This window comes from Amycolatopsis sp. NPDC101161 (assembly GCF_044768185.1).
Lineage (GTDB): Bacteria > Actinomycetota > Actinomycetes > Mycobacteriales > Pseudonocardiaceae > Amycolatopsis.
Genome location: NZ_JBIWPI010000002.1, coordinates 1,161,061 through 1,216,944, shown reverse-complemented (window position 1 = coordinate 1,216,944; position 55,884 = coordinate 1,161,061). Strand labels below are relative to the sequence as shown.

The following is a 55,884-nucleotide window of genomic DNA, read 5'->3' as shown; positions in this document are numbered from 1 at the left end:
AGGCCGCCCTCTCGGCCGACGACCCGATCAACATCCAGTACACCTCCGGGACCACCGGCTTCCCCAAGGGCGCCACGCTGTCCCACCACAACATCCTGAACAACGGCTACTTCGTCGGCGAGCTCTGCAACTACACCGAGTTCGACAAGGTCTGCATCCCGGTGCCCTTCTACCACTGCTTCGGCATGGTGATGGGCAACCTCGCGTGCACCAGCCACGGCTCGTGCATGGTCATCCCGGCGCCCGCGTTCGATCCGAAAGCGACGCTCGAAGCGGTCTCGGCCGAGCAGTGCACGTCGCTCTACGGCGTGCCGACGATGTTCATCGCCGAGCTGAACCACCCGGACTTCGCGAGCTTCGACCTGTCGTCGCTGCGCACCGGCATCATGGCGGGCTCGCCGTGCCCGGTCGAGGTGATGAAGCAGGTCATCGACCGGATGGGCATGGGCGAGGTGTCGATCTGCTACGGCATGACCGAGACGTCGCCGGTGTCGACGCAGACCCGCGCGGACGACTCGATCGAGCGCCGCGTCTCGACGGTCGGGCGGGTCGGGCCGCACCTGGAGGTCAAGGTCGTCGACCCGGAAACCGGCCTGACGGTGCCGCGCGGCGAGCCGGGCGAGCTGTGCACGCGCGGGTACTCGGTGATGCTCGGGTACTGGGAGCAGCCGGACAAAACGGCGGAAGCGATCGACAGGGCGCGCTGGATGCACACGGGCGACCTGGCGATCATGGACGGTGACGGCTACCTCAACATCACCGGCCGCATCAAGGACATGGTCATCCGCGGCGGCGAAAACCTGTACCCGCGCGAGATCGAGGAGTTCCTCTACACGCACCCGGACATCCTCGACGCGCAGGTCATCGGCGTCCCGGACGAGAAGTACGGCGAAGAGCTGATGGCGTGGATCCGCATGCGCGAAGGCGCGGAGCCGTTGACGGCGGAGAAGGTGCGCGAGTTCTGCGAAGGCAAGCTGGCGCGCTACAAGGTCCCGCGGTACGTCCACGTCGTCGAGGAGTTCCCGATGACGGTGACGGGCAAGGTCCGCAAGGTCGAGATGCGCGAGAAATCGATCAGCCTCCTGGGCTTGGAGGAAGCAGCCGCGACGAAACACGCCTGACGCGGCTGCTGTCCGTCAGCCGGCCGCCGCAGCCGCTTCGGCGATCGCCTTCGCGTCCTCTTCGCCGAACGTCTCCTCCAGCTGCTCCGGCGAGTAGTCGATGTCGATCTGCTCGACCGGCATCCCGCGCGCCGACTCGATCGCGCCCAGGCGGCGCTGGGCGCGGTCCGCCGCGTACTGGATGATCTCCTCCGGGTCGTTGTCGAAGGGGACCTCCTCGAACTGGTCCTGGACCCACTGGATCATGTTCAGCGCGTGCGGAAGCAGTTCACCCATCCGCTGCTGGACCGCGTCCCACAGCGAGTCGTCCGCGGCGACGTGGCGGCGGCACGTGAACGTGCCCCACGCCATGTGGCGGCGCTCGTCGTCGCCGATGCGGCGGACCAGTTCCTGCATGCCCGGCAGGATGTCGTTCTGCGTGCAGATCAGCTGCCACGAGTAGTAGCCCGTCAGCGCGAGGCTGCCCTCGATCACGTGGTTGTACGTCACGCTCGCGCGGATCTGGTTGAGCGGGCTGGGATCGTCCTCCAGCGCCCGCAGCGACTGCGGTAGTTCTTCGTAGAAGAGCTTGCGGTAGTGCGGGTTCTCCCCGACGTACGGGTGGAGGTCCTCGGTCAGCCCGACGGCGTCCATCCAGCGCCGGAACACTTCCGTGTGCTTGGCCTCCTCGAAGCAGAACTGCGTCAGGTACATCTCGTCGCCGAAGCGGCCGGTCGCCGACATCGCCCGCATGAACGGCTGGATGTCCTCGGTGACGGCCTCTTCGCCGGCGATGAACTGGGCGACGAGGTAGGTCGTCGAACGCTTCTGCTCGTCGTTGAGCGTGTCCCAGCCTTCGCGTTCGCGGCTGAAGTCGATGTCCGCCGGGTTCCAGAACTTCTTGTTGCCCTTGACGAACAGGCGCAGCGGGAACGAGTCCCAGTTCAGCCCGCCCTTGCGCAGCGAGGAGAAGCCGGTCCGCAGCTCGGACAGCGTGTCGGTCATCGTGTCACTCCATTGTGGACGAATTGGCGGATGGTGGGTGCCAGCACCGCGGTGACGGCGTCGGCCGCCTCCGTCGCCGAGTGCGTCGGGAGCACGAGGTGCGACAGGGAAAGCCGCACGGCGGTCTCCGCGAGCAGGGCGGCGGCTTCGGCCGACAAGCCCGGTTCGAGTTCCCGGTACTGCTCGGCGGCGAGGTCCGCGGCCGCGGTGAGGATCGGCTCGCCCCGGCTCGTGAGCAGCGGCAGCAGGTCCTCGCCCGCTTCGGTCCCGAGCGCCGCCGCGACCAGGCGGTTCTCCCGCGCGTGCTCGATCGTGTAGACGACGGCGTGGTGGATGCCCGCGAGCAGCCCGTCCGCCGTTTCGAACCGCTGGCGGATCCCGTCGAGGAACTCCGCCGCGGTCCGCAGCGCCACCGCCTGGGTCAGCGCCGCCTTGTTGCCGAACTCGTTGTAGACGGTCTGCCTGCTCACCCCGGCCTTGGCCGCGACGTCGGCCATCCGCAGGCCCGCGTGGCCGCGGTCCGGCAGCAGGTCGGCGGCGGCGTCGAGGAGCGCTTCCCGCAGGGACGCCTTCGTCCGGTCAGTGAAGCTGGTCACACCCTCACCTTGACACAGATCGCTCCGCTGTCAAGACGATGTACATGATCGGTTGACGTGTAAAACTGTCGGTGGTGGCGGCTACCGTGTGGGTTGTGGGCATCACGGTGGGGTTCGACCTCGACATGACACTGATCGACGCGCGGCCGGGCATGGCCGCGGCGATGAACGCGCTCGGCGCCGAATCCGGCCTGCCGCTGGACGGCGAGGCGTTCGCGGCCAACCTCGGCCCGCCGCTCGACGACATCCTGCGCGGCTTCGAAGCGCCCGAGGAACGCATCCCGGGGCTCGTCGACCGATTCCGCGCGATGTACCCCGAAGTGGTCGTGCCGAGCACGGTCGCGTTGCCGGGCGCGGTCGAGTCGCTCCGGGCGGTGCGGGCCGCGGGCGGCCGCACGCTGGTCGTCACCGGCAAGTACGGGCCCAACGCGCAGCTGCACGTGGACGCGCTCGGCTTGGACGTCGACGAAGTCGTCGGCGAGCTGTGGTCGACGCGGAAGGCCGAGGCGCTCCTGGCGCACGACGCGCGCGTGTATGTCGGAGATCACGCGGGTGACATCCGCGGCGCGCTGGCCGCCGGCGCGATCGCGGTCGGCGTCACCACCGGGCCGTGCGACCGCACGCTCCTGCTGAGCGAAGGAGCGGAGGTGGTGTTCGACTCGCTGACGGAGTTCCCGGAGTGGTTCGAGAAGACGTTCGCGACCGTCCCTTAGTTCTTGGCGCGCGCCTCGCGGACCAGCGCGATCAAGCCCAGCAGGAGGCCCAGCGGCGTGACGACACCGGCGGCGACCGACAGCCAGATCGGCAGGTTCTCCAGGCCGGCGGCGAACATGATGAAGACCGTCAGCACGGCCAGCATGCCGAGACCGAAAAGCCCGATGCCGATGCGCATCAGGAACGGTTTGCCGGGAGCGGCCACGCCGGCCTCCTTCGTCGTGCTCTTCATGACGCAAGAGGGTATCCGCCGGTATCGACTTCTCCCCAGGGCATGTGGCGAGATACCCTTTACCCAGCGCGCCCTGGGTACGCCCCCGGGCGCGTTCGTCGTGAGCGGGACACAGAAGGACTGGTGAGGGAAGTGCCGACCGGCAAGGTCAAGTGGTACGACGCGGAGAAGGGGTTCGGGTTCGTCACGCAGGACGGTGGCGCCGACGTCTACATCCGCAAGGCCGCGCTGCCGCAGGGCGTCGAGGGGCTCAAAGCCGGGCAGCGGCTGGAGTTCGGCGTCGCCGACGGCCGCCGCGGTCCGCAAGCGCTCTCCGTCCGGCTGCTCGACCCGCCGCCGTCCGTCGCCGAGGCGCGCCGGCGCCCGGCCGAGGAACTGCACGGCCTGATCGAGGACATGATCAAGCTGCTGGAGCTGAAGGTGCAGCCGGACCTGCGGCGCAACCGCTACCCGGACCGCAAGCACACCAAGCAGATCGCCGAGATCATGCGCGCGGTCGCCCGCGACATCGATCCCTAAAGAGCGATCGCTACGCCTCCAGCCGCAGACCCCAGACGTCGCTGGGCAGTAGCCCGGACTCGCCGGTGCTCGAGTTGAGCACGGCCGTGTACTTCTGCACGTCCACCGCCGAAATGCGGTCGGCGGGCGTCGGCGGCGTCACGGTGTAGGCGTAGCGGTCCAGCGACGTGAACGGGATCGGGTCGCTCTGCTTGAACTCGCCCTGCGGGGTGACGTACTCGTAGACGATCTGCCACGGCGCCTCGGCGACCTCGCCGGGCACGGAGATCTGCACGGGCTTGCCCGGGCGGACCTTCAGCGTGCGCGTGTCGCCCTTGGCGCTGCACGGTTGCGCGAGCTGCTGCGAGTAGTCGCAGGTGAGCACCGGCGTGGTGTTGATCGTGTGGCCGTCTGCGTAGAAGGTGACCTCGGCCGGGCCGGGCGCCGAGCAGCCGGCCACCGCGAACCCACCGGCCGCAAGCAGGGCCACCACCCGGGAACGTCGCATGGTTCCGGAGCCTACCGGCGGGGCGCGGAGTCCCTGGGCAGGCCCTGGGCCGGGAAGCTGCCGGTCGGCGCGGGACGCAGCGGCCGGTCGCCGCCGAGCCCCGGCACGAGCGAGCCGCCGCGGCGCACCAGGTACGTCTGCGCACACCCGACGGCCAGCACGATCGTGATCACCAGGAAGCCGATCCAGTACGTCGGCGGCAGCAGCAGGCCGACCGCGCCGCCGAGGCACCAGGCCAGCTGCAGCACGGTTTCCGAGCGGCCGAACGCCGACGCGCGCGACTCCTCGGGCAGGTCCTCCTGGATCACGGCGTCGAGGCTGATCTTGGCCAGCGCGCTGGCCGTCGCGCCGACCAGGCCGACGATCGCGGCCGTGGCCAGGCCGGGCAGGATCGTCGCGACCAGCGCGGCGAGCACGCAGCCCGCCACGCACCCGACGATCACCTGGTCCGGGCTGCCGAAGTGCAGGCGCGAGCCCAGCGCGTTGCCGAGGAACCCGCCGGCGCCGGCCGCGGCGCCGATCACGCCGAGCAGCAGCAGCTGCATGAACGGCGTCTGCCCGCTGCCCTCGGTCTGGGCCTTCACCGCGAACGCGGCGAACATCATGAGGAAGCCGGTGAGGACGCGCACCGAGCCGTTGCCCCACAGCGCGACGACGATGTGGCGCCCCATCGGCTGCCGTCGTTTCTTCTCGGTCGGGTGCGCCGACAGCGACGTCGGGACCTCGCCCTCGGTCGCCTCGACCCAGGCCGGGATCCGCATCGACTGCACGGCCGCGGCGACGCAGATCAGCGCGGTGAACCAGAGCGCGCCCGCCGAGCCGGAGATCGCGTTGACGCCGCTGGCCACCGCGCCGAACACACCCGCGGCGACCAGGCCGAACGTCGTCAGCCGGGCGTTCGTCTTGGACAGCGTGATCTCGGACGGCAGCACCCGGGGCGTCACCGCGGCCTTGAGCACGGTGAACGACTTGGAGAGCACCATCATCCCGAGTGCCGCCGGGTAGAGCAGCCAGTCGTCGAAGTGCAGCGCCATCACGACGGCCATCAGCCCCTGGCCGACCGACGACGCGCACATCGCCAGCCGCCGGCCGCGCTGCACCCGGTCGAGCGCGGGCCCGATCACCGGTGCGACCAGCGCGAACGGCGCGATCGTGATGAGCAGGTAGAGCGCGACCTTGCCCTTGCTCTCGCCGCTGGTCGCGGCGAAGAAGAGGGTGTTGGCCAGCGCAATCGCCATCGCCGCGTCGCTGGCGTAGTTCAGCATCACGGCGTAGGTCAGCGAGGTCAGGCCGGACTTCTCGGCGCCGTCGGCCTTCGTCGCGCGCTGGAAGGCGCCGACGGCCTGGCCGGTCAGCTGCCGGCTGCGCATCGCCGCGACCCGCGTGACGGTGATCTTCTTCGGTAGCTTCGGCGTGCCGCCGGGCGTCCGCGGTTCCTCGCGCGGCGCCGGGGGTTCCGGCTCCGGCGGCCGCGGCTCGCCCGCGTAGCCGCCGGTGTCGTAGTGCTCGTACTCACCGCTGCCGGGCCGGCGCTCGCCCTGGTAGAAGCCGGGCGGCTCACGGCGGACAGGTTCGGTGCGGTTCGGGTCGTGCGGCGGGTACGGCCGGGCGCCCCGCGGCGGCGGTGGCGGTGGGGGCCGGTACCCGGTCGGCGCGGCGGCGGTCGGAGCTTCGTTCGCGTCGTAGTAGGGGGCCCGCGGCGGGGCGGGCCGCTCCACGCGGGTGGGCGGCGGCGCGCTGCGGTGCTCGACGCGGGTGGGCTGCGGGGCGACGGCCTCGCGCCACGGCTTGGCCTGCCCGGCGCCCGGCTCCGGCGTCCAGCGTCGCTTCGACTTCCGGCCGCGCGGCTGCGAGCCGGAGCCGTCGGAGCGGGAGCCGAAGAGTGCCACGTCTCAATCCTGCCTTACCGGGGGTCGGTTCCGCCTGCTCATCCGTGCTTTAGGCGTTCTTCGGGACGAACCTCACCCGGAACGTGACCGGCCACTGCTTCCCGGTGAGCAGATATTCGTCGGTGCCGGGAACGGCCGCTATGCCGTTGAGCACGTCCTCGCTGTCGGTCGCGTTCACCTGGGCGCGCAGCCGGCCGGCGTCGATCGTCCCGGTGACGTGCCCGGTGGCGGCGTCGATCCGCAGGACGGTGTCGGTGTGCCAAACGTTTGCGTAGACGTCGTCGCCGACGCATTCGAGCTCGTTGAGCTGGTCTTGCCCGACGTCCACGCTGCCGGTGACGGCGAAGGTCTTCGGGTCGCGGAAGGTCAGCCGGGACGAGCCGTTGCTCATGACGAGCCGTCCGTCGGCCTGGTGGCAGAGGCCCCAGCCCTCGCCTTCGTAGCTGACCCGCCGCAGCTCGGCGAGGGTTTTGGCGTCGCGTTCGATGGCGACGCCGTCCTGCCAGGTGAGCTGCCAGAGCGTCGGCCCGAGGACGGTGACGCCCTCGCCGAAGAGCGGCGCGGGGAGGGAGGCCTTCGTGGTGGGCGGTCCGCCGGCCGGGCCCGCGGTGAGCGTCGACTGCCCGGCGAGGCCGGTGCTCTCGTAAAGGACGTCGCCGGCGAACTCGAGGCCTTCTGTGAAGGCGGCGGGGTCGTGCGGCAAGGTCGAGACGACCTGGACGGTGAGCTGTTCGGGGGCGGTTTCCTGGCCGGGGGCGCCGGCGCAGCCGCCGAGCGCGGCGGCCGCCAGCAGGGTGGTGACGATCGGCGTGCGCACGATGAACAGCCTGGCACGGCCGCCGGGGAGGCGTGCGGCACAATTGGCCGCATGACGCTGCTGCTGACCCTCGACGACGGTTCCGTGCAGCGCAAGCTCGCCGATGCGGTGGAGTTCGCGCGCGCGGCGGTGCTCGAAGAAACGCCCGAGGAGCAGATCGGCACCCACGTGGGTGTCTCGCGTGAGGACGCGGTCACGGCGAGTCACCTGTTCGAGGCCCAGGTCCCGGGCTACCGCGGCTGGCGCTGGTCGGTGACGGTCGCCCTGGCGGGCGACGACGAGCCGGTGACGGTCAGCGAGGTCGTCCTGGTGCCGGGCCCGTCGGCGCTGATCGCCCCGCCGTGGGTGCCGTGGGAGCGCCGCGTCCGCGCGGGCGACCTGGGCGTCGGCGACATCTTCCCGACGGACGAGAACGACCCCCGCCTGGCCCCGGCGTACCTGCAGTCGGACGACCCGGCGGTGGAGGAAGTAGCGCGCGACGCGGGTCTGGGGCGCGTCCACGTGTTGTCCCGTTTCGGCCGCACGGAGGCGGCCTCCCGCTGGCACGGAGGCGAGTTCGGCCCGCGGTCCGACATGGCGCGCAGCGCGCCGGACGTGTGCGGGACGTGCGGGTTCTTCGTGCCGCTGGCGGGTTCGTTGCGCGGGGTGTTCGGGGTGTGCAGCAACGACATCTCCCCAGCGGACGGCCACGTGGTGGACGTGGAGTACGGCTGTGGGGCGCACTCGGAGGTCGAGGTCGAGGTGACGTCCTCGGTCCCGGTGGCCGAGCTGGTTTACGACGATTCGCTGTTGGACTTCACGCCGGTGCCGTCGGAGGTGACGGAGTCGGCGGCGGTGGCCGAGCCGGAGACGGCGATCGCGGAGGCGGACGTGTCGCCGGCGGAGGTGGAGCCGGAGGTAGCGGCCGAGCAGACGGCGGTTGTTGCTGAGCCAGTCGCGGCCGAGCCGGACGCGGAGCGCGCTGAGGCGGCTGGTGAGCCGGTTGAGTCCAACGCGACGCAGGCAGAAGCGGCAGCAGCAGTCGCCGAGCCGGCTCCGGCGCAGGCCGACGAGACTGGCGCGCTCAGTGAGCCGCAGGCGGTCGAGGCCGAGGAATCGGCGCAGGTGGAAGCGCCTGTTGCTGCCGATGCCGAGGTAGGCGAGTCGGCGCAGAGCGATGTGGCTGAGGTGGCCGCTGTCGCGGCGGCAACGGATTCCGAGCAGGCCGACGTGGCAACTCCCGCGGCTGCCGAGCCGCTCGCGGCGTCGACCGATGCAGTCGCCGAGCCGGCTGAGTCCGAGGTGGCGCAGACAGGAGCGGCGGGTGTCGTCGCCGAGCCGGCTCCGGCGCAGGCCGAAGAGGCTGGCGTGGTCGCCGAGCCGCAGGCCGATGTCGAGCCGACCGAGTCCGACGTGGCGCAGACGGAAGCGGTGGCAGGAGTCGCCGAGCCCGCTCCCACGCAGGTCGAAGAGGCTGGCGCGGTTGGTGAGCCGCAGGCGGAGGAGTCGGCGCAGGTGGAAGCGCCTGCCGATGCCGGGGTAGGCGAGTCGGCGCAGAGCGATGCGGCCGAGGTGGCTGCTCCCGCGGCTGTGGCGGATTCCGAGCAGGCCGAAGCGGCAACCGCCGCGACTGCCGAGCCGATTGCTGCGCAGAGCGATGCTGTAGCCGAGCCGCAAGCCGCAGAGACGGAACCCGAGCACGCTGGGGCCGAGGCTGTTGTCGAGCCGCAGGCCGCGGTGGCGGAGCCCGAGGCTGAGCACACTGCCGCCGCCGATGCGGGCGCCGAGCCGCATGCAGCCGAGGCTGCTGCGCCGGTGGAGGCCGAGCCGGTTCAGGCTGATGCGGGTGGCCAGTCGGCTCCGGTCGAGGCTGATGTTCCTGAGCCGGCCGAGGCGGAGCCCACTCAGGCCGAGGTGACCGATGCGGTTGTTGAGCCGACCCCGGCTGAGGTGACTGAGCCCGAGGCCGGCGAGGATTCGGTGAGTGAACCGGCTGCGGTGGCGGGCGAGTCGGCTGAGGTCGATGCACCGGAGGTCGGTCAGTCGGCGGGCGATGTTGCCGAGGTGACCGAGTCGGAGGTTGGTGGGTCGGCGCCGGTGCAGAGCAAAGCGGGTGAGCCCGCTCAGGCTCAGGCGACCGAGACCGCGCCGGTTGATGAGCTGCCTGCTGCTGCTCTCACCGACTCCGTTGTCACCGAGGCCGGTGACTCGGCCGCCCCTGAGACTGGCGAGACCGAGCCTGCGCCGGCTGATGAAGCTCAGGCCCGTATCGACACCACCGGTGAAGCCGCTCGTGAGCAGCGGGATCTCTGACGCCGCCGGGGCCGATCCCTTCGGCACCGCGCGGCTCCGGGACTCCACCCTGCGCGCCTGGCGGGACTCGCCCACTCGGCTGATCGAGGACACCAACGTCGAACGGGACCTGCGCGTCGGGGCCTATCGGGACCGGCTCTTCGTCGAGCTTGCCCAGAATGCCGCCGATGCCGCCATGGCTCAGGGGACGCCCGGGAGGATCCGGGTGTCTCTTGTGGACCGGGAGCTTCGGTTCGCCAACACCGGTGCGCCCCTTGATGCGAGGGGCGTTGCCTCTCTTGCCTCGCTGCGGGCCTCCGGGAAGACCGGCGATACCGTTGGACGCTTCGGGGTCGGTTTTGCCGCCGTTCGGACCGTTTCCGACGCTCCCAGTGTGGTCTCGACCAGCGGTGGTGTCCTCTTCTCCGCCGAGAAGACTCGTGCTGCGGCCGGGATCCAAGGGGATGTTCCCGTTCTCAGGCTGCCCTGGCCGGTAGAGGCCACAGTTCCCGAAGGGTTCGACACCGAAGTTCGTCTGCCGCTCAGGGATGACGTTGACGGGCAAGCCCTTCTCGACCAGCTTGCCGACGACATCGGGGATCTTCTCCTCGCCCTGCCTTGGCTCGCCGAAGCCGATGTGGACGGTCGCGTTTGGACTCGTCGCAGCCACGACGATGTTGTCGAGATTCGGGGGCCGGGCAAGGAAACCCGGTGGCTGACTCATCGGGGCGATGTCGTGTGGGCCGTTCCGGTTGACGAACACGGCCTTCCGCAGCCCCTCGAAGAAGACGTTCTGCACGCACCCACCCCGACCGATGACGGGCTCTCGCTGCCCGCCCGGCTTCTCGCGACCGTGCCCGTCGAACCCTCGCGACGGCGGGCCCTTCCGGGGGCTGGACTGACAGCCGCGCTCAAGAAGGCCGCTGCCGAGTACGTCCAGCTGGTGCGGATGCTGCCGGCGGAGCAACGGTTCGCGCTTGTGCCCACGCCTGGGTTTCCGAAGTCCACTGTGGACGCACAGCTGCGCGACGAAGTCATCGCCAGTCTCAGCGCCGAACCGTGGCTGTCCACTCAGGACGGTCGGGACGTCGCCGGAAGGCAGGCGAAAGTCCTCGACGTCGATGTCGAAGGACTGCCCGAGCTGATCGCCGACGTCGTTCCGGGACTGCTCAAGGGCGCCGCGCCCGCCAGTGTGCTGAAAGCCGTTTCCGTGCAAGTCGTGAGCGTTGAAGAAGTGCTGGAAACGCTTACCGGCACCTCCCGGGAACCGAGCTGGTGGCACGACGTCTACGCGGCGCTCGCCCGGGTCGTCGAATCCCACGCTCTCGCGAGTGAACGGCTGGACGGCCTGCCCGTCCCGTTGTCCGACGGCCGGACGCTGCCTGGGGCGCGTGGGTGCCTGCTCGTCGAGGGATCAGCTGAGCTGCTCGAGCTGCTGTCCGATGTGGACATTCCGGGGCTGCGACTGGTGCACCCCGCCGCGTCGCATCCGCTGCTGGAACGGCTGGGCGCCAAGCATGCCGACGCCCGGGAGCTGCTCAACGCCGACCAGCTGCGCGACGCCGTCGAGCGCAGTGTCGAAGACGTCCGGTCCGGATTGGACGGTACGACGCTCGCCGGTGCCGTCCTGCGGCTGGTCGCCGACTGCGGGGACGACGCCCCACGCTGGGTCGGCGCGCTCGCGCTGCCCGCCACCGACACCTGGCGACGCGCCGACGAGCTCGTGCTTCCGAATTCGCCGCTGCTGGACGTCTTCGACGAAGAAGTCTTCGACGAGGATGGCGCGCTCGACGTTCTCGACGAGGACTTCGCCGAAGACTGGCCGGCCGGCACGCTCAAGGCCGCCGGGGTGCTCGACTCGTTCGCGCTCGTCGTCGACGACGAGCCGCGCGAACCCGATCACGACCTGCCCGACGAAGAAGCCTGGTGGGACTCGCTGCCGGAACCGCCGTCGACGCTCGTCGCCGTCCGGGATCTCGATCTCGTCGGTGACGACGCCTGGCCGGCCGCGCTCCGGCTGCTCGCCGCTCGGCCCGAGACCTGGCACGCCCTGCGCACGCCGAACGGGCACGCGCGCTGGTGGATCGCGCAGTACGCCGTGCTCGGCGGGCTCGCGCCGAACGAATGGCGCTTGCCGGACGCCGATCTGGCCGGGCTCTACGACGAGGTTCCCGACCTGGGGCTGAGCACCGATCTCCTCGAAACCGCCGGGGTGCGGACCGGGCTGACCCTGTCCACTGTGGACGAGGCGCAGGACGTGCTGCACCGGCTCGCCGACCCGGAACGGCGGATCACTCCGGGGCTCGCGGCGCGTGCGTACGACGCGGTCGTCGAGTCCGGGTTCGAGGTCCACGAACCGGGCGGCCTGCGGGCAGCGGACGGCTCGGTCGTCGGGGGCGCGCTGATCCTCGACGTCCCGTGGGTGGCCGGCGCGCTGGAACCGCACGAGTACGTGGTCGCGCCCGCCGACCCCGACCGGCTGTCGTATCTGCTCGACGAGCCCCTCGCCAGCTCGGAAGAAGCCGAGGTCATCAGCGAAGGCGAGTACGCGCCCTGGGCCGACCTGCCCGCGCTCAAGCTCGTCGCCGACCAGCTCGGCGTCCGGCTGCCCGAGGGTGGTGTCCTGGTGCACGACCCGCTCACCGTGCGGATCCAGGGCGCCGAACACGACGTCCAGTGGTGGTCCGACGGCCGGCTGCACGCGGCCGACACCTCCGAGGGCCTCGCCCGCGCGTTCGCCTGGGCGGCCGACCGCTGGCCCGACCGGCACCTCATCACGGCGCTGCTCGACGACCCCTCGCCGAGGACCCTGCTGAGCTAGACCCGCTGGGCCGACTTCGAGCCCCGGCGGGCGGCGGCGCGCTGCCAGCCGATGATCGCCAGGCCGACGAACCCGAGCACGAACCCGGACAGCGCCGTCTGCACCCACAGCCCCGAAGTCGTGAAGAAGAGCACCACCAGCGCGACAGCCCAGATCGAGGTGCCTACGATCACCACCGGCGTCAGGTCGGTCAGCTTCTTGGGCAGCTCCGGCGTGTGCCGCAACGAGCCCGTAACCTCCGGTGGATTGATCGGTTCACTCACGTGGTGAAGGGTACTCCGCAGCAGCGACAGAATGGGCAGGCCAAATGGCGGAGCAGGAGACGACCCGCGCCGGGACGTCCACACTGGACCGGTTCTTCAAGATCACCGAACGGGGCTCGACCGTCCCGCGCGAACTGCGCGGCGGCTTGGTCACCTTCGTCACGATGGCCTACATCGTGGTGCTGAACCCGCTGATCATCGGCAGCTTCTCGGCCGACGACGCGGGCGCGCACAAGGACCTCCTCGGCGGCATCCTGCCCGTACCGCAGGTCGCGGCGGTGACGGCGCTCGTCGCCGGCGTGATGACCATCCTCATGGGCCTGGTCGCGAACTACCCGTTCGCCATCGCGACCGGCCTCGGCATCAACAGCCTGGTCGCGGTCACCATCGCCCCGCAGATGACCTGGCCCGAGGCGATGGGCCTGGTCGTCATCGAGGGCGTGATCATCGTCCTGCTGGTGCTGACCGGGTTCCGCACCGCGGTGTTCCGGGCCGTGCCGGCCGCGCTGAAGTCCGCGATCGCCGTCGGCATCGGCGTGTTCATCTGCCTGATCGGCCTGGTCGACGCCGGGTTCGTGCGCCGGCTGCCGGACGCCGCGCACACGACCGTCCCGGTCGGCCTGGGCATCAACGGCTCCATCGCCTCCTGGCCGACCGCGGTGTTCGTCGTCGGCCTGCTGGTCACCGGCATCCTGGTCGCGCGCAAGGTCAAGGGCGCGATCCTGATCGGCGTGCTGTCCTCGACCGTGCTGGCCATCGTCGTCGAGGCGATCGTCAAGGCCGGGCCGTCGCAGGGCACGAACCCGAAGGGCTGGAACCTCGGCTACCCGGCGCTGCCGGACCAGGTCGTCGGCCTGCCGAACCTGTCGCTGGTCGGCGACGTCTCGTTCGGCGCCTGGACGCGGCTGCCGATCATCACCGTCTGCCTGCTGGTCTTCACGCTGGTCCTGGCCGACTTCTTCGACGCGATGGGCACCATGACCGGCCTCGCGAAGGAGGCCGACCTGCTGCCGAAGGACGGCCAGCTGCCCAACGTCGGCAAGGCGCTGTTCGTCGAGGGCCTCGCGGGCGCGGCGGGCGGGTTCGGCTCGGCCAGCTCGAACACGGTGTTCGTCGAGTCGGCGGCCGGCATCGCCGAGGGCGCGCGGACGGGCCTCGCGAACATCGTCACCGGCGTGCTGTTCATCGCCGCGATGTTCCTGACGCCGCTCTACCAGGTCGTGCCGGTCGAAGCGGCCGCGCCGGCGCTGGTCGTGGTCGGCGCGATGCTGATGGCGCAGGTCCGCGACATCGACTTCACCGACTACTCGATCGCGCTGCCCGCGTTCCTGACCATCGTCGTCATGCCGTTCACCTACTCGATCGCCAACGGCATCGGCGCCGGCTTCGTCAGCTACGTCGTCATCCGCGCGGCCACCGGCAAGGCCCGCCAGGTGCACCCGCTGATGTGGGTGATCGCGGTGGCGTTCGTCGCGTACTTCGCGGTCGGGCCGATCCAGGCGGCGTTCAAGTGATCAGCCCGCGTCGCTGACCTCGAGGGCGCGGTCCAAGACGGACCGGTTCGCGGCGAAGTCCGCCGCGGGCGCGTCGAAGCCGATGGTGACCATGGTGTCGCCGATGCCCACGGCGACCAGGCTCACCTGCCGCGCGACCCCGGCGCGGTCGTAGGTGTAGTCCCACTCGGCGGCGTCGCAGCTGCCGACCTGGGCGTGCTCGGCGACCGACGTGAGGTGGTAGCCGGACTCGTGGTGGGTGGAGTGCTCGAGGGCGCGCAGGCCGCTCAGCGGATCCTCCTGGGTGAGGGGGATCCGGTTGGTTTCCAGCACCAGCCGGCCGGTCGGATCGGTGCGGGTGGCGCGCTCGTCCACGTTCGCCACCGCCCAGTCCGGGACCGGGATCTCGAAGTTCCAGCCGCGGCCGTCGGCGGCGTCCGGTGACCGGTAGACCTGCAGGTGGCCGACCTGCGTGCTCGGCGGTGCCGTGACGCTCTCGGTGGCGGGGGCCGGGGCCGGCGGCGGGGTCGCGCCCCCGGAGGGCAGGACCTGGATCACCACGATCCCGAGCACGACCGCGCCGACCACGGCCGAGCCCACCAGCTTCTTGTTCATCGAACCCCCAGGTTTCTCCGAGAGGAGGACGCCTGGCGGGCGCGGGGGTTGCGGTGGAGATCACCCGTTCGCCTGAAGTTTCGTAAGGTATGCTAACTATATGTCCGGCGACACGCACGAGCGCTCCTTGGCGAGCCGTCTGCGTCTCGCGGTGGTCCGGCTCAACCGCCGGCTGCGGGCACAGCGCGTCGGGGACGACCTCACGCTGACTCAGGTCGCCGCGCTGTCCACCTTGCACAAGTGCGGTGCGCTGACCCCGGGTCAGCTCGCCGCGAAGGAAGGCGTCCAGCCGCCCTCGATGACGAGGGTGATCGCCGCGCTCGAGGAGATGCGTTTCGTCGAGCGGCGCCCCCACCCGACCGATGGCAGGCAAGCCATCGTCGAGCTGTCCGAGAGCGGGCTGGCCTACGTTCGCAAGGCCATCTCCGTGCGGGAGGCGTGGCTGGACCGGCAATTGGCGGAACTCGGCGACGAAGAGCGTGAAGTGCTCTCCAAAGCCGCCGAAATCATAGACAGGATGGCGGGGAACTAACCACGGTGACGGCCACGGGTAGCGAAACGAAGCGTTCGATCCAGACCACTGCTACCCGGGAAACGGCTTCACCGCCGTCCGCTTCACCACCGTCTCCGGCCAAGCGCGGCAGCATGTTCGCCTCGCTGCGGGTCCGCAACTACCGGCTGTTCTTCACCGGCCAGGTCATCTCGAACATCGGCACCTGGATGCAGCGCATCGCCCAGGACTGGCTGGTGTTCACCCTCAGCGGCAACAACCCGATCGCCCTCGGCATCGCCGTCGCGCTGCAGTTCGCGCCCACGTTGTTCCTTTCGCTCTGGGCCGGCGTTCTCGCCGACCGCGTCGACAAGCGGCGGCTGCTCACCTGGATCCAGGCGGCGGCGTGTTCGCAGGCCGTGGTGCTCGGCGTCCTCGACATCACCGGGCTCGTGGCGCTGTGGCAGGTCTACGTCCTGTGCTTCACGCTCGGCATCACGGCGTCGCTCGAAGTGCCGACGCGGCAGTCGTTCGTCGCCGAAATGGTCGGCCGGGACCAGATCGCGAACGCCGTCGCGCTGAACTCGTCGATCTTCAACATGGCGCGGATCGTCGGGCCGGCGATCGCCGGGTTCGCGATCACGTGGATCGGCACCGGCTGGCTGTTCATCGCGAACGCGCTGAGCACGGTCGCGGTGATCGCCGGGCTAGTCCTGATGAACCCGGACAAGCTCTTCCGCGTCGCGGCGGTGCCGCGCGAGAAGGGCCAGCTCGCCGAGGGCCTGCGCTACGTCCGGCGGCGCTCGGACCTGATGACGGTGATGGTGCTGGTGCTGTTCGTCAGCACGTTCGGCATCACGTACTTCAGCTCCCTCCCGATCGTCGCGGCGAACGTCTTCCACACGGCGGCCGACGGCTACGGCTTGCTGTCGACCCTGGTCGCGGTCGGCACGTTCACCGGCGCGATCATGTCGGCCCGCCGCGGCACGAAGGGCCGGCCGCGGGTGCGGCTGATGCTCGTGTCCGCGTTCTTCCTCGGCGTGTTCGAGCTGATCACGGCGTTCATGCCGACGTACCTGACGTTCGGCCTCGGCCTGATCCCCCTCGGCTTCGCCACGATGACGTTCCTCAACACGGCGAACGCGCTGGTGCAGACGTCGGTCAGCCCCGAGATGCGCGGCCGCGTGATGGGGCTGTACGTGCTGGTGCTCATCGGCGGCAACCCGATCGGCGGCCCGATGGTGGGGTGGATGGCTCAGGAGTTCGGCGGGCGGTCTCCCTTCTACATCGGTGGGGCGGTTTCGGCGTTGGCCGCGGTGGTTTGCGCGATCGTGCTGATCCGGCGGGGTGGGGTTTCCTGGCCGGTTCAGCGGGGGTTCGGGCTTCGGGTGCTGAAGCGGGCGAAGGTCTAGACGAGTAATGCGTACGTCTGGGTGGTGATGACCATCCGGCCGGCTTCTGCCGCTCGCACCCCGGCCGGGCTACCCGTCGCCTGGGCGCCGGCCGATCCGAAGATCGACGAGCGGCAGGTGCGCATGGCGATCTGCGACCACTGACCGAGTTGCGCATTACTCGCCTAGCGGCCCAGTAGCGGGGGGACCACCTTCTCGGCCAGCTCGCGGATCCCCGGCATCGTCCGGTCGAGGTCGAACATCTTGACGACGAGGGTTTGGGCGGAGCCGTTGACGAGCTGGACTTCGATGACCCCACCTTGTTCGCTGACGTCCGCGGGCCGGCCCGCGAAGCTGTCGGCGAAAACCTGCGTCGGGCTGCTGGGGTTGTACGCGAGCGTGACCTCGGCTCCGTCGGCTTTGCGCCCGCAGGCTGACGGCCAGTCGGGTTGGACCTGGTCGAGGGGGAGGCCGAGCCCCCGGGCCAGCTGGGTGCAGAGCTGCCGCACGATCAGCGGGTAGGCGGCATCGGCGATGCCGGTGCCGGTGATCGGGCTCAGCTCGGGTGGGTGTGCCTGCTCTTCCGGGCTCGGCAGGGATGGTCCCGGCGTGGTGATCGCGCCGACCATCGCGGTGCCGAGTTCCTCCGCCATCCCCCGGAAGTCGTGCTCCGCGCGGACGCCCAGCTGGTTCGCGACCCGGAGCTGGAGCTCGGGGGCGGCCCACTGTTCGCCGGTGTCGGCGAGCCGGACGGTCAGCACGGCGTCGGTGGCGGGGGCGGTGGGGCTCTTCGTCATCGTCCCCTGGTGCGCGGCCACGGTGACCGCGACCGGTTCGACGCCGTCCATCGGCAGCCGGTCGTAGGTGCTCGCGGTGACCTCCAGCTCCTCGGTGACCACGTGGCAGTCGTCGCCCGACACCTCGCGCAGGACCGGGCCGCCCAGCACCTTGCGCCAGGTGTCCGCCGGAACGGCGTTGCAGAGCACCTGGCCCCGCGTGCCGAACGGCAGAGCCGCGGCCATCTCCCCGGTCGGCATCGGGACCGGGCGGATCGCCTCGCCGTGCGCCGACGGCCACACGGCAGGCAGTGCCCTCGGTGCTTCCGCCGGCGAGTCGTGGGACGACCACCAGGCCAGTCCGCCCACCAGCATGAAGACCGCCGTCAACGACACCGCGATCAGCACGGTGCGGTCCTTCTTCATCCCCCTCATGTTCACGGCGTAACCGTATCGGCACGCACCGACAAAAAAGGGCGGTTCAGAACACCGCTGTCACTCGAACGAGTGAGATCCGGGTCTCCTCATGAGACCCCTTGCCCGAAGTTATGAGGTTAGGCTAACCTCATACATGTCCGCTTCGTGGTGGGAGCGGCAGTCAGTTCGGGAACGGACGGAGCCCCGGCCCTGGGAACCCCAGGCCGGGGCTTCGTTCACTTCACGGCAGTGTCGGGCTGAGTGCGCCGCTCGTCAAGGGACTCTCACCCGGTGGCGTGGGCAGCCGGTTCAGCGTCAGGCCGAAGTAGACCCGGTACGCCGTCCGGATCGCCGCTTCGGAAGCCAGGACGACCTCGTGCCGGACGCCGTCGACCGTCTCGATCAGCCGGTCTCCCGAGAGCGTCACGCGGCCCTGGGACGTCGGGCGGGAACACGTCAACGACTTCGTGAAGTGCGACGACGGCGAAGTCGCCTGCCACCAAGCCATCGGGACGAAGTCCGACAGCGGCCGCGGACGGCGTTCCAGGCGGTACTGCGGCTTGCCGTCCTGCAGGACGTCGACGTCGCCGTGGGACGCGTCCAGCAGCAGGAACTCGCCGTCCGGATCGGACTGCGCGTCCACGCCGGACAGTCGCAGCGGGTGCCGGGAGAAGCGGCCGAACCCGACGTCGACCAGCCACTCTTCCTCGTCCAGCGAAACGACGATCGCCGCGTGGTCCAGGGGCGGGCCCAGCGTGCCGTCCGGGCGGAACACCTGAGCCGCGTGCAGTGCCGCGTCGTACCCCAACGAGCGCAGCAGCGCCGCGAAGAGCCCGTTCAGCTCGTAGCAGAACCCGCCCCGGCGGCGGCGGACGATCTTGCCGAACAGCGCCTCTTCTGTCAGCTCGATCGGCTCCCCCAGGTGGACGCTCAGGTTTTCGAACGGCACCGCGGCCAGGTGGCGTTCCTGCAGGTGGCGCAGCGTCGCGAGGTCGGGTGTCGCCGGCCACGCGACGCCGAGGCGGTCCAGATACGCGTCGACGTCCATGGCGAACACTCAAACACCTCGACCGCGCTCGAGGTCAAGTCATTTCACCCGCCGACGAAAAACGGGGCCCTCCCCGAAGGGAAGGCCCCGTTTGCCGTAGGACTCAGCCCAGCAGCAGGCCGTTGCCGCCGGCGACGGCGTTGTCGAACCGCTTGGAGATCTCGGCCCAGTTGAAGATGTTCCACAGAGCCTTGACGTAGTCCGGCTTCACGTTCTTGTAGTCCAGGTAGAACGCGTGCTCCCAGACGTCGACCAGCAGGATCGGCACGGTCGGCAGGATCAGGTTGTTGTGGTGGTCGCGCAGCTGCTGGGTGATCAGCGTCTTGCCGATCGGGTCCCAGGAGAGCGCGCCCCAGCCGTTGCCCTGGATCGTGGTCGAGACGGCGGTGAACTGCGCCTTGAACTTGTCGAAGGAGCCGAACGCCTCGTCGATCGCCGCGGCCAGCTCGCCGGTCGGCTTGTCGCCGCCTTCCGGCGACAGGATCTTCCACCACACGACGTGGTTGGCGTGGCCGGCCAGGTTGAAGGCCAGCGTGGTCTCCAGGCCGACGATCGAGCCGAAGTCGTTCGCTTCGCGGGCGGCTTCGAGCTTGTCGAGCGTGTCGTTCGCGCCCTTGACGTAGGTCGCGTGGTGCTTGCTGTGGTGCAGCTCGTTGATCTCGCCGGAGATGTGGGGCGCGAGGGCGCCGTAGTCGTAGTCGAGATCGGGCAGCTCGTAGCGGGCCATTGGCCCTCCTTCTGTCTTCGACACAAGTTTCCGGTACCGAACCTAGTAGCACACCGCCCTCCGCGGCGAGCGGGGGCGCGTGGCCGTCACTGCGTGGGACGGCGGCTCCGTAGGTGGCGTACCCGAGGGTCCGCCGCCCGAAACCGAGCCTGCTACCTGGACTTAACTGGAGGTCAACGAGCTGTGAGATCACGCACGGAAGTCGTCCAGGCGTGAAGCCAGCTCGTCGAACACGGCGACGTTGCACTCGAACGCCACCAGTGTCTCGTCGATCACGCGGGCGCGGTCGGCCTCGTCCCACGGCGCGTTGTCCAGCTTCGCGCGGTACTGGTCCCGGAAACGCGGGGCGCTGCCGATCCCGTCGAAGTGGTAGAAGAGAGTGCCCGCCTCGGCGACGTCGTACTGGCGCTCCAGCAGCCGCCGGATGGCCTGGCCGCCGGCGATGTCGCCCAGGTAGCGCGTGTAGTGGTGGGCGACGTACCCGCCCGCCCACGAAGACGCTTCCTCGATCCGCGAGACGTAAGCCCGGGTGGACGCGAGCGGCGAGATCGTCGAGCGCCAGTCCGGGCCGACCAGGTGGGCCAGGTCGCGCTCCAGGTTCGGCAGCCGGCGCAGCTCGTCGAAGACGAACTCGCCCCCGACCGGGTCGCCGGCCATGCGATCGCTCGCCGCCTCGATGGCGCCGTAGACGAAGTAGTACTGGATCGCCAGCCGGGTGTAGCCCTCCTGGGTCAGCTCACCGCCGAGCAGGGCGCGCATGTACGTCGAGTAGTTCGCCTTCTCGTGCACCTCGAGCGTCGACGCGCGCAGGGTCGCCGAGAACGGGCGAGCGTCCGTGGTCACCGACATGGGGCAGGCCTCCCGGCGATCGATCTGACACGCTGTCAGAAAGATCGTAGGGCATTTTTCCGGGTTAGGCCACCCTAAATCGAAGCCCCGACCGCGCGCAGCACGAACCGGACGGCGGCTTCGACGACGTCTTCCAGCTGCTCAGGGGGCCCGTCGACGAGCGCCCGGTTGCCCAGCGCGGCGGTGATCATCGGGATCAGGACGTCCGGGTCCTCGGCGGGCCAGCGCCCGAGGTCGACGCCGCCGGCCAGGATCGCGCGCAGCCGGTCGGTGATCGGGTCGGCGTGCGCGCTGATCCGGCGGTAGGCCGCGGGGGCCAGCGCCGACGCGAGCGCCGTGCCCGGTGGCATGTGGAACTCGGCCAGCACGCGCAGCTGCAGCCGGACGAACGTCGCGAGCTGGTCGACCGGGTCGGCCTGCGCCTCGACGGCTTCGGTCAGCTTGGTGACGTACCGGGCCGCCTCGTCCTCGACGAACGCGACGAGCAGGCTTTCCTTGTCCGGGAAGTGGTTGTACAGCGCGGTCCGGCCCACCCCGGCCGCCGAGGCGACGCCGGCGAGCGTGATCGCGTCGAAGCCGCGTTCGTACAGCTGGGCGCGCAGGACTTCGAAGACGCGCGTGCGGACTTCGCGCCGGTGCGCCTCCAGCGACTCACCGAGAATCTTCGGCATCGACCCAGGCTAGCGGTCAATCGCTCAGCTGCCAGGTGTGCACCGGCTCGCCGGACTCCGACAGTTCCAGGTAGCGGCCCAGCATGCGGGTCAGCGCCGCTTCCCGGTCGAGCCCGCGTTCCTGCGCGCGCAGGACGTAGTCGCGCTGCCAGGTCGCCCCCGTCCGGCGGGCGAGGCAACGGCGCTCGATGATCCCGAGGTAGCGCTCGCGGGCTTCGTCGGAGACGTCGGAGCGGCGCAGGCCCTCGTGGGCAAGCGGGAGCAGCACGCGCAGCGCCAGCTCGTCCGGCGGGATCCAGCCGATGCCCGGCCAGTACAGCTGCGCTTCGAAGCCGCGGCGGGCGCCGGCGTAGAGGTTCTCTTCCGCCGCCTGGAAGGACATCTGGCTCCACACCGGGCGTTCCGCCTCGGCGAGCGCGCGCTGGGCGCCGTAGAAGAACGCCGCGTTCGCGACCGTGTCGACGACCGTCGGCCCGGCGGGCAGCACCCGGTTTTCGACGCGCAGGTGCGGCAGGCCGTCCACGACGTCGTACACCGGGCGGTTCCAGCGCCAGATCGTCCCGTTGTGCATGCGCAGCTCGGTCAGCTTCGGCGCCTGTCCGGCGTCGAGCGCCTCGATCGGGTCTTCGGCGTCGGTTTCCGGGAGCAGGCCGGGGAAGTAGCGGACGTTCTCCTCGAACAGGTCGAAGATCGACGTGATCCAGCGCTCGCCGAACCAGACGCGCGGCCGCACGCCCTGGTTCTTCAGCTCTTCGGGCCGGGTGTCGGTCGCCTGCAGGAACAGCGGGATGCGCGTTTCGTTCCAGAGCGCCTTGCCCAGCAGAAACGGCGAGTTCGTCGCGAGCGCGATCTGGGGCCCGGCCAGGCACTGCGCCGCGTTCCAGTGCGCCGCGAACTCCTCGGGCGCGACCTGCAGGTGCAGCTGGACGCTGGTGCAGGCGGCCTCGGGCAGGATCGACTCGGCGTAGCTGCGCAGGCGTTCGGGCTGCTGGCCCGGCAGTGCCGTGCCCTCCATCGCGAGCACCGTGCGTTCGCCGCGCGCGGCGAAGATCTGGTCGTTCAGCGTCGAGTAGCGGGCGTTGTTGGTGAGCCACTTCTGGTCGAAGTGCTCGTGCTTCAACGTCGGGAGGATGCCGATCATGGCCAGCTGCGAACCGGTGTCGCGCGCCTTCGACGCCGCCGTCGCGAGGTACGCGCGGAGGTCGTCTTCCAGTTGCAGGGCCGAATCGCCGGCCAGCGGCCGCGGCGGCACGTTCAGCTCGATGTTGTGCTGGCCCAGCTCGGTGGTGAACGACGGGTCGTCCAGTGCCTCCAGCACGGCGGTGTTCGTCATCGACGGGCGCAGCTCGCGGTCGACGAGGTTGAGCTCCACCTCGAGGCCGATGTTCTTGCGGGGGAACGAAAAGCTGCCGTCGGTGAGCATGCGGGCCAATGTGTCCAGGCAACGCTGCACCTTGCGGCGGTACCGTCCGCGGTCCAGCGTGTTGAACGGTTGAGCCGCGAGGTCCATCCCCATGACCATCCCTGCTTTGCGTCGGCGTGGAACTAGGACGTGTTTCAGGTCCTGGCGGACAACCGTTACACAGGCGATGCACCCGTGCTAGCGGCCAAACTGGTGCTCTCCGTCACGACGAGTTAACTGACAGCAAATTGAGCCCGTTCGTACCACCGGCCGTTCGACGTTCGGACCAGTGAAGTGCCCGGCAAGCGGGTGACAGACTGGGCGGATGGGCGTGATCCACATCGACGACATCGACGACCCGCGCGTGGACGATTTTCGCGACCTGTCCACAGCGGACCGCCGCCCGGACCGCCCGGGTGGCAAGGGACTCGTCATCGCCGAGGGCACGGTCGTGGTGTCCCGGCTGCTGGCGTCCCGGTACCCGGTCCGGGCCCTGCTGGGCGTCGAACGGCGGTTCGCCGAGCTGGCGGACGACCTCGCCGGGCTCGACGTGCCCCGGTACGCCGCTTCCGCGGAGACGATGGCGGACATCGTCGGCTTCCACCTCAACCGCGGGGTCCTCGCCGTCGCGGACCGGCCGGCGCCGCTCACGGTTTTCGACGTCGTCGAGGGCGCCGGCACGATCGCCGTGCTGGAAGGCGTCGGCGACCACGAAAACCTCGGCGCGCTCTTCCGCAACGCGGCCGCGCTCGGCGTCGACGGCGTCCTGCTCGGCCCCGGCTGTTCCGACCCGCTCTACCGGCGCAGCGTGCGCGTGTCGATGGGGCACGTCCTGCGCGTGCCGTTCGGGCACCTCGCGGACTGGCCCGGCGGGCTCGACGACCTCAAGGCGCGCGGGTTCGCCGTGGCCGCGTTCACGCCGCGACCGGGCTCGATCCCGCTGCGGGACCTCCGGGCGCACGTACCCGGCCGGGTGGCCCTGCTGTTCGGCGCCGAAGGTCCCGGGCTGACGGAAACGGCGCTGGCGGCGGCTGATCACGCGGTCCGGATACCCATGCCGGCCGGAGTCGACTCCCTCAACATCGCGACGGCCGCCGCCGTGGCCTTCTACGAACTGGCGCGGGCCGACTAAGGTTCAGGTCCATGGAGCTGCGGATCCGCGGTGAGCGCGCCGTGCTGGCCGGACCGGGCGGGGAACACGCGCGCGAGGTCGACCCGCACAAGCTCGCGATCGGCGCCGACCTGGCCCAGGCCCTGCACGAGTGGGCGCGCGTGGCGTCCGCTGTCTCGGCGGGGTCGGGGGCCGAGGCGGGCGCGGTCGTTTCGCAGCGCGGCCGTCAGCTGGCCGGCCGGCTCGCCTCGGTGATGGGCACGACCGTGCGGTTCGTGGACCCGGTGACGGGCGCGGACACGGTCGTCGACCCACCCCCGCGCGAGGGTGCGCCCGGCCGGAAGTTCGTCCGGACCGTGCTCGGGCCGCTCGACCCGCCGGGGGAACCGACGCCGTGGCTGACCGGGTTGACGGTGTCGGCGTTCATCGCGGCCGTGGTCGTCGTGGCGATGCTGGCGCTGGCCTCGACGCTGGCCCGGGAGACGAGCGGGTGGCTGGCGCTGGTGGCGTCGGTCGTCGTGACGGCCGGGATCACGCCGTCGCTGTGGCTGATCCGCCGGACGCCGATCTTGCGGTGGGCCGCGTACGGCGCGGCGGGCGGGGTCGTGATCGCGTGGATCGGCGTGCTGGTGATCGCCTTCTAGCGGTGCCGGGCGTAGGTGACGAGCGTCCCCTGCGCGCGCGTCGAGGTCTGGCTGCGGAAGTGGTAGCCGTGGAACGCGGCGATCTGACGGACCAGCTCGGGGGAGACGTCGAACTGGCCGGAGAAGAACGCCACGCTGTTCTTGCCGGTGAACTCCTTCGCCAGCCAGCCGACGCGCGCCGACCGGGGAAAGACCCGAAGCACCCACATCAGCGGCGGCACGCCCAGCGCGGTGAGGCCGAAGCCGAGCGCGAGAACGCGCTCCTCGCCGGTGATGGCCGCCGTCACGCAGCTGCCGCCGAAGCACAGCACGACCCAGACCGCCGGGGCGAGGAAGCCCGTGAACGACATCCGGAACTTCCGCCCGGGAGCCGGTGGCGGTGCCGACGGACGGCGTAGCAGCAGGATCCGGTCGGTCGCGTCGGCGAACTCGGCGACGGGGAGCAGACCCTCGGTGCCGGCGATCCCGGCGATCCGGGCGGGCGTGAGCTTCGCGTGCCGGACGCTCACCCACAGCTCGTCGCAGCCTTCGAGGTGGTTGCGCAGCCACTGTTCCCGGCCGGGCGGCTCGGCCGGGGACTCGAAGACGGGCGGTGCGAGCGGGCCGTCCGGCGTGCCGAACACCAGTCCGGGACGGCACTTGGCGAAGAGGAACGACTCGGTGTCGCCGCGGGTGACGAACGGGCCGGCGTAGAAGTAGCCGTAGAGCGAGGCGACCTCGCCGAGCAGCTCGGTGGACAGCGACGCGGGGAACGGCACCGGCACCCGGGGGCTGCCGTCGAACGGCGCGTCCAGCCACGGCAGGCGCGGCGACCGGCCCGCGACGACCCGGATCGCCAGCTCACCCGCACCGACCGCGGCGGCGGCCACCGTGATCGGCAGCAACGGCCAGAAGCTCGGAGCCAGCTTGACCCAGACGACCGCGCCCAGCACGCAGGCGGCCAACAGGGCGCCCAGGGCGGACCGGACGTGCCGGCGGGTGATCCGCGGCCGGGCGCGGGGCCGCAGCTCCTCGTCCGGCAGCCCGGCGCGGCGCAGCAGCAGGAGCCGGTCGGTGGGGTCGGCGACCTCGGCCACCACGGCCATCCCGGCGGCGGCCGCGACCGCGCCGACGTCCGCCCGGCTCAGCCGCAGCCGGCGCAGGCTCGCCCAGAACTGCTCCTCCCCGCCGAGCAGCTTCGCGAGCCGGCGGCGGTCGGCGTCCGTGCCGGGGCCCCGGTCGAAGTGCCGGCTGGGCGTCCGCTCGAACCGCAGGCACCCGGCCTGGCCGGACGGCGTTTCGCGGTACCCGCGCCCGGCCGCGGTCTGCCGGACGGCGGCGGCGTCGAGTCCCCAATGCACCGGCGAGACCTCGACGACCGGCGTGCCGGAGAAGACGCGGAACCGCAACTCGCCGAGCCGCAGCAGCCACGCCTGTTCGACGGGGTGCGCGGTGGTCGTCATCGAATGTCACGCTGCATGACCGATCCCTCCCTCAGCGTGACATCGTAACCTGGCGGCATGCGGCAGCTGGACGCGTTGCGGAAGTTGTGCCTGGCCCTGCCCGAAGCGACCGAGCGGCTCAGCCACGGCTTGGTTCGTGCGCGGCAAGAAGACCTTCGTCATGTTCCACGACGACCACCACGGCGACGGCCGGCTCGCCTTCTGGTGCCCGGCACCGCCCGGCGTGCAGGAAGAACTCGTGCGGACCGAGCCCGAACGGTTCTTCCGGCCCGCCTACGTCGGGCACCGCGGGTGGCTGGGCGTGCGGCTGGACGTCGACGTCGACTGGGGTGAGGTCGAGCGGATCGTGCGCGAGGCCTACCGGCAGGTCGCGCCGAAGACGCTCGCCGCGCGGCTGGATTAACCGCGCTGCGAGCGGACCCCGAGCAGCACGTCCTCCCAGGACGGCACGATCGGGTGATTCTTCTTGGGCTTCGGCCGCGGCTGGTCGGCGTGGTCCTCTTCCGGATCCGCCGGGACGCGCGGGATCTCGCGCGTGTCGTCGTCCGGGTCCGGCTCGGCCGACGGCAATTCGGCGCGCTCCGGTTCGACCGAGTCCAGCGTCGGCTGGAACTCCGCCTCGCGGGCCGGTTCGAGGGCGCGGACCGTGCGGGGTGCGCGGTAGGCGTTCGGGTCGAGCAGGACCTCGGCGTTCTCGTCGAGCGCCACGACCGTGCCGCCGTGCGCCCCCGGCGAGAACGCCCAGTGCGCGCGGTTGTCCGACCGGCCGGCCTTCCACCGCAGCACGACGACCCAGCGGCCGTCGTCGCCCTTCCACGAGTCCCAGGTGGCCTGCGAGTAGTCGTGCCCGCGGACGCCGAAGCCGTACGCGACGACCTCGCCGAGCGTCTGCACGTCGGGGCCGTCTTCGCGGACCGGGTGGGCGCTCTGCGCGAGCTCGGCGGTCCGGGACCGCTCGAGCAGGACGGGGTAGGCGTAGCGCTCGACGCGCTGCGTCGAGACGCCCGCGCCGGCGGCGACCTGCTCGACGGACTCGCCGGCGCGGATGCGCTGCTGGATCTCGCGTGGGCGCATCTGGCTCTCCAACTCGATTTCGATCTGGCCGAGGCGCGTGATGTCACCTCGCGCCGCCGCGCGCAGCCGCTCATCGGCCGGGAGCAGGAAACGAGTACGGCTCGCCGGGTCTTCGAGCACGATGGACTTCCCGTCCTCGTGCAGCCCGACCACTCGCAGCGCCCGCATTGTTCTCGCCTCCCCGATCTTCTTCACCGTTGTGGGTGCCCACGTTAGAACGGCGCGTCGGCTTGACGTGCGAGGCGCGCCGAGTCCGCGACGAACTGCCCACTGTTCACTTGGCGACCCCCGCATCATCGACGACCCAGGTCGGCGCCCGCCGGGTGACACGCCGGACACGGTAAGTCACGATCGAGTGGATCAAGACGGCGGCAGGCGGACCGTCACGGTGAGCCCGCCGCGCCGCCCGGGCTGGGCTTCGGCGTAACCCCCGTGCGCCGACGCCACCGAGCGCACGATCGACAACCCGAGCCCCGCGTTGCGCGTGTCCCCGGTGCGCTCCGACCCCACCCGGCGGAACGGCTCGAACAGCGTCGGCACGGCCTCGGGCGGCACCACCGGTCCCGAGTTCCGCACCTCCAGGGCCGGCTCGCCGCGGACTTCGACGTAGACCCAGCCGCCCGAGGCGTTGTACGTGATCGCGTTGACGACCAGGTTCGTCACCAGCCGCTCGAGCAGGACCGGGTCGCCCGCCACCACGCGCGGCCGCAGCCTCGTCTCGACGGCCACCCCGGCCGCCGACGCCTGGGCCGCCGTCGCGCGGACCACCGACGCGGTCACCTCGTCCAGCCGGACCGGCGTCCGCGCCTGCAGGCCGCGGTCGCTGCGGGCCAGGACCAGCAAGCCCTCGATCATCCGTTCGCTGCGCTCGTTCGTGTGCAGCAGGTGCGTGCCGAGCTTCCGCAGCTCCGGCGCCGCTTCGGGGTCGGCCATCGCCACCTCGACCAGCGTCCGCTGCACGGCCAGGGGCGTCCGCAGCTCGTGGGACGCGTTCGCGACGAACCGCTTCTGGCTGTCGAACGACTCCGCGAGCCGGTCGAGCATGCCGTCGAAGGTGTCCGCCAGCTCCTTCAGCTCGTCGGGCGGCCCCTCCAGGTTGATCCGCCGGTCGAGCTTGCCCGCTTCCAGCCGCCGCGCCGCCGACGTGATGTCGTGCAGGGGCCGCAGCGCGCGGCCGGCCATCAGCCAGCCGAACAGCACGGCCAGCGCCGCCGTCGCGACCAGCGCGATCGCCGAGCCGACCAGCAGCGTCGACAGCGTCGAGGAGCGGTAGTCCTCCAGTGACCCGCTGAGCAGCCGCACCGCCACGCCCGGGGAGCCCGCGACCGTGCCGGCCTGGACGCCGTAGAGCGCGTCGGCCGAGCCGATCGTCGTCGAGGCGACCCGGGCCGGGTCCGGCAGCTCGCTCTGCACCAGCAGGTAGTTGAGGACGACCAGGACCAGCCCGGCGAGCAGGAACAGCCCGCCGTACCAGGCCGTCAGCTTCGTCCGGACCGAAAGCGTGTTCACGGCGTGCCGAACCGGTAGCCGGCGCCGGGCACGGTCCCGATCACCGGCGGGTCGCCGAGCTTGCGCCGCAACGTCATCACGGCGACGCGCACCGCGTTCGTGAACGGGTCGGCGTGCTCGTCCCACGCCTTCTCGAGCAGGTCCTCGGCGCTGACCACCGCGCCCTCGGCCCGCATGAGCACTTCGAGCACGGCGAACTCCTTCGGTGAGAGCAGCAGGAACCGGCCGTCGCGCGCGGCCTGGTGGCGCGGCAGGTCGAGCACGACGCCGTCGCGCTCCAGCACCGGCGGCAGCGCGGGCCGCGCGCGCCGCGACAGCGCCTGCACCCGCGCGACCAGCTCGGCGAACGCGAACGGCTTCGTCAGGTAGTCGTCGGCGCCGAGGCCCAGGCCGGCGACGCGGTCGGTGACGTCGGCGGCCGCGGTCAGCATCAGCACGCGCGCCTCGCCGCCCGCCCGGACGACCGCGGCGCACACGGCGTCGCCGTGCACCTTCGGCAGGTCGCGGTCGAGGACCACGACGTCGTAGCCGTGCACGCCGACGCGTTCCAGGGCCTGCTCGCCGTCGTAGCAGACGTCGACGGCCATCGAGAACCGCCGCAGCCCCTCCGCCACGGAGTCGGCCAGCAGCCGTTCGTCCTCCACCACCAGCACGCGCACCCGCCCAGTCTGCGCAGGAGGGCCATAAGGACCGCATAAGCGACGTCGCTTAGCGCGCCCGAATGCCCCGATCCGTAGACCTGGCACCCATCCGGAGGACGAAAGGAGCGAGCCATGCGGACACGGATCTTCGTCGCGGCGCTCGGGGCGGCGCTGCTGCTCGGGGGCTGCGGCGCGAAGGCCGACGAGGGGTCGAAGGTCGCGTCGATCTCGACGCCGCCGAAGTCGGGCGGACCCACGGCGGCCGACAGCAGCGGCAAGAGCGACGAGGACAAGATGCGCGACTTCGCCAAGTGCATGCGCGAGCACGGCGTCGACATGCCCGACCCCAAGCCGGCCGGTGACGGCAAGGGCATGGCGATCACGCTGGGCGGCGACGCGAAGGACAGCGGGAAGCTCGACGCCGCGCAGACCGCGTGCAAGCACCTCATGCCCAACGGCGGCGAGATGAAGCCGCCGAGCGCCGAGGAGCTCGACAAGATGCGCAAGGACGCCAAGTGCATGCGCGACCACGGCATCGACATGCCGGACCCCGACCCGAGCGGCAAGGGCGCGATGCGGGTCGGCGGGCCGGGCGACGACCCGAAGAAGTTCGAAGCCGCCGCCAAGGCGTGCGGGATGGGCATGAGCGTCAGCAGCGAGGCCGGAAAGTGAGCGAAGTGACCCACCTCAAGCCGCGCCGCCGCGGCCGGACGCGCTGGTTCGTCGCCGGCGCGGTCCTCGTCGTGGTGCTGGGCACCGGCTCGGTCGTCATCCTGACCCGGGTGTCGAGCGCGACGCCGGTCAAGGAGGCCGCGCCGCCGGCGGTCGAGACGGCCGAGGTCGTCAAGACCGACCTCAGCGAAGAGGAAGAAGCCGACGGCACCCTCGGCTACGGCGACGAATCCAGTGTCCAGGGCCGCAAGCCGGGCACGATCACGTCGCTGCCCGCGGCCGGCGCCACGATCACCCGCTGCCAGCCGGTGTACGGCGTGGACGCGAAGCCGGTGCCGCTGTTCTACGGCACGCTGCCCTTCTACCGCGACCTCGCCACGGGCGCGGACGACGGCGCCGACGTCAAGCAGCTGGAGGAGAACCTCAAGGCGTGCGGCTTCGGCGGGTTCGGCACCCCGGACAAGAAGTTCACGGCGGCGACGGCGGCCGCGCTGAAGAAGTGGCAGAAGTCGCTGGGGCTGGAGCAGACCGGCGCGTTCGGCCAGGGTGACGTCGTGCTGGCGGCGGGCGAGGTCCGCGTGTCGGCGCTGGCGGCCAAGCCGGGGGCGCCCGCGCAGGGCGAGGTGCTCAAGACGACCGGGACCGTCCGGTCGGTGCAGGTGAAGCTGGACGCGGCGAAGCAGGATCTCGCGCAGCAGGGCGCGAAGGCGTCCGTGACGATCAACGGTAAAACCACGCAGGGCACGATCACCGACGTCGGGCGGACCGCCGTCGAGGGCAAGGATGCCGCCGGCCAGGACGACGGCAAGCCCAAGATCACCGTGACCGTCAAGCTGGACGACCCGGCGGCCGGGGGCACGCTCGATTCCGCGCCGGCGAGCGTCCGGTTCACCAAGGACGTCCACCAGGGCGTGCTCGCGGTTCCGGTCGGGGCGTTGCTCGCGCTCGCCGAGGGCGGGTACGCCGTCGAGGTCGACGAGAACGGGCAGCGCCGGCTGATCGCTGTCCAAACAGGACTGTTCAGCGGCGGCAAGGTCGAGGTCACCGGGAACGGTCTGACCGCGGGCATGCGGGTGGTGACGACGTCGTGACGCCCGTGCTGCGCGTCCACGAGGTCACGCGCACCTACCCCGGTGGGGTCGCCGCCCTCGACGGCGTCTCGCTGTCGCTGGAAAACGGCGAGATGGTGGCGATCGTCGGGCCGTCCGGGTCGGGGAAGTCGACGTTGCTGCACCTGATGGGCACGCTCGACCGGCCGTCGTCGGGGCGCGTCGAGCTGCACGGCCACGACGTCGCCGCGCTGCCGGACCGGAAGGTCTCGGCGCTGCGCTCGCGCTGGATCGGGTTCGTGTTCCAGCAGTTCTTCCTCGACGAAGGGATGAGTGCGGTGGACAACGTGTGCACCGGCCTGCTCTACGCCGGGGTGCCGCGGCGACGGCGGCGCGAGCGGGCGCTGGCCGCGCTCGACCGCGTCAAGCTGGGGCACCGGGCGTGGCACCGGCCGGGGGAGCTGTCCGGCGGGGAACGCCAGCGCGTCGCGATCGCGCGGGCCGTGGTCAACGAGCCGTCGATCCTGCTGGCCGACGAGCCGACCGGCAACCTCGACACCGGCACCGGCGCGTCCGTGCTTTCACTGCTCGGCGAGCTGTCCGCGGACGGCACCACGATCGTCGTGATCACCCACGACCGGGAGATCGCGGCGGGCATGCCGCGCCGGATCGAGCTGCTCGACGGGCACCTGCGCCTCGACACCGGCCTGGTGGGTGCGCGATGACCGCGGTGCTGCTGCCGGAACCGGCCCGGCTCAAGCCGCCGGACGTCGTCGCGCTCGGCGCCCACGGCATGCGGACGCGGCCGGTGCGCGCGGTGCTTTCCGCGCTGGGCATCGCGATCGGCGTCGCGGCGATGGTCGCGGTGCTGGCGATCCCGGCGTCCGGCGGGCAGGCCCTGCACGACCGGCTGGCCGCGCTCGGCACGAACCTGCTCACCGCCGGGCCGGGGCAAACGCTCTTCGGCGACAACGCGGTGTTGCCCGACGACGCCGTCCCGATGGCGAAGCGGATCGCGCCGGTGCAGGCGGCGAGCGGGACCGGGAACACGTCGGCGAGCGTGCGGCGCAGCGACAAGATCGCGCCGGACGACACGTCCGGGCTCGCGGTGTACGCGGCGAAGCCGGACCTGCTGGCCGTGCTCGGCGGAAAGGTGCGCGCCGGTGCCTTTCTCGCGGCGGGCAACCAGGACTACCCGGTGACGGTGCTCGGGGCGCAGGCCGCGGCCCGGCTCGGGATCGACCGCGTCGACCCGGCGCGGCCGCCGCAGGTGCTGATCGGGACGCAGTGGTTCACGGTGGTCGGGATCCTCTCGCCGATGCCCCTGGCACCGGAGATCGAGCGGTCGGCCCTGGTCGGCTGGGACGTCGCGAAGCGGCTGCTCGGGTTCGACGGCCATCCGTCCACTGTGTACGTCCGCGCCGAGGAGTCCCAAGTGGACAGTGTGCGTACGGTGCTGGGTGCGACGCTGAACCCGCAGGCGCCGAACGAGGTCCAGGTCCGCCGCCCGTCGGACGCGCTCGCCGCGCAGAAGCTCACCGACACGACGTACAGCGCGCTGTTCTTGGGGCTGGGCGGGGTGGCGTTGCTGGTCGGCGGGGTCGGGGTGGCGAACACGATGGTGATTTCGGTGCTGGAGAGACGGCGCGAGATCGGTCTCCGCCGCGCGCTCGGGGCGACGAAGCGGCAGATCCGCGGGCAGTTCCTGGCGGAGTCGGTGCTGTTGTCGGGGCTGGGCGGGCTGGCGGGGGTGCTGGCCGGGGTGCTGGTGACGGCGGGGTACGCGCTGAGCCAGGGGTGGCCGGCGGTGTTGCCGTGGGCGACGCTCGCGGGCGGTGTCGGGGTGGCGGCGCTGGTGGGGGCGATCGCGGGGGCCTACCCGGCGGTGCGCGCGGCCCGGCTGGCTCCGACGCAGGCGCTGGCCTGAGGTGCACCGGGTCGGCACGCGGGGCTCGCCACCCCCGGCGCCGCCCGACTGACTCCGACGCAGGCGCTGGCTTGAGGTGCACCCGGGGCGGTCGGCACGGGGTGGCGGGCTCGGTTCGGCCGGCCCGCCACCCCCGGCGCGGCTCGGCCGGCCGCCCCGGGGCCGGCGAAGGCAGCGCTTTCACGGGAAAGCGCTGCCTTCGCTACCTCTGAACGTGCGCAGCCGGAACACCGCACTCTAGGAGAACCGCGCCCTCCTCCGGGCGGGTTGAATGAGCCACGGACCCGAGCGAAGGGGGCGGCCGTGGTGCTGGTCGAGGCGAACCGGCGGGACTTCCTTCGATGGCTGGCAGCCGCCGGCGCGGGGCTCGCCACCGCGGGGATCGCTCCCGCCGTTTTCGCTCAGGAGGCCGCCGCGGCCGGCTCGGAACCCGTCGTCGCTCTCGGGGCCACCCTCGTCGACGGCACCGATGGCCCGCCCCTCCCGGACTCGGCCGTCGTGCTCGTCGGCGACCGGATCGCCTGGACCGGCCCCGCCGCGCACCTGCCGCCGCTGACCGGGGTCCGGACCGTCGACGGCCGGGGCCGGTACCTCGTGCCCGGCCTCTGGGACCTGCACACGCACGGCCTCGACCTCGAAGCGATCTTCCCGCCGCTGTACCTGGCCAACGGCGTCACCGGGATCCGCGAGATGTGGGGCTACACCGAAAACCGCGCGGCACGCGACAAGATCGTGCGCGGGGAGCTGGCCGGCCCCCGGGTCGTCATGGGCAGCTCGATCATCGACGGTCCCGTCTCCATGCTGCAGCCGCCCGTGACGAAGGTGGCGACGGCGGCTGACGGACGCGCCGCCGTCCGGACCGCTCTCGCCGAGGGCGCCGACTTCGTCAAGGTCTACTCCTACCTGGGCGCGGAGGCCTTCGCGGCGATCGCCGACGAGTGCCGCCGGGCCGGGCTGCCGGTTGCCGGGCACTGGCCGTACCGGGTTCCGCAACCGGTCGCGAGCGACGCCGGCCAGCGCAGCTTCGAGCACCTCTTCGGCGTCCCCGTCTACACGTCGGCGCACCGGGACGAGTTCCTCCGGACGCTGGCCGCGACGCCGTTCGACCCGGCGAACCCGCGCTCGTTCTTCGTCATGGCCCGGGAGCTGGACCGGCGCGCGACCGAGGCGTACAGCCCGTGGCGCGCCCACGAGTTCTTCGCCCGCCTGGTGGGCAACGAAACCCGGCTGACCCCGACGATGGTCGTCAACAAGGTGATGTGCTCGCCCGCCGACACCTTCGCGCACGATCCGCGGCTGAAGTACATCCCGCGGGACGTGCGGGACGGCTGGGCCGAGCAGGTGCGGATCCGCACGCCGGTCACCCCCGAGGAGATCGCGCAGCAGGCCGCCTACTTCCACGCCCAGGTCGAGCTCGCCGGCGCGGCGCACCGGGCGGGCGTCCCCCTCCTCGCCGGCACGGACTGCCTGAACCCGTACGTCTTCCCCGGCTTCAGCCTGCACGACGAGCTGGCGCACCTGGTCGACGCGGGCCTGTCGCCGCGGCGGGCGCTGCAGGTGGCGACCCGGGACGCGGCGGCGTTCCTCGGCCGGTCCGCGACCGCGGGCACGATCAGCCCCGGCAAGGTGGCCGACCTGGTGCTCCTCGACGCGAACCCCCTGTCCGACATCCGCGCGGTCCGGCGGATCGACACGGTCGTGGCGGCCGGCCGGGTCTACGGCCGCGCGGCGCTGGACCGGCTGCTGGCCGACGTCGAAGCCGCGACGAGCGCGGGCGCGAACGCCAGGTCAGTGGGCTTGCCGGTGCACAGCTGCTGCTGAGCGCCCGGTAATCTCGGCCGGTCGAAGACCTGGGTTCGAGGGGGAGCGTTGACTGGGCGGAAGCTGGCGTGGGCGCTCGCCGCACTCGAAGTCGTCGCCGTGATCCTCGTGCTCGTCCTCAAGCGGTTCGACGGCCTGGACCTCGAGGTCTACCTCGGGGGCGCCAAGGCGCTGGCCGAACAGGGATCGCCGTACGACGCGTGGGTACCGACCACGCACCAGATCCTGCTGCCGTTCACCTACACGCCGTTCGCCGCGGCCGCGTTCTGGCCCGGCACGCTGCTGCCCTTCGCCGTCACGATGAAGCTGGTCAGCATCGCGTCGATCGTCGCGACCGGCGTCGTCGCCTACCTCTACGTCGCGACGCTCAACGGCTCGCTCACCGACGCCACCAAGGTCAACGGCCGGGCGGTCGCCGCCCTGGTCGCGATCGGCGCGCAGCTCGCCGGGGCCCTGCTCGAGCCGGTCCGCTCGACGCTCGGCTTCGGCCAGATCAACGCGCTGCTCATGGTCCTGGTCGTCCTCGACATCCTGCTCCCCGGTGACCGCCGGCGGACGAAGGGCCTGCTCATCGGCGTGGCCGCGGCGATCAAGCTGACGCCGGCCGTCTTCGTCGTCTACTTCCTGTTCCGCCGCGACTTCCGCTCGGCCGCGCGCGTGGTCGCCGGGTTCGTCGCGGCGGGAGCGCTGCTGTGGCTGATCCGGCCGTCGGCGTCCTTCACCTACTGGACGAAGCTCGTCTTCGACGCGGGCCGCATCGGCGGCGTCGACTACGTCGGCAACCAGTCGCTGCACGGCCTGACCGTGCGCGCCGGCTGGCCGGAGTTCGCCTGGGTGCTGGCCGCGCTGGTGGTGATGGCCCTGGTCGCGGTGATCGTCGCGCGCGCCGAGCCCGTGCTCGGGTTGACCGCCTGTGCGCTCGGCGGCCTGCTCGTGTCGCCGATCTCGTGGACTCACCACTGGACGTGGTGCGTGCCGATCCTCGTCCTCGCCGGGTGGTACGCGTGGCGCTTCGGCCGGGCGATCCGGTGGACGGCGGCCGCGGTCGTCGTGGCCGGGCTGACGCTGTTCATCGTCGGCCCGATGTGGTTCGCCCCGCGCCCGGCGCCGTCGGTGGGCTGGTGGCTGGCGACCGAGTCCTACGAGCTGTACGGCCTCGCGCTGCTGGTCCTGGCCGCGTTCGCCGCCCGCCGCCTGAGCACGGAAAAGGGGACCTCCGCCACCGAAGCGGCGAAGGTCCCCTCGAAGGAACCTCTGGTCAGCTGAGGCGCTCGACCACGTACTCGACGGCCTGCGTCAGCTTGGTGACGTCGTCCGGGTCGATGGCCGGGAACAGGCCGACGCGCAGCTGGTTGCGGCCCAGCTTGCGGTACGGCTCGGTGTCGACGATCCCGTTGGCGCGCAACACCTTCGCCACCGCGGCGGCGTCGACCTCGTCACTGAAGTCCACCGTGCCGACGACCTGCGAGCGCAGGTCCGGGTCCTTCACGAACGGCGTCGTGTAGCTCGTCTTCTCGGCCCACTCGTACAGCCGCGACGAGGAGTCCTTCGTGCGCGCGGTCGTCCACTCGAGGCCGCCCTGGCCGTTCATCCACTCGATCTGCTCGGCGAGCAGGAACAGCGTGGCCACGGCCGGGGTGTTGTACGTCTGGTCCTTGCGGGAGTTGTCCAGCGCCGTGGTCAGCGACAGGAACTCGGGGATCCAGCGGTCGCTCCCGCCGATCTCGCCGATCCGCTCGACCGCGGCCGGCGAGGCCAGCGCGATCCAGAGGCCACCGTCCGCGGCGAACGACTTCTGCGGCGCGAAGTAGTAGACGTCGAAGTCCTCGGCCTTGACGGGGAGGCCGCCGGCGCCGGAGGTCGCGTCGATCGCGACGAGCGCGCCTTCGGAACCTTCGGGGCGGCGGACCGGCACGGCCACACCGGTCGACGTCTCGTTGTGCGCCCAGCCGACGAGGTCCGCGCCGGCTTCGTAGGCGATGTCCGGCGCGCTGCCGGCGTCGGCCTTGACGACGATCGGGTCGGCCAGGAACGGCGCGCCCTTGGTCACGGAGGCGAACTTCGAGGAGAACTCGCCGTAGGTGAAGTGCTGCGAGCGCTCGCGGACCAGGCCGAAGGCGGCCGCGTCCCAGAACGCCGTGGTGCCGCCGTTGCCGAGGATCACCTCGTAGCCCTCGGGCAGCGAGAACAGCTCGGACAGGCCCGCCCGCACGCGCCCGACGAGGGACTTGACCGGCTTCTGCCGGTGCGACGTGCCGAGGTAGGTGGAGCCGGACTCCGCCAGTGCACTCAGCTGCTCGGCGCGGACCTTCGACGGTCCGCAGCCGAAGCGGCCGTCGGCCGGCTTGAGGTCTGCGGGGATGGTCAACTCAGCGTCGGTCATGTGGCCAGTCTCTCAGGTCGGGATGCGGCTGGTGAAGGTGGTTCTTCGCTGTCCAGTATGTGAAACAAAGGGCGTTCCGGGCACCGGGACGCCCGTACTCGACTCTAAGGGGCCCGCCCGTCCGGGGGCTTCTCGCGGCGGGCCGTGGGGGTGAATCGCTGTCGGCGATTCCGGGACGTTCGGTAGCTTCACGGCCGCGAACGGGGAGGAAGTGCCCGCGGTGGTGGCTGCCGTGGCTCATCGCGGTCGCCGGTCTGCCGGACGGGGACAGCTACGCCGTCAGGACCATCGGGCACGCGGGCCGTGGGGGTAAAAACACGGTTCCCGCCGGTTCCGGCCGCCGGTAGGTTCCAGCACTGGCTTGCGGGCCCCGCTCACCACCCTGGGGGTGTGAGCGGGGCCCGGCGGGTCAGCGCCAGTTCTCGACACCGCCCGGCACCGGCGCGGCCGGGTCGTACGGCGTTCGGGTGAAGATGAACGTCGCCAGGTCCAGGTGCGTCGCGACCCCGTCGGCGTCGCGGCCCACCTCCAGCGTCTCGCCCGCGTAGTACCCGTCGAGGCCGATGTACGTGTCGCGGCCCGTCGCGCGGAAGCGGGAGCTGCGGCCGGCGCCCTCGGCCGGGGCCAGCAGGAGCAGCCCGTCTCCCTGGATTCGCAGGTGGTACGGCGTCGGGCCCCAGTGCCAGAGCCCGGTCAGCGCCAGCAGCGCGGGGTCGACGGCGGCCGGCTGCCACTCGGCGGGCAGGCGCGGCTCCAGGTCGTCCGTCGTCGTGATCAGGTCCAGGCAGAGCTGGGTGATGCCGACGCCGGACGTCGAGTTCGTGAGCACCAGTGCGCCGGTCTGCGCGACCGGGTCGACCAGCGTGACGGCGAGGAAGCCCGGCATCGAGCCGGTGTGCCCGGCCAGCCGGCGGCCCTGGTAGCGGACCAGCATCAGGCCGAGGCCGAAGCCGGTCGTCCAGACGTCGGTGTCGTCGACGGTGACCATCGTCCGCATCTGCTCGATCGTGTCCGGCGACAGGACGCCGCCGCCGTGCCCGCCGAGGAACGCCGTCCAGCGGCCGAGGTCCTTCGCCGTCGACCACAGCTGGCCGGCGGGCGCCATCGCCCCGGCGTCCGGGCTGGGTTCCGGCAGCAGGACGTCGGCGAAGGGGTGCACGGCGAAGCCGTCGGCGTGCGCGCCGACCGGGTGCGGCGTGGTGCGCGTCATCCCGAGCGCCCCGAGGACCTCCTCGTCGAGCACGGAGAGCCAGCCCTTGCCGCGGTGGCGCGAGATCAGCTCGCCGAGCACGCCGTAGCCGACGTTCGAGTAGTGGAACCGCGCGCCCGGCCGGTGCTTGGTCGCCCCCTCGGCGAGGCTTCCGACGAGCGCGTCCCAGTCGCCACCGGGCGTGCGCTCCCACCACAGGCCGGGCGATTCGGACGTCAGGCCGGAGGTGTGCGAGAGCAGCTGCGCGACGGTCGCGGCGCCGAACGGCGTCCCCGGGACGTGCTTCTCGAGGGGGTCGTTGAGGTCGAGCAGGCCTTCGTCGCGCAGCCGCATGACGGCGGTGGCCACGAGGGTTTTGGTGATCGAGCCCAGCCGGTACTGGGTGTCGGTGCCCGGCGGCTGGTCGCCGACGCGCCCCCGGGCCCCGGACCAGACGATCTCCCCGTCCCGCACCACGGCGGCGACGAGCGAGGGAGCCCGGCAGGCGGCCTGCTCGTGGGCGATCCGGCGGAGCAGGGCGTGTTCGGTCGACTCAAGCATGAAAGCATTCTGCCGCGCGGCGCTCAGCCGAGCAGGTTCCGGGCCATCGCCGTCGTCACCGCGGCCGTCCGGTCCGACACGCCGAGCTTGCCGAACACCCGCAGCAGGTGCGTTTTGACCGTCGCCTCACTGATGTGCAGCGCCCGGCCGATGTCCGCGTTCGTCCCGCCCGTCGCGACCAGCCGCAGCACCTCGACCTCGCGCGCCGACAGCGGCTGCGGCTCCGGGTTGCGCACCCGGTTGACCAGCTTCCCGGCCACCGACGGCGCCAGTACCGTCTCCCCGCGCGAAGCGGCGCGGATCGCGTTCGCCAGTTCCGTGCGCGACGCGTCCTTCAGCAGGTAGCCCGACGCGCCCGCCTCGACCGCGCGCAGGATGTCCGCGTCCGTTTCGTACGTCGTCAGGACGACGATCCGGCGGCCCGGCTGGTCGCGCAGGATGCGTTTCGTCGCGCCGACGCCGTCCAGGCCCGGCATCCGCAGGTCCATCAGCACGACGTCCGGCCGCGCGACGCGGTCGAGCGCGACGGCTTCGTCGCCCGAGCCCGCCTCGCCGACCACCGTCAGGTCGGGTTCGGCTTCGAGCATGCCCCGGAGGCCTTCGCGGACGACCGGGTGGTCGTCGACGAGCATGACGCGGATCAAGCCGGCACCTCCAAGGTGAGTTCGGTGCCGCTCGGGCCACTCCGGACGCTCAGTGTGCCACCCACCTGCTCGGCCCGGGACCGCATGCCGCGCAGCCCGAACCCGCTGGCGCCGGCGGGGTCGAAGCCCACGCCGTCGTCCCGGACGGACAGCCGGACCGCGTCGTCCACAACGGACAGCCGCACCGACACCGACGACGCGGCCGCGTGCCGCCGGACGTTGTTCAGTGCCTCCTGCGCGCCCCGCAGCAGGACCACTTCGCCCGCCATGCCGATCGCCGGGAGGGCATCGTCCACTTCGTACCGGACGGACACCGCCGTCTCGTCCGCGAGCCGGTCGGCTTGGCGGCGGACGGCGTCCACAAGAGACCCCGAGGCGAGGTCGGCCGGGGCCAGCGCGGCGACCATCGCACGGGCCTCGGTGAGGTTGTCCCGCGCCGTGCGGGCGGCCAGCTCGGCGTGGCGCCGGGCCGCCGCCGGGTCGGTGTCCACTTCGGACTCGATGGCCTGGGCGAGCGTGACGATGCTGGTGAACCCCTGGGCCAGCGTGTCGTGGATCTCGCGCGCCAGCCGTTCGCGTTCGGCCGCCGTGCCCGCCTCGCGGGAGAGCCGGGCGACCTCGGCCTGGCTCTCCTCGAGCTTCGCGATCAGGTCCGCCCGCCCCCGGCTCTCCTCGATGACGTGCAGGATGAACTTGCCGGACAGGATCCCGAACACGACGAGGATCGCGGTCATCGGCAGCAGGATGTGCAGCGCCGGCCCCCGCAGCCCGTTGGCGGCGATCGAGGACAGCGGGCTCAGCACGATCACCGCCGACGTGAGCACCGCGGCCGGGCGGAACTCTAGCGTCGAGAACAGCAGCGGGCACACCATGAACAGGATGAAGCTGGACGTCGTGTTCGCGAACATCGCGACCGCGACCAGCGCGACGACGACCACCGCCAGCAGCCACCGCTGCTTCAGGTGGCCGTCGTCGCGCACTACCCGCCGTCCCCACAGCAGGTAGGCCAGCGCGAGCGCGGTCAGCGCCCCGACCGCGACGAGGGTGTGCACCGGATCGGCTTCGTCCAGCACCACCAGCGTCGTCGTGGCCAGGTACGCCACTGCGAAGAGGATTTCCCAGAGCCAGTTGAACCGGTCCCAGGCATCTTTCACTTCGTGTCGGTCCACCGGAACGTCAGCCGCGCCAGCACCGCGCCCGCCACGCACCAGATCCCCAGCACCAGCGCCACCCGCGGGAGCTCCCATGACCCAGCCATCTCCATCCTCACCGCGGCGTCCGGCAGGAACACCGACCGGAAACCCTGGCAGATCCACTTCAACGGGAAGAACGACGCGATGTCCACCATAACCTTGGGCAGGTTCGTGATCGGCGAGACGAACACGCCGGAGATGAACTGCAGCACCAGGTACAGCATCTGCACGATCGCGACGGCGCCGTTGGTCGACTTGGCCAGCGAGCTGATCGCGATGCCGAGCAGCGTGCACGAAACGATGCCGAGCGCGAACACCCAGAGCAGCGTCAGCCACTTGGCCGGATCGGACGGCAGCCGGAGTCCGAAGAGGAGCACGGCGACGGCGGACATCAGGACGGTCTGGGCCAGGCTGGACACCGCGACCAGCACCATCTTGCCGATGAAGTAGGACGCGGGTGGCATCGGCGTGCCGCGAAGGCGTTTGAGGGCACCGGTTTCGCGGTCGCCGGAGACGCCGGTCGCGATGCTGTTGAACGACGTCGAGACGATGCCGGAGCCGATCATCCCGGCCGCCAGCAGCTGCCCGGACGTGACGCCCGCGAGGGCGGTCGGACCGTCCAGGATGGACCCGAGCAGGATCATCAGGACCGCGGGCAGGGAGAAGGTGAAGACCACCTGTTCCTTGTGCCGGAAGAACTGCCGCAGCTCGGTGCCGCCTCGGGCCAGCCCGAGCGACAGCGGGCCGGGGAGGGTGAGCGTGGTCATGCCTTGTCTCCGATCAGGTCCAGGTAGATGTCCTCCAGGCTCGGCCTGGTCACCGTCAGCCCGGCGAGCTCCCTACCCCCAGCAGAGAGCTCGGTGACGAGCTTGGTCGGGTACGCGGTGCGCTCGACGTGCGCGCCGCGTTCGTCGGTCCACCGCACGGTCGCCTCGGCAGCGGCCCGGCCGCCGAGGTTCTGCGGCGTGTCCTGCGCGACGATCTCCCCGCGCGCGATCACCGCGACTCGGTCGGCGAGCGCCTCGGCCTCGTCGAGGTAGTGGGTGGTCAGCAGGATGGTCGTGCCCTCGGCGGCGAGGTCGCTGATCAGCTTCCAGAACTGCCGGCGCGCCTCCGGGTCGAAGCCGGTGGTCGGCTCGTCGAGGAAGAGCAGCTCGGGCCGCCCGATGATGCCGAGCGCGACGTCGACGCGGCGCCGCTGGCCGCCCGATAGCGACTTGACGCGGGCCTTCGCCTTCTCGGTGAGGCCGACCTTCTCGATGACCTCGTCGGGGTCGCGCGGGTCGGGGTAGTACTTCGCGAAGTGCCGGACGGTCTCGGCGACGCTCAGCTCGGCGGCGTCGTTGGCCGTCTGCAGGACGATGCCGATCTTCGACCGCCATGCGCGCCCGGCCTTGCCGGGGTCCTTGCCGAGCACGGTGACCTCGCCGGCGGTCCGCTGCCGGTGGCCTTCGAGGATCTCGACGGTGGTGGTCTTGCCGGCGCCGTTCGGGCCGAGCAGGGAGAACACCTCGCCCGCGGCGATGTCGAGGTCGAGCCCGGCCACCGCCAGGTGACCGGGGTACTGCTTGCGCAGGCCGCGCACGCTCACTGCTGTGGTCATGGCTCACAGCCTGGTCCCGCGGCGCCTTGATCGGGAGCAACGCTCAGCTGAATCCCGGTGTCCACCGTTCGGTGGACAGAGTCGTCAGCCGAGCCTGCTTGGTTCCACGGGAAACCGTGAAAACGCTGTCATACAAGCAAAAAATGAACTTTCGGTCACGCGGAACCGCCGCGAGGGTGAACGCAGCTATTGACAACTTGTCTAACATGACAGAATGTCTCACAAGTGGGTGACCGCCAGCGACGGTGTCCGCCTCTCCGTCACCATCGACGGCCGGGAAGACGGACCCACGGTCGTGCTCGTGCACGGCTACCCCGACAACAGCTCGATGTGGGGCGGGGTGGCCGCGTCGCTGACGGCGGACCACCGGGTCGTCACCTACGACGTCCGCGGGGCCGGACAGTCGGGCAAGCCGCCGGGACGCGCGTCCTACCGGCTGGACCAGCTGGCCGACGACCTGCGTGCGGTCGTCGAGGCGGTGCAGCCGGCCGGGAAGGTGCACCTGGTCGCGCACGACTGGGGCTCGATCCAGACCTGGCACGCCGTCACCGGCGACGCGCTGCGCGGCCGGGTCGCGTCCTACACGTCGATCTCCGGGCCGAGCCTCGACCACGCCGGCGCGTGGTTCCGCGCGCAGCTCACCCGCCCGACGCCGAAGCGGCTCAAGAACGCCCTGAGCCAGTTCCTGCACTCGTGGTACATCCTCGCGTTCCAGGTGCCGCTGATCCCGGACCTGCTGTGGCGCACCGGCCTGCTGGGCAAGCAGATCCAGCGCATGGAGCCCGACGCCGCGCCGCCGGACAAGTCCGACGGCCGCCACGGCCTCGAGCTCTACCGCGCCAACATGTTCACCCGGCTGTCCCGGCCCGCGCCGCGTGCCGTCGACGTCCCGGTGCAGGTGCTCGCGCCGACCGGCGACGCCTACGTCACGACGCCGCTGCAGACCGAGGTCGCGCGCTGGGTTCCCGACCTGCGGATCCGCCGGGTCGTCGGGACGCACTGGGTCACCCGCGCCAAGCCGGACGTGGTCGCCCGGGCCGCCGCCGAGCTGATCGAGTACGCCGAAACCGGCGCCGAGAGCCGCGGTCTGCGTCGGGCGCGGGTGGGAACCGGGCGGTTCGCGCACAAGCTGGTCGTTGTCACCGGCGCCGGCAGCGGCATCGGCCGGGCCACCGCGCTCGCTTTCGCCGCCGAGGGTGCCGACGTAATCGTCACCGACATCGACGCGTCCAGCGCCGCGGAAACCTTGAAGCTGCTGGAAGACCACGGCGTCGCCGAGTACACAGTGGACTCTTCGGACGGCGAAGCCGTGCACCGCTTCGCCCGCGATGTGCGCGAGAACCACGGCGTCCCGGACATCGTGGTCAACAACGCCGGGATCGGCATGTCCGGCCCGTTCCTCGACACGTCCGTCGAAGACTGGGAACGCGTCATCGACGTCAACCTCTGGGGCGTCATCCACGGTTGCCGCGCGTTCGCGCCGATGCTCGCCGAACGCGCCGAGGGCGGCCAGATCGTCAACCTCGCTTCGGCGGCGGCCTACCTGCCGTCGAAGATCCTCACCGCGTACGCGACGACGAAGTCCGCCGTGCTGACGTTGAGCGTCTGCCTGCGCGCCGAGCTGGCCGAACACCACATCGGCGTCACGGCGGTGTGCCCGGGCATCGTCAAGACGAACATCACGAACACGACGACGTTCGTCGGGGTTTCCGAAGAGGAACAACGCCGGCGTCAGAAGGAAAGCTCGAAGCTCTACGCCCGGCGCGGGTTCGGCCCGGAAGGCGTCGCGCGCGACATCCTGCGGGCCGTGGAGAAGGACACCGCGATCGCACCGTCCACCCCGGAGGCGAAGGCCGCGCTGGTCCTTTCGCGACTGACGCCGGGGCTGTTGCGGGCGGCGGCGAAGCTGGACCTGACGCCGTGAGCCGGCCGCGGCGGATGTCGCCGCAGGCCCGTCGCGACGACCTGATCCGGGCCGCGCTCGACCTGTTCGGCTCACGGGCGCCGGAGCTGGTGACCGTGGACGACATCGTCGGGCGCGCCGAGGTGTCGCGGCCGCTGTTCTACCGGTACTTCTCCAGCCTGCGTGAACTGCAGGTCGAGGCGCTGCGCACGGTCACCGTCGGGCTCATCGACGGTCTGGCCGGGCTCGAGGAGGGACCGCCGGAGACCCGGCTCAAAGCAGCCGTCCGCGGCCTGATCGACGTTGCCGACCACTACCGCGCGGGCTACATCGCGTTGCTGCGCAGCGGATCCGTGATCGCGACGTCCGAAACGGACGCGGCGATCGACGAGGTCCGCAACCGCGCGGTGGCCCTGATCCTGGACGCCCTCGGCGTCGAGGATCCTTCGCCGCTGCTGTCCCTGACCCTGCGCTGCTGGACGGCGGTCGTCGAAGGTGCCCTGCTGAGCTGGCTCCAGGAACGCACGGTCCCGCGTGAGCACCTCGACACCTGGCTCGTCGACCAGCTCACCGCGATGCTCGACGCGACCGCGAAACACGAAACGGCCGGCACCCTGAAGGCACCGGCCGTCTCGTGAACAGCGTCAGTGCTTGGTGACCAGTTCCCAGCCCTCGACGTCTTCCGGGGTCCGCGGTGCCGGGCCGACGTACTTGGCCGACGGCCGCACCAGACGTCCGGTGCGCTTCTGCTCGAGGATGTGCGCGGCCCAGCCGGCGGTGCGCGCCGAGCTGAACATCGCGGGCATCATGTGCGGCGGGACCTGGGCGAAGTCCAGGATGACGGCGGCCCAGAACTCGACGTTCGTCTCGATCGGGTGGTCCGGGCGCCGCTCGCGCAGCTCCTTCAGCGCCGCCTGCTCCAGCGCGGCGGCCGCCTCGTAGCGGGCCGCGCCCAGCTCCTTGCACGTGCGGCGCAGCACGCGCGCCCGCGGGTCTTCGGCCCGGTAGACGCGGTGCCCGAAGCCCATCAGGCGCTCCTTGCGGTCGAGGATGCCCTTGACCAGGCCCGCCGGGTCGCCGGTGCGCTCGACCTCTTCGATCATCGGCAGGACGCGCGCCGGGGCGCCGCCGTGCAGCGGGCCCGACATCGCGCCGATGGCGCCGGACATGGCCGCCGCGACGTCCGCGCCGGTGGAGGCGATGACGCGGGCGGTGAAGGTCGACGCGTTGAGGCCGTGCTCGGCCGCCGACACCCAGTAGGCGTCCAGCGCCTTGACGTGCGCCGGGTCGGGCTCGCCGCGCCAGCGGATCAGGAACCGCTCGGTGATCGAGTGGGCCTCGTCGACGCGGGTCTGCGGCACGGCCGGCTGGCCGATGCCGCGGGCCGACTGCGCGACGTAGGAGAGGGCCATCACCGAGGCGCGGGCCAGCTGCTCGCGGGCCTCTTCGTCGGTGATGTCGAGCAGCGGGCGGTAGCCCCAGATCGGCGCGAGCATGGCCAGCGCGGCCTGGACGTCCACCCGGACGTCGCCGGTGTGCACCGGCAGCGGGAAGGGCTCGGCGGGCGGCAGGCCGTGGCCGAACCGGCCGTCCACGAGGAGGCCCCATACGTCACCGAAGGTCACCTTGCCGGCGAGGTCCTCGATGTCGACGCCGCGGTAGCGCAGCGCACCGCCGTCCCGGTCGGGTTCGGCGATCTCGGTGTGGAAGGCGACGACGCCTTCCAGTCCCGGTCGGAAGCCGTCGTCGGGTTGGCCGGACGGCTGTGGCTTGCTGATCGTGGAGGTAGTCACTGTTTCGCGGAACCTTTCGGTGCGCTTTTTTCCCCGTCTTGGTGGTGGTGCTCGCGCGGACGGAATAGCGCACGGAAAGCGCGCACCATCGCACGGATGGATAGACCTTGCTCCCTCGATCGCCGGGGGGCAATCGAAAGAAGCGGTGGTTTCGGTCACGATTACGAGAACGATTCAGTCACCGAAGCCGTCCGACCGGAGAATTTTCACCACTCAGTGTGACGAAGCCCAGGTTAAAGGTATGTTTCCGAACCAGGCGCGGCCGTGGTCCGGGTGATAGACCTAGCTCATGCACCTCAGCCCGCAGGAGCGCGACAAGCTGCTCGTCCACGTGGCGGCCGACGTCGCGCGGAAGCGGCTGGACCGCGGCGTCCGGCTGAACTACCCGGAAGCGGTCGCGCTGATCACCGACCACGTCCTCGAAGGGGCCCGCGACGGGCGCACGGTCAGCGAGCTCGTGGCCAGCGGCCGGACCGTGCTCTCCCGGGCGCAGGTGCTCGACGGCGTGCCCGAAATGGTGGACTCGGTGCAGGTGGAGGCCACTTTCCCGGACGGCACGAAGCTCGTCACCGTGCATGACCCGATCGTGTGAAGGCGGACGGATGCACCCAGGTGAGATCATTCCCGGCGACGAGCCGGTCGAGCTGAACCCCGGCCGCCCGCGCGTCCGGCTGCCCGTGCGCAACCTCGGCGACCGGCCGGTCCAGGTCGGCTCGCACTACCACTTCGCCGCGGTGAACCCCGGCCTCGAATTCGACCGCGACGCCGCCCGCGGCCACCGGCTGGACGTCCCGGCGGGGACGTCGGTGCGCTTCGAACCCGGCGTCGAACGGGAAGTCGATCTTGTTCCGCTCGCCGGCGCGCGCCGCGTTCCGGGTCTGCGGTCCGAATTTTCGGGAGACTTCTGAAATGCCGCAGATCGACCGCGAGCGCTACGCCGAGCTGTTCGGCCCGACCACCGGCGACCGGATCCGGCTCGCCGACACCGACCTGCTGATCGAGGTCACCGAGGATCGCTCGATGGGGGCCGGCGGCTCCGGCGACGAGGTGCTCTTCGGCGGCGGCAAGGTCATCCGCGAGTCGATGGGCCAGGGCATGGCGACCCGCGCCGAGGGCGCGCCCGACCTGGTCATCACCGGCGCGGTGATCCTCGACCACTGGGGCGTCGTCAAGGCCGACGTCGGCGTGCGCGACGGCCGGATCGTCGGCATCGGCAAAGCGGGCAACCCGGACACGATGGACGGCGTCGACCCGGCCCTGGTCATCGGGCCGTCGACGGAGGTCCTGGCCGGCAACGGCAAGATCCTCACCGCGGGCGGCATCGACTGCCACGTCCACTTCATCTGCCCGCAGCTCGTCGACACGGCGCTGGCCGCGGGACTGACCACTTTGGTCGGCGGCGGGACCGGTCCGAACGAGGGCACCAAGGCCACGACCGTCACGCCCGGCGCGTGGAACCTCGGCCGGATGCTGTCCGCCATGGACGGTTACCCCGTCAACGTCCTCTTGCTGGGCAAGGGGAACACGGTCCGGCACGAGGCGCTGCGCGAGCAGCTCGCGGCCGGCGCGGGCGGCTTCAAGCTGCACGAGGACTGGGGCACGACGCCGGCGGCGATCGACGCCTGCCTGACCATCGCCGACGAGGCCGGCGTCCAGGTCGCGATCCACACGGACACGCTGAACGAAGCCGGCTTCCTGGAGTCCACTGTGGACGCCATCGGCGGGCGTTCGATCAACGCGTACCACACCGAGGGCGCCGGCGGCGGGCACGCGCCGGACATCATCGAGGTCGTTTCGCTGCCGAACGTGCTGCCGTCGTCGACCAACCCGACCCGGCCGCACACCGTCAACACGCTCGACGAGCACCTCGACATGCTGGTCGTCTGCCACCACCTCAACCCGTCGGTGCCGGAGGACCTCGCGTTCGCCGAGAGCCGGATCCGGCCGTCGACCATCGCCGCCGAAGACGTGCTGCACGACTTGGGCGCCATCTCGATGATGAGCTCGGACTCGCAGGCGATGGGCCGGATCGGCGAGGTGATCATCCGGACGTGGCAGACCGCGCACGTGATGAAACGCCGTCGCGGCGCGCTGCCCGGCGACGGCGCGGCCGACAACCTGCGCGCTCGTCGTTACGTCGCCAAGTACACGATCAACCCGGCCATCGCGCACGGCATGGAGACCGAAATCGGCTCGGTCGAGGTCGGCAAGCTCGCCGACCTCGTCCTGTGGGAGCCGAAGTTCTTCGGCGTCCGCCCGCACGTCGTACTGAAGGGTGGGTTCCCGGCGTGGGCGGCGATGGGCGACGCGAACGCGTCCATCCCGACGCCGCAGCCGGTCATGGCGCGCCCCATGTTCGGGGCGAACATCGGGGCGGCGCTGAGCCTGCACTTCGTCGCACCGTCCGCTTTGGACAGCGGGCTGCGTGAGACGTTCGGCATCACGCGGCCGCTGGTCGCCGTGTCGAACATGCGCGGGCGGACCAAGGCGGACATGGTGCTCAACGACGCCACCCCGGACGTCCGCGTCGAGCCGGACAGCTTCGCCGTGCACGTCGACGGCGAGCTGATCGAGCCGCAGCCGGTGACGGAACTGCCGATGGCCCAACGGTACTTCCTCTTTTGATGGGCAGTGTCTGATGGACCTTTCGGCGCTGATCCTCGCGGACTCCCGCTTCCCCGGCGGCGGGCACGTCCACAGTGGCGGGTTGGAGGAAGTCGTCTCGCGGCGGCTGGTGACGTCCGTGCGCGACCTGCCGGGGTTCCTTTCCGGACGGTTGCGGACGGCGGGGTTCCTCGCCGCGGTTTTCGCTGCCGCCTCCGCGCACGCCGCGGCGCGCTCCGTCCTTTCCGGACACTGGTCCCTTCTCGACGTCGAGTTGGACGCTCGAACTCCTTCGCTCGCGCAACGAGAGGCGTCGCGGGCGCAAGGGCGGGGGACCGCTCGCGCCGGACGGATCGCCTGGCCGTCTCCCGTTCTGGAGGCGTTGCTGGCCGAGACGCCGCGGCCCCACCACCCTGTGATGCTCGGCGCCCTCGTCGGCGTCGCGGGCGGGTCGCCGTACGACGCCGCGATGGCTGTCGCATACCTGTCGGTCAGCGGGCCGGCGAGCGCGGCGGTGCGGCTGCTGGGTCTGGATCCCTTCGCGGTCAACGCCGTCGTGGCGCGGCTGGACCTCGCTTCGGTTTGTTCGGACGCGGCCGCGGTGGCGGGGGACGACCCGGCGTCGCTGCCCTCGCCGGGGTCGCCCGCGTTGGATCTGTTCGCCGAGGCCCACGCCCGGCACCACCAGGAAGAGGTGCGTCTCTTTGCCAGCTGAAGGCCACGGCCACGGACACTTCCACGAGGTCAACTTCGACCCGACGGCCGCCGAACCCGACCACTACGACGCCGCGCCGACGGCCGGGCGCGCGTACCGCATCGGCATCGGCGGCCCGGTGGGTTCGGGCAAGACGGCGCTGACCGCGGCGCTGTGCCGCGCCCTCGGTGACGAGGTCAACCTCGCCGTCGTCACGAACGACATCTACACGACCGAGGACGCGGACTTCCTGCGTCGCGCCGGAGTTCTGGACCCGGCGCGGATCGAGGCGGTCCAAACGGGAGCGTGCCCGCACACGGCGATCCGCGACGACATCACCGCGAACCTCGACGCGGTCGAGCGCCTGGAAGAGAAGTTCCCGGGCCTGGACCTGGTGATCATCGAGAGCGGCGGCGACAACCTGACGGCGGTGTTCAGCCGCGGTCTGGCCGACAGCCAGATCTTCGTGGTGGACGTGGCGGGCGGCGACAAGGTGCCGCGCAAGGGCGGCCCCGGCGTCACGACGGCGGACCTGCTGGTGATCAACAAGATCGACATCGCGCACCTGGTGAACGCGGACATGGCGGTGATGACGTCGGACGCGCACCGGATGCGCGGGGAGCTCCCGGTGATCACGCAGTCCCTTGTGGACACCCCGGACGCGCCGGCGGTGGCCGACTGGGTGCGTTCCCTGCTGTGAAGGCCCACGCCCGCTTGACGGCGTGCTTCGACGGGACGCGCACGGTGCTGCGTGAACTGCGGTCGATGGCGCCGTTGACGTTGTTCCCCCGCCGCGGCCGCGGTCCGGCGGCGGTGGTCCACCTGGTCAACTCGGCGACGTCCCCGCTGGGCGGCGACGACCTGCTGCTCACGGTGCGAGTGGGGCCGGGGGCTTCGCTCCGGTTGTCCGGCGTGGCGGCGACGCTGGCGCTGCCCGGTCTCCACGGTGAGTCGTCCTTGTCCACAGTGGACGTATCGGTCGCCGAAGGTGGGTCGCTGGAGTACCTGCCGGAGCCGACGGTGATCACGTCCCGGGCTCGGCACTCGGCGGTGTTCCGCGCCTCGCTGGCGTCGGATGCCTACCTGCACACGCGGGAGGTGCTGGTCCTCGGGCGGACGGGTGAGCGTCCGGGCTCGCTGACGACTTCCCTTGAGGTGACACGGGATTCCGTGCCGGTGCTGCGTCAGACGCTGTCGATCGGCTCGGGTCTGGACGGGAGCCTGGCGGTGCTGGCGGGCCGCCGGGTGCTGGCGTCGGACTTGGTGGTCGGCGGGCCGGAGCTGCCGGCGGCATCGGGCGAGTGGTGGTCGCGCAGCCCGCTCGCCGCCGGTGGCTCGCTGGTGACTTCGCTGGCTCCGGATGCCGTGGCGGCGATGAAGGGGCTGACGGAGGCCGGGGCCGCGGCGTTCTGAGCAGCCCCCGTTTTCCACGCTACCGGGAGGGACCGACAGTTTCGGGTGGGTCGCGCCGCTCGCCGGGGACGGACCCCCTGCGTCCGTCCCCGGCGAGCGGAACTCTCAGAACTTCGTGCCCAGCCAGGTCATCGCCACCGGGCCGCCGACCGACACCCCGCCGATGTGTTCCAGCAGCGGGAACTCCTGCCACGTCACCTTCGCGCCGGCCGCCTCCCACCGGTCCCGCAACGCCGTCCCCACGCCGAACGGGATCAGCTCGTCCAATGTCGCGTGGTACAGGAACACCGGCATCGAAGGGGCCGTCGTCCCCAGGTAGTTCTGCGCCAGCCGAGCCTGCCAGCGCGGGTCGTGGATCGGGTCCGGCACCGTCACGAAGTCCGTCAAGTGCGCGAACGGCGCCGCCGCACCCAGTTCCACCGTGCACGCCCGGGACACCCGGGCCACCGCCTCGCGGCCGCGGTCGTTCAGGATCGACGCGAACGGGACGTCCGGGTACGCCGCCGCGAAACCCGTTGCCGCGCCCAGCACCAGGCCGAACGCCGCGCCGCCGTCGTTCGCGGCGAAGACCGCGTTCAGGTCCGCCGGGACCCCGCCCGCCGCCACGCCGACCACGTTCACCGACGGCGCGTACGACGCCTGCAGCTCCGCCGCCCACGCCGCCGACTGGCCGCCCTGCGAATAGCCGAACACGCCCACCGGGCCGGACGGCGACAACCCCGCCCCCGGCACCGAAACGGCCGCCCGCGCCGCGTCCAGCACCGCCCGGCCCTCCGACTGGCCCACCGCGTACGTGTGCGTCCCCGGCGTCCCGAGCCCCTCGTAGTCCGTCACGACCACCGCCCAGCCCTGCGACAACGCCTGGGCCAGCAACGCGCTTTCGTTCTCGACGCCGTGCGCCAGCAAGTTCGACGGCGCGCACTGGTCGCCGAGCCCGTGCGTCCCGACCGCGTACGTGATCAGCGGACGCGGGCCGCCGCGCACCCACGGCGTCGGCGGCACCAGCAGCGTTCCGGAGACCGCGTCCGGCGCGCCCGTCGCCGACGTCGAGCGGTACAGCAGGTGCCACGCCCGGACCGGCGCGGGGAGCGGGCCGACGGACACCGTCGTCGGCTGCGCGGACAGGAGGACACCGGGATCCGCGTGCGCCGCGGGGGTGAGCACCGCGAAAAACAGGGTGACGGCGACCAGCAACCGACGAAGCACCGTTGCCTCCGGCTCTTTGGTAATCGAGATTTTCACAAAGTAGCCAGCCCGGTAGGATCTGGCAATCCCTCAGAAGGAGGAGACAACCGGTGGCTCGCACGTACGGCGGCGTCGCACCCGAACAACGTCGCGCCGATCGCCGCGAGCGGCTGCTCACGGCCGGGCTCGAGCTGTTCACCTCCGCCGGTTTCCGGCACACGAAGATCACCGAGGTGTGCGGCCGCGCCGGCGTCTCGACGCGGAACTTCTACGAGGAGTTCACCGGTAAGGAGGACGTGCTGCGCACCCTCCACGACCGGATCAACAGCCTCGCCCTCGACCACGTCACCGCGGCGCTCGACAAGGTCGCCGACGCCGACGCGATGACCCGCATCGCGACGCTGCTGGACGTCTTCATCGACACCGTCACCGTCGACCCGCGGCTGCCGCGCCTCAACTACGTCGAAGCCGTTGGCGTCAGCGCGGAGCTCGAGGAACAGCACCAGGTGTGGGTCGACCGCTGGGCGGCGTTCATCGAGACGGAGGCGCGGCGCGCGGCCGAACACGGCGTCGCCCCCGACCGCGACTACCGGCTGACGGCGATCGCCCTGGTCGGCGCGGCCACCGGGCTGCTGCGCGAGTGGCAGGCGCACGAGCCGCCGCTGCCGGTCGAGGACGTCGGCGCGGAACTGCGCGCGCTGATGCTGGCCGCCATCATGCGGCCGGAAAAGATCTTGGAAATCCCGGGCAACCCCGGCGGGGCCTCGAACGTGAAGGAGTCGAGCCGGGAGGGGGACCCGGGGGGAAGCCGGCTCACGTGAGGGCCCTTTCCCGGCCGGGGAGGCCGGGAAAGGGCCCGCACGGACTCTCTAGGAGGCGCGGACCGTCGGCAAGCCGAGCGACACCGGGCCCGCCTGCTGGCACATGTCGTGGCAGGTGTTGTCCAGCGTGCAGCACAGTGAGCAGATGGGGCCGTCCTGCTTCGCGCAGTCGGCGACGTCGGGGAGCTCGTACGGGTCGCCGCAGACCGAGCAGGTGTGCGTCGCCAGCAGGTCGACGTCGATCCCCGGCCCGGCGACCGTGTTCTCCCGCGCCAGGTAGTACTTCCCGCGCGTCGCCACCGCGAGCGTCGGCACCAGCACGATCGCGATGACCAGCGCGAGCAGCGGGCTGAACGCGGCGAGGAACGGCCCGAACGCGCCGAAGTACGCCACGATCGACACCGCCGACGCGACGACCATCGAGCCGAACCCGACCGGGTTGATCTTGTGCAGGTAAGCCCGCTTGAACTCGATGTAGCGCGGCGAGAGCCCGAGCGGCTTCGCGATCACCAGGTCGGCGCAGACCGCGCCGATCCACGCGATCGCGACGTTCGAGTAGAAGCCCAGGATCTTGTTGAGGAACCCGAACGCGCCGAACTCCATCAGCGCCAGCGCGATCCCGCAGTTGACCAGCACGTACCAGACGCGGCCGGGGTGCTTGTGCAGCACGCGGGAGAAGAAGTTCGCGAACGACAGCGAGCCCGAGTACGCGTTCGTCGTGTTGATCTTGATCTGCGAGACGACGACGAACAGCGCGGCGAACGTCAGCGCCACCGGGCCGAGCGCCGGTTTCACCGCTTCGAGGTACGGCGCGATCGGCTCCAGCGCGTGCGTCTTCCCGACGACGCCGAGCGCGAGGAACGCCAGGAGCGCGCCGCCGATCTGCTTCGCGGCGCCGAGGATCACCCAGCCGGGGCCGGCGGCGAGCACCGCGGCCCACCACGACCGCTTGTTCTCCGCCGTCTTCTCGGGCATGAACCGCAGGTAGTCGGCCTGCTCGCCGATCTGCCCGATCAGCGACAGCGCGACGCCCATGCCGAGCCCGAACCCGATCGCGGAGAACCCGGAGCCGGTGCCCTCGGTACCGCCGAAGTGCGCGAACTCGGCGAACTTGCCCGGCTCCCGGACCAGCACGACGACGAACGGCAGCACCAGCCCGGCGATCCACAGCGGCTGCGTCCAGGTCTGCATCTTCGCGACCGCGCCCATGCCGTAGAGCGCGAAGGGCAGCACGATGAGCGTCGCGAGCAGGTAGCCGATGGGCAGCGGGATGCCGAGCGCGAGCTCGAACGCCTGGCCCATGATCGAGCCTTCGAGCGAGAAGAAGATGACGGTGAAGCTCGCGTAGACGAGCGACGTCAGCGTCGACCCGAAGTAGCCGAAGCCGGCTCCGCGGGTCAGCAGGTCCATGTCCACTCCGGACTTCGCGCAGGCGGCCGCGATGGGCACGCCGGTCACGAAGATGACGACGGCCGCGGCGAGGATCGCCAGCACGCCGGAGGTGAAGCCGTAGGAGAGGACGATGCTGGCGCCGATCGCGAAGTCGGCGAGGTAGGCGATGCCGCCCAGCGCCGTCGTCGCGACCACGAACGGTGACCATTTCCGGAACGAATGAGCGGCGAAGCGCAGTGAGTAGTCCTCGCGGTTTTCGTTCGCCGCGAGCGGGGCGTACCGGCGTTCCGGGGGAGCGGTTTCTTCGGCGTTCGACAGGGTGTCGGTCATGCCTGCCTCCGGGTGGTGGGGAACGGGCCGAAGGTAGAGCCGGGCTGTATCGATCCTGGTCCAGCGGGTAACGCACGGGTTACAGCTTGTTGTCCAGTGGTTACGGCCTGGCGTGGCGGGTGTCACCGTTCAGTGGGTTCCGCCGCAGCTCGCGAGGCCCTAACGTGCCTAGAGCCGAAGTCGACTGATGCCCCGACCGGGCGTGGAGGTTTGGCGATGATGCCGGAGATCGAAGACGCCGTGGTTCGCTTGCCCGGGATGCGGGTGGCGTACGACGGTGCCGCGTTCGACGAATCCGCCCTGGCGGCCACCTGGACCGATCAGCTGCAGGGCTGGCTGAACCAGGCCGTCGCCGCCGGGATCGCCGAACCGAACGCGATGGTGCTGGCGACGGCGGACGCCGAAGGCCGGCCGTCGTCCCGGACGGTGCTGTGCAAGGGCCTCGACGACCGCGGCGTGGTGTTCTACACGAACTACACGTCGTCGAAGAGCCACGACCTGACGGCGACGCGCTACGCGTCGGTGACGTTCCCCTGGTACGCACTGCACCGCCAGGTCCACGTGCGCGGCGAGGTCGAGAAGGTCGGCGTCAAGGAGACGGCGGAGTACTGGGCCCAGCGCCCGCGCGGCTCGCAGCTGGGGGCCTGGGCGTCCCCGCAGTCCCGTGTGGTCGATGGCCGGCGCGCGTTGGACAACGCGTTGAGCGGAATCGAGCGCCGGTTCGCCGACGTCGAGCAGATCCCGGCCCCGCCCCACTGGGGCGGCTGGCGGATCCGGCCGGACCTGGTGGAGTTTTGGCAGGGCCGCGAGGACCGCATGCACGACCGGCTCCGGTACGTACGGAACGACGACGGGTGGAACATCGAGCGCGTCGCTCCCTGAGTTTGTGCACAGCCGCGGCCGTGATGTGGGTGACCATGTCGCGGCCGCGGCTTTTTGGGATTTTCTTGGGGGCTTTCGGTGAGCCGGTGGTGGCTCGGTTGGCTGTCCACAGGCTGTTCGTGATGTGGATGGACGTGGGGCTCACCTGCGGTTTTCCGGCTTTTTGTCGGGTGGTGCCGATACGCTGAAAGCGGGGGGCTCCCCCAGGGAGGGAGGGCTCTGCTCGGCGGGGCTGCTCGGCGGGGCTGCTCGGCGGGAGCCGCGCAACGGGACCGTTCGGCGGGCTCGGCGGAGGAATCGCTCGGCGGGAGCCGCGGGGTCCGGGAGCCGGTTGGTAGGGCCTCGCCTTGGGAGTTGTTCGGCAGGACGGAGTGCCCTGGAAACCGCGGGGCCGGGATCGCGTGCCTTGGGAGTCGCTCGCGTGGGATCGCGGGCCTGGGAACTGCTCGGTGGGGACCGCCCGTCGGGAGTTGCTCGCTCGGGACCCCAGGCCGGAGAGCCGTTCGGCGGGAGCCACTCCTTGGGAGTCGCTCGCTTGGGACCGGGGCCGAGGAGCCGCTGGAGTCACTCCTTCGGAGTCGCTCGCTCGGTGCCGTGGGCCTGGGAGTCGCTGGGCGGGGACCACTCTTCGGGAGTCGCTCGGTCGGGACCGTGGCCTGGGAGCCGCTTGGTGGGAGCCACTCCTCAGGAGTTGCTCGGTTGGGACCGCAGGCCAGGGAGTCGCTGGGCGGGGACCACTCTTCGGGAGTCGCTCGGTCGGGACCGTGGCCTGGGAGCCGCTTGGTGGGAGCCACTCCTCAGGAGTTGCTCG

53 protein-coding genes and 1 pseudogene (1 of these 54 only partly in view) are annotated in these 55,884 nt (G+C 71.2%); 27 read left to right on the top strand and 27 right to left on the bottom strand.

Annotated elements, in window-relative coordinates:
• Positions 1-1,121, top strand: partial view of an AMP-binding protein gene (locus tag ACIRSS_RS16975; RefSeq protein ID WP_400895680.1) — the 3' portion only. It extends 538 nt beyond the left edge of the window; the window shows 1,121 of its 1,659 coding nt (coding positions 539-1,659); its start codon lies off the left edge, out of view; its stop codon occupies positions 1,119-1,121.
• A gap of 15 nt (positions 1,122-1,136) precedes the next feature.
• Here the strand turns inward: ACIRSS_RS16975 and ACIRSS_RS16970 are convergent, their stop codons facing one another.
• On the bottom strand, positions 1,137-2,105 hold the full coding sequence (locus ACIRSS_RS16970) for a R2-like ligand-binding oxidase (RefSeq protein WP_400895677.1): 969 nt from the start codon (positions 2,103-2,105) through the stop codon (positions 1,137-1,139).
• Positions 2,102-2,701, bottom strand: a complete 600-nt coding sequence (locus ACIRSS_RS16965) for a TetR/AcrR family transcriptional regulator (protein ID WP_400895675.1) — start codon at positions 2,699-2,701, stop codon at positions 2,102-2,104. The genes ACIRSS_RS16970 and ACIRSS_RS16965 overlap by 4 nt, the downstream gene beginning before the upstream one ends.
• Before the next feature lie 95 nt (positions 2,702-2,796).
• Between ACIRSS_RS16965 and ACIRSS_RS16960 the strand changes: the two genes are divergently transcribed.
• Entirely contained in the window at positions 2,797-3,414 is a 618-nt protein-coding gene (locus ACIRSS_RS16960) for an HAD family hydrolase (protein WP_400895672.1), read from the top strand.
• Here the strand turns inward: ACIRSS_RS16960 and ACIRSS_RS16955 are convergent.
• Positions 3,411-3,647, bottom strand: a complete 237-nt coding sequence (locus ACIRSS_RS16955) for a hypothetical protein (RefSeq protein WP_400895669.1) — start codon at positions 3,645-3,647, stop codon at positions 3,411-3,413. The genes ACIRSS_RS16960 and ACIRSS_RS16955 overlap by 4 nt on opposite strands.
• 132 nt (positions 3,648-3,779) lie before the next feature.
• Between ACIRSS_RS16955 and ACIRSS_RS16950 the strand changes: the two genes are divergently transcribed.
• Entirely contained in the window at positions 3,780-4,166 is a 387-nt protein-coding gene (locus ACIRSS_RS16950; RefSeq protein WP_013230216.1) for a cold-shock protein, read from the top strand.
• Between the two features lie 10 nt (positions 4,167-4,176).
• Here the strand turns inward: ACIRSS_RS16950 and ACIRSS_RS16945 are convergent, their stop codons facing one another.
• Genes ACIRSS_RS16945 through ACIRSS_RS16935 form a run of 3 tightly spaced genes read right to left on the bottom strand, consistent with a single transcriptional unit; the run spans position 4,177 to position 7,359 of the window.
• A complete protein-coding gene (locus tag ACIRSS_RS16945) occupies positions 4,177-4,653 on the bottom strand; it encodes a DUF2771 family protein (protein ID WP_400895666.1) in 477 nt (158 codons plus the stop codon).
• Positions 4,654-4,664: 11 nt separating this feature from the next.
• Complete coding sequence (locus tag ACIRSS_RS16940; RefSeq protein WP_400895664.1) at positions 4,665-6,542, bottom strand: MFS transporter; 1,878 nt, start codon at positions 6,540-6,542, stop codon at positions 4,665-4,667.
• A 49-nt stretch (positions 6,543-6,591) separates the two neighbouring features.
• Positions 6,592-7,359: a glutaminyl-peptide cyclotransferase gene (locus ACIRSS_RS16935; protein WP_400895661.1), complete on the bottom strand. Its 768-nt coding sequence runs from the start codon at positions 7,357-7,359 to the stop codon at positions 6,592-6,594.
• A 51-nt stretch (positions 7,360-7,410) separates the two neighbouring features.
• On the opposite strand from ACIRSS_RS16935, the gene ACIRSS_RS16930 reads away from it, so the two are divergent.
• Both ACIRSS_RS16930 and ACIRSS_RS16925 read left to right on the top strand, forming a co-directional pair.
• Positions 7,411-9,651, top strand: coding sequence for a DUF3027 domain-containing protein (locus tag ACIRSS_RS16930; protein WP_400895658.1), 2,241 nt, complete (start codon positions 7,411-7,413; stop codon positions 9,649-9,651).
• On the top strand, positions 9,590-12,451 hold the full coding sequence (locus ACIRSS_RS16925; RefSeq protein WP_400897510.1) for a sacsin N-terminal ATP-binding-like domain-containing protein: 2,862 nt from the start codon (positions 9,590-9,592) through the stop codon (positions 12,449-12,451). Before ACIRSS_RS16930 ends, ACIRSS_RS16925 begins: the two co-directional genes overlap by 62 nt.
• Here the strand turns inward: ACIRSS_RS16925 and ACIRSS_RS16920 are convergent.
• Complete coding sequence (locus tag ACIRSS_RS16920; protein ID WP_400897508.1) at positions 12,448-12,675, bottom strand: DUF2530 domain-containing protein; 228 nt, start codon at positions 12,673-12,675, stop codon at positions 12,448-12,450. The two genes, ACIRSS_RS16925 and ACIRSS_RS16920, sit on opposite strands and share 4 nt — an antisense overlap.
• A gap of 83 nt (positions 12,676-12,758) precedes the next feature.
• Between ACIRSS_RS16920 and ACIRSS_RS16915 the strand changes: the two genes are divergently transcribed.
• Entirely contained in the window at positions 12,759-14,228 is a 1,470-nt protein-coding gene (locus tag ACIRSS_RS16915) for an NCS2 family permease (RefSeq protein ID WP_400895655.1), read from the top strand.
• Here the strand turns inward: ACIRSS_RS16915 and ACIRSS_RS16910 are convergent, their stop codons facing one another.
• Positions 14,229-14,822, bottom strand: coding sequence for a hypothetical protein (locus ACIRSS_RS16910; protein WP_400895653.1), 594 nt, complete (start codon positions 14,820-14,822; stop codon positions 14,229-14,231).
• Positions 14,823-14,922: 100 nt separating this feature from the next.
• On the opposite strand from ACIRSS_RS16910, the gene ACIRSS_RS16905 reads away from it, so the two are divergent.
• Together ACIRSS_RS16905 and ACIRSS_RS16900 are read left to right on the top strand one after the other, a co-directional pair.
• Positions 14,923-15,354 (top strand): MarR family winged helix-turn-helix transcriptional regulator, encoded by a 432-nt coding sequence (locus ACIRSS_RS16905; protein ID WP_125307987.1) that lies wholly within the window; start codon positions 14,923-14,925, stop codon positions 15,352-15,354.
• Positions 15,355-15,467: 113 nt separating this feature from the next.
• Positions 15,468-16,724: an MFS transporter gene (locus ACIRSS_RS16900; protein ID WP_400895650.1), complete on the top strand. Its 1,257-nt coding sequence runs from the start codon at positions 15,468-15,470 to the stop codon at positions 16,722-16,724.
• 164 nt (positions 16,725-16,888) lie between these two features.
• Here the strand turns inward: ACIRSS_RS16900 and ACIRSS_RS16895 are convergent, their stop codons facing one another.
• From ACIRSS_RS16895 to ACIRSS_RS16870, 6 genes are all read right to left on the bottom strand, one after another.
• Complete coding sequence (locus ACIRSS_RS16895; protein ID WP_400895647.1) at positions 16,889-17,905, bottom strand: hypothetical protein; 1,017 nt, start codon at positions 17,903-17,905, stop codon at positions 16,889-16,891.
• 232 nt (positions 17,906-18,137) lie between these two features.
• The gene (locus ACIRSS_RS16890; RefSeq protein ID WP_400897506.1) at positions 18,138-18,944 is read right to left on the bottom strand and encodes an arylamine N-acetyltransferase; all 807 of its coding nucleotides are present in this window, start codon (positions 18,942-18,944) and stop codon (positions 18,138-18,140) included.
• Between the two features lie 103 nt (positions 18,945-19,047).
• Positions 19,048-19,671 carry a superoxide dismutase gene (locus tag ACIRSS_RS16885; RefSeq protein WP_003088226.1) on the bottom strand — a complete coding sequence of 208 codons (624 nt, stop codon included), beginning with the start codon at positions 19,669-19,671 and terminating at the stop codon, positions 19,048-19,050.
• A gap of 189 nt (positions 19,672-19,860) precedes the next feature.
• Positions 19,861-20,520, bottom strand: coding sequence for a heme oxygenase (biliverdin-producing) (locus tag ACIRSS_RS16880; protein ID WP_400895644.1), 660 nt, complete (start codon positions 20,518-20,520; stop codon positions 19,861-19,863).
• A gap of 74 nt (positions 20,521-20,594) precedes the next feature.
• Complete coding sequence (locus tag ACIRSS_RS16875; protein ID WP_400895642.1) at positions 20,595-21,191, bottom strand: TetR/AcrR family transcriptional regulator; 597 nt, start codon at positions 21,189-21,191, stop codon at positions 20,595-20,597.
• A gap of 16 nt (positions 21,192-21,207) precedes the next feature.
• Positions 21,208-22,707, bottom strand: coding sequence for a glutamate--cysteine ligase (locus tag ACIRSS_RS16870; RefSeq protein ID WP_400895639.1), 1,500 nt, complete (start codon positions 22,705-22,707; stop codon positions 21,208-21,210).
• A gap of 211 nt (positions 22,708-22,918) precedes the next feature.
• Here ACIRSS_RS16870 and ACIRSS_RS16865 point away from each other — a divergent pair, with 211 nt between their 5' ends.
• Complete coding sequence (locus tag ACIRSS_RS16865) at positions 22,919-23,725, top strand: TrmH family RNA methyltransferase (RefSeq protein ID WP_400895637.1); 807 nt, start codon at positions 22,919-22,921, stop codon at positions 23,723-23,725.
• A gap of 11 nt (positions 23,726-23,736) precedes the next feature.
• Positions 23,737-24,348: a DUF2537 domain-containing protein gene (locus ACIRSS_RS16860; protein ID WP_400895635.1), complete on the top strand. Its 612-nt coding sequence runs from the start codon at positions 23,737-23,739 to the stop codon at positions 24,346-24,348.
• On the opposite strand, the gene ACIRSS_RS16855 is transcribed toward ACIRSS_RS16860, so the two are convergent.
• Entirely contained in the window at positions 24,345-25,790 is a 1,446-nt protein-coding gene (locus ACIRSS_RS16855) for a hypothetical protein (RefSeq protein WP_400895632.1), read from the bottom strand. The two genes, ACIRSS_RS16860 and ACIRSS_RS16855, sit on opposite strands and share 4 nt — an antisense overlap.
• Positions 25,791-25,847: 57 nt before the next feature.
• Here ACIRSS_RS16855 and ACIRSS_RS16850 point away from each other — a divergent pair.
• Positions 25,848-26,193: pseudogene (locus ACIRSS_RS16850) on the top strand (MmcQ/YjbR family DNA-binding protein).
• On the opposite strand, the gene sepH reads toward ACIRSS_RS16850, so the two are convergent.
• The 3 genes from sepH to ACIRSS_RS16835 all read right to left on the bottom strand — a co-directional run bounded on the left by sepH (position 26,190) and on the right by ACIRSS_RS16835 (position 29,032).
• The gene (sepH, locus tag ACIRSS_RS16845) at positions 26,190-27,032 is read right to left on the bottom strand and encodes a septation protein SepH (RefSeq protein ID WP_400895630.1); all 843 of its coding nucleotides are present in this window, start codon (positions 27,030-27,032) and stop codon (positions 26,190-26,192) included. The pseudogene ACIRSS_RS16850 and the gene sepH sit on opposite strands and share 4 nt — an antisense overlap.
• A gap of 192 nt (positions 27,033-27,224) precedes the next feature.
• Positions 27,225-28,373: a sensor histidine kinase gene (locus ACIRSS_RS16840; protein WP_400895627.1), complete on the bottom strand. Its 1,149-nt coding sequence runs from the start codon at positions 28,371-28,373 to the stop codon at positions 27,225-27,227.
• Positions 28,370-29,032 (bottom strand): response regulator transcription factor, encoded by a 663-nt coding sequence (locus ACIRSS_RS16835; protein ID WP_400895625.1) that lies wholly within the window; start codon positions 29,030-29,032, stop codon positions 28,370-28,372. The genes ACIRSS_RS16840 and ACIRSS_RS16835 overlap by 4 nt, the downstream gene beginning before the upstream one ends.
• Before the next feature lie 114 nt (positions 29,033-29,146).
• Here ACIRSS_RS16835 and ACIRSS_RS16830 point away from each other — a divergent pair, with 114 nt between their 5' ends.
• From ACIRSS_RS16830 to ACIRSS_RS16805, 6 genes are all read left to right on the top strand, one after another.
• Positions 29,147-29,686 carry a hypothetical protein gene (locus ACIRSS_RS16830; RefSeq protein ID WP_400895623.1) on the top strand — a complete coding sequence of 180 codons (540 nt, stop codon included), beginning with the start codon at positions 29,147-29,149 and terminating at the stop codon, positions 29,684-29,686.
• Positions 29,683-30,777 (top strand): peptidoglycan-binding protein, encoded by a 1,095-nt coding sequence (locus tag ACIRSS_RS16825; protein ID WP_400895620.1) that lies wholly within the window; start codon positions 29,683-29,685, stop codon positions 30,775-30,777. The genes ACIRSS_RS16830 and ACIRSS_RS16825 overlap by 4 nt, the downstream gene beginning before the upstream one ends.
• Positions 30,774-31,460 (top strand): ABC transporter ATP-binding protein, encoded by a 687-nt coding sequence (locus ACIRSS_RS16820; RefSeq protein ID WP_400895618.1) that lies wholly within the window; start codon positions 30,774-30,776, stop codon positions 31,458-31,460. Before ACIRSS_RS16825 ends, ACIRSS_RS16820 begins: the two co-directional genes overlap by 4 nt.
• A complete protein-coding gene (locus tag ACIRSS_RS16815) occupies positions 31,457-32,662 on the top strand; it encodes an ABC transporter permease (protein WP_400895616.1) in 1,206 nt (401 codons plus the stop codon). Before ACIRSS_RS16820 ends, ACIRSS_RS16815 begins: the two co-directional genes overlap by 4 nt.
• 303 nt (positions 32,663-32,965) lie before the next feature.
• Complete coding sequence (locus ACIRSS_RS16810; RefSeq protein ID WP_400895613.1) at positions 32,966-34,483, top strand: amidohydrolase family protein; 1,518 nt, start codon at positions 32,966-32,968, stop codon at positions 34,481-34,483.
• A 48-nt stretch (positions 34,484-34,531) separates the two neighbouring features.
• On the top strand, positions 34,532-35,749 hold the full coding sequence (locus ACIRSS_RS16805; RefSeq protein ID WP_400895611.1) for a glycosyltransferase 87 family protein: 1,218 nt from the start codon (positions 34,532-34,534) through the stop codon (positions 35,747-35,749).
• Here the strand turns inward: ACIRSS_RS16805 and serC are convergent.
• The 6 genes from serC to ACIRSS_RS16775 all read right to left on the bottom strand — a co-directional run bounded on the left by serC (position 35,742) and on the right by ACIRSS_RS16775 (position 42,056).
• Positions 35,742-36,866 (bottom strand): phosphoserine transaminase, encoded by a 1,125-nt coding sequence (serC, locus tag ACIRSS_RS16800; RefSeq protein WP_400895609.1) that lies wholly within the window; start codon positions 36,864-36,866, stop codon positions 35,742-35,744. The two genes, ACIRSS_RS16805 and serC, sit on opposite strands and share 8 nt — an antisense overlap.
• Before the next feature lie 409 nt (positions 36,867-37,275).
• A complete protein-coding gene (locus tag ACIRSS_RS16795; protein ID WP_400895606.1) occupies positions 37,276-38,616 on the bottom strand; it encodes a serine hydrolase domain-containing protein in 1,341 nt (446 codons plus the stop codon).
• Positions 38,617-38,639: 23 nt separating this feature from the next.
• Complete coding sequence (locus tag ACIRSS_RS16790; protein ID WP_400895603.1) at positions 38,640-39,260, bottom strand: response regulator; 621 nt, start codon at positions 39,258-39,260, stop codon at positions 38,640-38,642.
• The gene (locus ACIRSS_RS16785; RefSeq protein WP_400895601.1) at positions 39,257-40,414 is read right to left on the bottom strand and encodes a sensor histidine kinase; all 1,158 of its coding nucleotides are present in this window, start codon (positions 40,412-40,414) and stop codon (positions 39,257-39,259) included. Before ACIRSS_RS16785 ends, ACIRSS_RS16790 begins: the two co-directional genes overlap by 4 nt.
• Positions 40,411-41,220, bottom strand: a complete 810-nt coding sequence (locus ACIRSS_RS16780; RefSeq protein ID WP_400895599.1) for an ABC transporter permease — start codon at positions 41,218-41,220, stop codon at positions 40,411-40,413. Before ACIRSS_RS16780 ends, ACIRSS_RS16785 begins: the two co-directional genes overlap by 4 nt.
• On the bottom strand, positions 41,217-42,056 hold the full coding sequence (locus ACIRSS_RS16775) for an ABC transporter ATP-binding protein (RefSeq protein ID WP_400895597.1): 840 nt from the start codon (positions 42,054-42,056) through the stop codon (positions 41,217-41,219). Before ACIRSS_RS16775 ends, ACIRSS_RS16780 begins: the two co-directional genes overlap by 4 nt.
• Before the next feature lie 229 nt (positions 42,057-42,285).
• Here ACIRSS_RS16775 and ACIRSS_RS16770 point away from each other — a divergent pair, with 229 nt between their 5' ends.
• Together ACIRSS_RS16770 and ACIRSS_RS16765 are read left to right on the top strand one after the other, a co-directional pair.
• Complete coding sequence (locus tag ACIRSS_RS16770) at positions 42,286-43,980, top strand: SDR family oxidoreductase (RefSeq protein ID WP_400897504.1); 1,695 nt, start codon at positions 42,286-42,288, stop codon at positions 43,978-43,980.
• Positions 43,981-43,994: 14 nt separating this feature from the next.
• On the top strand, positions 43,995-44,597 hold the full coding sequence (locus tag ACIRSS_RS16765; protein WP_400897502.1) for a TetR/AcrR family transcriptional regulator: 603 nt from the start codon (positions 43,995-43,997) through the stop codon (positions 44,595-44,597).
• A gap of 6 nt (positions 44,598-44,603) precedes the next feature.
• Here ACIRSS_RS16765 and ACIRSS_RS16760 read toward each other — a convergent pair whose 3' ends face one another.
• The gene (locus tag ACIRSS_RS16760; RefSeq protein ID WP_400895594.1) at positions 44,604-45,752 is read right to left on the bottom strand and encodes a citrate synthase 2; all 1,149 of its coding nucleotides are present in this window, start codon (positions 45,750-45,752) and stop codon (positions 44,604-44,606) included.
• A gap of 289 nt (positions 45,753-46,041) precedes the next feature.
• Between ACIRSS_RS16760 and ACIRSS_RS16755 the strand changes: the two genes are divergently transcribed.
• From ACIRSS_RS16755 to ACIRSS_RS16730, 6 genes are read left to right on the top strand one after another with little or no spacing between them, the layout of a single operon-like run.
• The gene (locus ACIRSS_RS16755) at positions 46,042-46,344 is read left to right on the top strand and encodes an urease subunit gamma (protein WP_086680249.1); all 303 of its coding nucleotides are present in this window, start codon (positions 46,042-46,044) and stop codon (positions 46,342-46,344) included.
• A 10-nt stretch (positions 46,345-46,354) separates the two neighbouring features.
• The gene (locus ACIRSS_RS16750) at positions 46,355-46,660 is read left to right on the top strand and encodes an urease subunit beta (RefSeq protein WP_400895592.1); all 306 of its coding nucleotides are present in this window, start codon (positions 46,355-46,357) and stop codon (positions 46,658-46,660) included.
• Between the two features lies 1 nt (position 46,661).
• A complete protein-coding gene (locus ACIRSS_RS16745; protein WP_400895590.1) occupies positions 46,662-48,377 on the top strand; it encodes an urease subunit alpha in 1,716 nt (571 codons plus the stop codon).
• Positions 48,378-48,390: 13 nt separating this feature from the next.
• Entirely contained in the window at positions 48,391-49,071 is a 681-nt protein-coding gene (locus ACIRSS_RS16740) for an urease accessory protein UreF (protein ID WP_400895588.1), read from the top strand.
• Positions 49,061-49,750 (top strand): urease accessory protein UreG, encoded by a 690-nt coding sequence (gene ureG / locus ACIRSS_RS16735; protein WP_400895586.1) that lies wholly within the window; start codon positions 49,061-49,063, stop codon positions 49,748-49,750. The genes ACIRSS_RS16740 and ureG overlap by 11 nt, the downstream gene beginning before the upstream one ends.
• Positions 49,747-50,463, top strand: coding sequence for an urease accessory protein UreD (locus ACIRSS_RS16730; RefSeq protein WP_400895584.1), 717 nt, complete (start codon positions 49,747-49,749; stop codon positions 50,461-50,463). Before ureG ends, ACIRSS_RS16730 begins: the two co-directional genes overlap by 4 nt.
• A 105-nt stretch (positions 50,464-50,568) precedes the next feature.
• Here ACIRSS_RS16730 and ACIRSS_RS16725 read toward each other — a convergent pair whose 3' ends face one another.
• Positions 50,569-51,669: a lipase family protein gene (locus ACIRSS_RS16725; RefSeq protein ID WP_400895581.1), complete on the bottom strand. Its 1,101-nt coding sequence runs from the start codon at positions 51,667-51,669 to the stop codon at positions 50,569-50,571.
• An 89-nt stretch (positions 51,670-51,758) separates the two neighbouring features.
• Between ACIRSS_RS16725 and ACIRSS_RS16720 the strand changes: the two genes are divergently transcribed.
• Positions 51,759-52,469, top strand: a complete 711-nt coding sequence (locus ACIRSS_RS16720) for a TetR/AcrR family transcriptional regulator (protein ID WP_400895579.1) — start codon at positions 51,759-51,761, stop codon at positions 52,467-52,469.
• 48 nt (positions 52,470-52,517) lie between these two features.
• Here ACIRSS_RS16720 and ACIRSS_RS16715 read toward each other — a convergent pair whose 3' ends face one another.
• Entirely contained in the window at positions 52,518-54,191 is a 1,674-nt protein-coding gene (locus tag ACIRSS_RS16715) for a purine-cytosine permease family protein (protein ID WP_400895576.1), read from the bottom strand.
• 216 nt (positions 54,192-54,407) lie between these two features.
• On the opposite strand from ACIRSS_RS16715, the gene pdxH reads away from it, so the two are divergent.
• Positions 54,408-55,073: a pyridoxamine 5'-phosphate oxidase gene (gene pdxH, locus ACIRSS_RS16710; RefSeq protein ID WP_400895574.1), complete on the top strand. Its 666-nt coding sequence runs from the start codon at positions 54,408-54,410 to the stop codon at positions 55,071-55,073.
• Positions 55,074-55,884 lie beyond the last annotated feature (811 nt).

Coding starts and splice junctions, on each gene's coding strand:
- ACIRSS_RS16930 (WP_400895658.1), top strand. CDS start 7,411: ATGACGCTGCTGCTGACCCTCGACGACGGTTCCGTGCAGCGCAAGCTC.
- ACIRSS_RS16715 (WP_400895576.1), bottom strand. CDS start 54,191: ATGACCGACACCCTGTCGAACGCCGAAGAAACCGCTCCCCCGGAACGC.
- ACIRSS_RS16755 (WP_086680249.1), top strand. CDS start 46,042: ATGCACCTCAGCCCGCAGGAGCGCGACAAGCTGCTCGTCCACGTGGCG.
- ACIRSS_RS16765 (WP_400897502.1), top strand. CDS start 43,995: ATGTCGCCGCAGGCCCGTCGCGACGACCTGATCCGGGCCGCGCTCGAC.
- ACIRSS_RS16885 (WP_003088226.1), bottom strand. CDS start 19,671: ATGGCCCGCTACGAGCTGCCCGATCTCGACTACGACTACGGCGCCCTC.
- ACIRSS_RS16740 (WP_400895588.1), top strand. CDS start 48,391: ATGGACCTTTCGGCGCTGATCCTCGCGGACTCCCGCTTCCCCGGCGGC.
- ACIRSS_RS16910 (WP_400895653.1), bottom strand. CDS start 14,822: ATGAACAAGAAGCTGGTGGGCTCGGCCGTGGTCGGCGCGGTCGTGCTC.
- ACIRSS_RS16895 (WP_400895647.1), bottom strand. CDS start 17,905: ATGAAGAAGGACCGCACCGTGCTGATCGCGGTGTCGTTGACGGCGGTC.
- sepH (WP_400895630.1), bottom strand. CDS start 27,032: ATGCGGGCGCTGCGAGTGGTCGGGCTGCACGAGGACGGGAAGTCCATC.
- ACIRSS_RS16880 (WP_400895644.1), bottom strand. CDS start 20,520: ATGTCGGTGACCACGGACGCTCGCCCGTTCTCGGCGACCCTGCGCGCG.
- ACIRSS_RS16775 (WP_400895597.1), bottom strand. CDS start 42,056: ATGACCACAGCAGTGAGCGTGCGCGGCCTGCGCAAGCAGTACCCCGGT.
- ACIRSS_RS16855 (WP_400895632.1), bottom strand. CDS start 25,790: ATGACGACCACCGCGCACCCCGTCGAACAGGCGTGGCTGCTGCGGCTC.
- ACIRSS_RS16905 (WP_125307987.1), top strand. CDS start 14,923: ATGTCCGGCGACACGCACGAGCGCTCCTTGGCGAGCCGTCTGCGTCTC.
- ACIRSS_RS16915 (WP_400895655.1), top strand. CDS start 12,759: ATGGCGGAGCAGGAGACGACCCGCGCCGGGACGTCCACACTGGACCGG.
- pdxH (WP_400895574.1), top strand. CDS start 54,408: ATGATGCCGGAGATCGAAGACGCCGTGGTTCGCTTGCCCGGGATGCGG.
- ACIRSS_RS16815 (WP_400895616.1), top strand. CDS start 31,457: ATGACCGCGGTGCTGCTGCCGGAACCGGCCCGGCTCAAGCCGCCGGAC.
- ACIRSS_RS16890 (WP_400897506.1), bottom strand. CDS start 18,944: ATGGACGTCGACGCGTATCTGGACCGCCTCGGCGTCGCGTGGCCGGCG.
- ACIRSS_RS16955 (WP_400895669.1), bottom strand. CDS start 3,647: ATGAAGAGCACGACGAAGGAGGCCGGCGTGGCCGCTCCCGGCAAACCG.
- ACIRSS_RS16900 (WP_400895650.1), top strand. CDS start 15,468: ATGTTCGCCTCGCTGCGGGTCCGCAACTACCGGCTGTTCTTCACCGGC.
- ACIRSS_RS16925 (WP_400897510.1), top strand. CDS start 9,590: ATGAAGCTCAGGCCCGTATCGACACCACCGGTGAAGCCGCTCGTGAGC.
- ACIRSS_RS16830 (WP_400895623.1), top strand. CDS start 29,147: ATGCGGACACGGATCTTCGTCGCGGCGCTCGGGGCGGCGCTGCTGCTC.
- ACIRSS_RS16745 (WP_400895590.1), top strand. CDS start 46,662: ATGCCGCAGATCGACCGCGAGCGCTACGCCGAGCTGTTCGGCCCGACC.
- ACIRSS_RS16945 (WP_400895666.1), bottom strand. CDS start 4,653: ATGCGACGTTCCCGGGTGGTGGCCCTGCTTGCGGCCGGTGGGTTCGCG.
- ACIRSS_RS16970 (WP_400895677.1), bottom strand. CDS start 2,105: ATGACCGACACGCTGTCCGAGCTGCGGACCGGCTTCTCCTCGCTGCGC.
- ACIRSS_RS16750 (WP_400895592.1), top strand. CDS start 46,355: ATGCACCCAGGTGAGATCATTCCCGGCGACGAGCCGGTCGAGCTGAAC.
- ACIRSS_RS16870 (WP_400895639.1), bottom strand. CDS start 22,707: ATGGGGATGGACCTCGCGGCTCAACCGTTCAACACGCTGGACCGCGGA.
- ACIRSS_RS16865 (WP_400895637.1), top strand. CDS start 22,919: ATGGGCGTGATCCACATCGACGACATCGACGACCCGCGCGTGGACGAT.
- serC (WP_400895609.1), bottom strand. CDS start 36,866: ATGACCGACGCTGAGTTGACCATCCCCGCAGACCTCAAGCCGGCCGAC.
- ACIRSS_RS16780 (WP_400895599.1), bottom strand. CDS start 41,220: ATGACCACGCTCACCCTCCCCGGCCCGCTGTCGCTCGGGCTGGCCCGA.
- ACIRSS_RS16795 (WP_400895606.1), bottom strand. CDS start 38,616: ATGCTTGAGTCGACCGAACACGCCCTGCTCCGCCGGATCGCCCACGAG.
- ACIRSS_RS16860 (WP_400895635.1), top strand. CDS start 23,737: ATGGAGCTGCGGATCCGCGGTGAGCGCGCCGTGCTGGCCGGACCGGGC.
- ACIRSS_RS16875 (WP_400895642.1), bottom strand. CDS start 21,191: ATGCCGAAGATTCTCGGTGAGTCGCTGGAGGCGCACCGGCGCGAAGTC.